This window comes from Nocardioides sp. Z50_6 (assembly GCF_058215755.1).
Genome location: NZ_JBZAJB010000003.1, coordinates 339101 through 389740 on the forward strand (window position 1 = coordinate 339101; position 50640 = coordinate 389740).

At 71.5% G+C, this 50640-nt stretch carries 49 protein-coding genes (1 of these 49 running past the window's edge); 35 read left to right on the top strand and 14 right to left on the bottom strand.

Going from position 1 to position 50640, the window contains the following annotated elements; translation table 11 throughout:
* From rho to AC4BGE_RS10710, 18 genes are all read left to right on the top strand, one after another.
* Positions 1-1278, top strand: partial view of a transcription termination factor Rho gene (rho, locus tag AC4BGE_RS10625; protein ID WP_490575260.1) — the 3' portion only. It extends 837 nt beyond the left edge of the window; only the last 1278 of its 2115 coding nucleotides appear in the window; its start codon lies beyond the left edge, outside the window; it ends in the stop codon at positions 1276-1278.
* 126 nt (positions 1279-1404) lie between these two features.
* Complete coding sequence (locus AC4BGE_RS10630; RefSeq protein ID WP_490569074.1) at positions 1405-1776, top strand: response regulator transcription factor; 372 nt, start codon at positions 1405-1407, stop codon at positions 1774-1776.
* Positions 1777-1920: 144 nt separating this feature from the next.
* On the top strand, positions 1921-2136 hold the full coding sequence (gene rpmE, locus AC4BGE_RS10635) for a 50S ribosomal protein L31 (RefSeq protein ID WP_490569073.1): 216 nt from the start codon (positions 1921-1923) through the stop codon (positions 2134-2136).
* An 83-nt stretch (positions 2137-2219) separates the two neighbouring features.
* Positions 2220-3293 (top strand): peptide chain release factor 1, encoded by a 1074-nt coding sequence (gene prfA, locus AC4BGE_RS10640; protein WP_490575261.1) that lies wholly within the window; start codon positions 2220-2222, stop codon positions 3291-3293.
* Positions 3290-4156, top strand: coding sequence for a peptide chain release factor N(5)-glutamine methyltransferase (prmC, locus tag AC4BGE_RS10645; RefSeq protein WP_490575262.1), 867 nt, complete (start codon positions 3290-3292; stop codon positions 4154-4156). Before prfA ends, prmC begins: the two co-directional genes overlap by 4 nt.
* Positions 4157-4161: 5 nt before the next feature.
* Positions 4162-4866 (top strand): L-threonylcarbamoyladenylate synthase, encoded by a 705-nt coding sequence (locus AC4BGE_RS10650; RefSeq protein ID WP_490575263.1) that lies wholly within the window; start codon positions 4162-4164, stop codon positions 4864-4866.
* Complete coding sequence (locus tag AC4BGE_RS10655; protein WP_490569069.1) at positions 4866-6011, top strand: MraY family glycosyltransferase; 1146 nt, start codon at positions 4866-4868, stop codon at positions 6009-6011. The genes AC4BGE_RS10650 and AC4BGE_RS10655 overlap by 1 nt, the downstream gene beginning before the upstream one ends.
* A gap of 97 nt (positions 6012-6108) precedes the next feature.
* Positions 6109-6579, top strand: coding sequence for a hypothetical protein (locus AC4BGE_RS10660; protein ID WP_490569068.1), 471 nt, complete (start codon positions 6109-6111; stop codon positions 6577-6579).
* A 30-nt stretch (positions 6580-6609) separates the two neighbouring features.
* Positions 6610-6861, top strand: a complete 252-nt coding sequence (locus tag AC4BGE_RS10665) for an AtpZ/AtpI family protein (RefSeq protein ID WP_490569067.1) — start codon at positions 6610-6612, stop codon at positions 6859-6861.
* Positions 6862-6892: 31 nt separating this feature from the next.
* The gene (gene atpB / locus AC4BGE_RS10670) at positions 6893-7729 is read left to right on the top strand and encodes a F0F1 ATP synthase subunit A (RefSeq protein WP_490575264.1); all 837 of its coding nucleotides are present in this window, start codon (positions 6893-6895) and stop codon (positions 7727-7729) included.
* A gap of 91 nt (positions 7730-7820) precedes the next feature.
* Complete coding sequence (locus tag AC4BGE_RS10675; protein WP_309136429.1) at positions 7821-8027, top strand: ATP synthase F0 subunit C; 207 nt, start codon at positions 7821-7823, stop codon at positions 8025-8027.
* A gap of 48 nt (positions 8028-8075) precedes the next feature.
* A complete protein-coding gene (locus AC4BGE_RS10680; RefSeq protein WP_490569065.1) occupies positions 8076-8609 on the top strand; it encodes a F0F1 ATP synthase subunit B in 534 nt (177 codons plus the stop codon).
* Positions 8609-9418: a F0F1 ATP synthase subunit delta gene (locus AC4BGE_RS10685; RefSeq protein WP_490569064.1), complete on the top strand. Its 810-nt coding sequence runs from the start codon at positions 8609-8611 to the stop codon at positions 9416-9418. Before AC4BGE_RS10680 ends, AC4BGE_RS10685 begins: the two co-directional genes overlap by 1 nt.
* A gap of 61 nt (positions 9419-9479) precedes the next feature.
* Entirely contained in the window at positions 9480-11120 is a 1641-nt protein-coding gene (gene atpA, locus AC4BGE_RS10690) for a F0F1 ATP synthase subunit alpha (protein ID WP_490575265.1), read from the top strand.
* A 3-nt stretch (positions 11121-11123) separates the two neighbouring features.
* The gene (locus tag AC4BGE_RS10695) at positions 11124-12059 is read left to right on the top strand and encodes a F0F1 ATP synthase subunit gamma (protein WP_490575266.1); all 936 of its coding nucleotides are present in this window, start codon (positions 11124-11126) and stop codon (positions 12057-12059) included.
* A gap of 17 nt (positions 12060-12076) precedes the next feature.
* The gene (gene atpD / locus AC4BGE_RS10700) at positions 12077-13534 is read left to right on the top strand and encodes a F0F1 ATP synthase subunit beta (RefSeq protein ID WP_490569061.1); all 1458 of its coding nucleotides are present in this window, start codon (positions 12077-12079) and stop codon (positions 13532-13534) included.
* Complete coding sequence (locus tag AC4BGE_RS10705) at positions 13534-13932, top strand: F0F1 ATP synthase subunit epsilon (protein ID WP_490569060.1); 399 nt, start codon at positions 13534-13536, stop codon at positions 13930-13932. The genes atpD and AC4BGE_RS10705 overlap by 1 nt, the downstream gene beginning before the upstream one ends.
* A 93-nt stretch (positions 13933-14025) precedes the next feature.
* On the top strand, positions 14026-14478 hold the full coding sequence (locus AC4BGE_RS10710; RefSeq protein WP_490575267.1) for a DUF2550 domain-containing protein: 453 nt from the start codon (positions 14026-14028) through the stop codon (positions 14476-14478).
* Positions 14479-14533: 55 nt separating this feature from the next.
* Here AC4BGE_RS10710 and AC4BGE_RS10715 read toward each other — a convergent pair whose 3' ends face one another.
* On the bottom strand, positions 14534-15109 hold the full coding sequence (locus AC4BGE_RS10715) for a cob(I)yrinic acid a,c-diamide adenosyltransferase (protein WP_490575268.1): 576 nt from the start codon (positions 15107-15109) through the stop codon (positions 14534-14536).
* Between the two features lie 222 nt (positions 15110-15331).
* On the opposite strand from AC4BGE_RS10715, the gene AC4BGE_RS10720 reads away from it, so the two are divergent.
* From AC4BGE_RS10720 to AC4BGE_RS10730, 3 genes are all read left to right on the top strand, one after another.
* Positions 15332-15718: an STAS domain-containing protein gene (locus AC4BGE_RS10720; protein ID WP_490569057.1), complete on the top strand. Its 387-nt coding sequence runs from the start codon at positions 15332-15334 to the stop codon at positions 15716-15718.
* A 61-nt stretch (positions 15719-15779) separates the two neighbouring features.
* Positions 15780-17789 (top strand): protein meaA, encoded by a 2010-nt coding sequence (locus tag AC4BGE_RS10725; protein WP_490575269.1) that lies wholly within the window; start codon positions 15780-15782, stop codon positions 17787-17789.
* Between the two features lie 82 nt (positions 17790-17871).
* Complete coding sequence (locus AC4BGE_RS10730) at positions 17872-18096, top strand: hypothetical protein (RefSeq protein WP_490569055.1); 225 nt, start codon at positions 17872-17874, stop codon at positions 18094-18096.
* 28 nt (positions 18097-18124) lie between these two features.
* Here AC4BGE_RS10730 and nucS read toward each other — a convergent pair whose 3' ends face one another.
* Positions 18125-18817 (bottom strand): endonuclease NucS, encoded by a 693-nt coding sequence (nucS, locus tag AC4BGE_RS10735; RefSeq protein WP_490569054.1) that lies wholly within the window; start codon positions 18815-18817, stop codon positions 18125-18127.
* Positions 18818-18977: 160 nt separating this feature from the next.
* Between nucS and AC4BGE_RS10740 the strand changes: the two genes are divergently transcribed.
* Positions 18978-20162: a 3-hydroxyacyl-CoA dehydrogenase NAD-binding domain-containing protein gene (locus tag AC4BGE_RS10740; RefSeq protein ID WP_490575270.1), complete on the top strand. Its 1185-nt coding sequence runs from the start codon at positions 18978-18980 to the stop codon at positions 20160-20162.
* A 30-nt stretch (positions 20163-20192) separates the two neighbouring features.
* Here the strand turns inward: AC4BGE_RS10740 and AC4BGE_RS10745 are convergent, their stop codons facing one another.
* Positions 20193-22634, bottom strand: coding sequence for a helix-turn-helix transcriptional regulator (locus tag AC4BGE_RS10745; RefSeq protein ID WP_490575271.1), 2442 nt, complete (start codon positions 22632-22634; stop codon positions 20193-20195).
* Positions 22635-22828: 194 nt separating this feature from the next.
* On the opposite strand from AC4BGE_RS10745, the gene AC4BGE_RS10750 reads away from it, so the two are divergent.
* Together AC4BGE_RS10750 and AC4BGE_RS10755 are read left to right on the top strand one after the other, a co-directional pair.
* Positions 22829-23590, top strand: coding sequence for a hypothetical protein (locus AC4BGE_RS10750; protein ID WP_490575272.1), 762 nt, complete (start codon positions 22829-22831; stop codon positions 23588-23590).
* 2 nt (positions 23591-23592) lie between these two features.
* Positions 23593-24417, top strand: a complete 825-nt coding sequence (locus AC4BGE_RS10755) for an alpha/beta fold hydrolase (protein WP_490575273.1) — start codon at positions 23593-23595, stop codon at positions 24415-24417.
* A 67-nt stretch (positions 24418-24484) separates the two neighbouring features.
* Here the strand turns inward: AC4BGE_RS10755 and AC4BGE_RS10760 are convergent, their stop codons facing one another.
* The 3 genes from AC4BGE_RS10760 to mce form a co-directional block, all read right to left on the bottom strand.
* Complete coding sequence (locus tag AC4BGE_RS10760; RefSeq protein ID WP_490569049.1) at positions 24485-25708, bottom strand: hypothetical protein; 1224 nt, start codon at positions 25706-25708, stop codon at positions 24485-24487.
* A 154-nt stretch (positions 25709-25862) separates the two neighbouring features.
* The gene (gene ccrA / locus AC4BGE_RS10765) at positions 25863-27200 is read right to left on the bottom strand and encodes a crotonyl-CoA carboxylase/reductase (RefSeq protein WP_490569048.1); all 1338 of its coding nucleotides are present in this window, start codon (positions 27198-27200) and stop codon (positions 25863-25865) included.
* Positions 27201-27385: 185 nt separating this feature from the next.
* Positions 27386-27835 (bottom strand): methylmalonyl-CoA epimerase, encoded by a 450-nt coding sequence (gene mce, locus AC4BGE_RS10770; protein ID WP_490575274.1) that lies wholly within the window; start codon positions 27833-27835, stop codon positions 27386-27388.
* 129 nt (positions 27836-27964) lie between these two features.
* On the opposite strand from mce, the gene AC4BGE_RS10775 reads away from it, so the two are divergent.
* From AC4BGE_RS10775 to AC4BGE_RS10790, 4 genes are all read left to right on the top strand, one after another.
* Positions 27965-29158, top strand: coding sequence for an acetyl-CoA C-acetyltransferase (locus tag AC4BGE_RS10775; protein WP_490575275.1), 1194 nt, complete (start codon positions 27965-27967; stop codon positions 29156-29158).
* Positions 29155-30129 carry a methylmalonyl Co-A mutase-associated GTPase MeaB gene (gene meaB, locus AC4BGE_RS10780; protein WP_490575276.1) on the top strand — a complete coding sequence of 325 codons (975 nt, stop codon included), beginning with the start codon at positions 29155-29157 and terminating at the stop codon, positions 30127-30129. Before AC4BGE_RS10775 ends, meaB begins: the two co-directional genes overlap by 4 nt.
* Before the next feature lie 130 nt (positions 30130-30259).
* Positions 30260-30427: a hypothetical protein gene (locus tag AC4BGE_RS10785; protein ID WP_490569044.1), complete on the top strand. Its 168-nt coding sequence runs from the start codon at positions 30260-30262 to the stop codon at positions 30425-30427.
* Positions 30428-30467: 40 nt separating this feature from the next.
* Positions 30468-30983: a PH domain-containing protein gene (locus tag AC4BGE_RS10790; RefSeq protein WP_490569043.1), complete on the top strand. Its 516-nt coding sequence runs from the start codon at positions 30468-30470 to the stop codon at positions 30981-30983.
* 27 nt (positions 30984-31010) lie between these two features.
* Here the strand turns inward: AC4BGE_RS10790 and AC4BGE_RS10795 are convergent, their stop codons facing one another.
* The gene (locus tag AC4BGE_RS10795; protein WP_490575277.1) at positions 31011-31748 is read right to left on the bottom strand and encodes an SDR family NAD(P)-dependent oxidoreductase; all 738 of its coding nucleotides are present in this window, start codon (positions 31746-31748) and stop codon (positions 31011-31013) included.
* A 152-nt stretch (positions 31749-31900) separates the two neighbouring features.
* Here AC4BGE_RS10795 and AC4BGE_RS10800 point away from each other — a divergent pair, with 152 nt between their 5' ends.
* Together AC4BGE_RS10800 and AC4BGE_RS10805 are read left to right on the top strand one after the other, a co-directional pair.
* A complete protein-coding gene (locus AC4BGE_RS10800; RefSeq protein ID WP_490569041.1) occupies positions 31901-33109 on the top strand; it encodes an acetyl-CoA hydrolase/transferase family protein in 1209 nt (402 codons plus the stop codon).
* A gap of 87 nt (positions 33110-33196) precedes the next feature.
* Complete coding sequence (locus AC4BGE_RS10805; RefSeq protein ID WP_490575278.1) at positions 33197-34132, top strand: co-chaperone YbbN; 936 nt, start codon at positions 33197-33199, stop codon at positions 34130-34132.
* Between the two features lie 7 nt (positions 34133-34139).
* On the opposite strand, the gene AC4BGE_RS10810 is transcribed toward AC4BGE_RS10805, so the two are convergent.
* The 5 genes from AC4BGE_RS10810 to AC4BGE_RS10830 all read right to left on the bottom strand — a co-directional run bounded on the left by AC4BGE_RS10810 (position 34140) and on the right by AC4BGE_RS10830 (position 42023).
* The gene (locus tag AC4BGE_RS10810) at positions 34140-34916 is read right to left on the bottom strand and encodes an NUDIX hydrolase (protein ID WP_490569039.1); all 777 of its coding nucleotides are present in this window, start codon (positions 34914-34916) and stop codon (positions 34140-34142) included.
* 93 nt (positions 34917-35009) lie between these two features.
* A complete protein-coding gene (glgB, locus tag AC4BGE_RS10815; protein ID WP_490575279.1) occupies positions 35010-36881 on the bottom strand; it encodes a 1,4-alpha-glucan branching protein GlgB in 1872 nt (623 codons plus the stop codon).
* Positions 36878-38320, bottom strand: coding sequence for a maltokinase N-terminal cap-like domain-containing protein (locus AC4BGE_RS10820; RefSeq protein ID WP_490569037.1), 1443 nt, complete (start codon positions 38318-38320; stop codon positions 36878-36880). Before AC4BGE_RS10820 ends, glgB begins: the two co-directional genes overlap by 4 nt.
* Entirely contained in the window at positions 38320-40041 is a 1722-nt protein-coding gene (gene treS / locus AC4BGE_RS10825) for a maltose alpha-D-glucosyltransferase (RefSeq protein ID WP_490575285.1), read from the bottom strand. The genes AC4BGE_RS10820 and treS overlap by 1 nt, the downstream gene beginning before the upstream one ends.
* A 20-nt stretch (positions 40042-40061) precedes the next feature.
* The gene (locus AC4BGE_RS10830) at positions 40062-42023 is read right to left on the bottom strand and encodes an alpha-1,4-glucan--maltose-1-phosphate maltosyltransferase (protein WP_490569036.1); all 1962 of its coding nucleotides are present in this window, start codon (positions 42021-42023) and stop codon (positions 40062-40064) included.
* A gap of 178 nt (positions 42024-42201) precedes the next feature.
* Here AC4BGE_RS10830 and glgP point away from each other — a divergent pair, with 178 nt between their 5' ends.
* Positions 42202-44811, top strand: coding sequence for an alpha-glucan family phosphorylase (glgP, locus tag AC4BGE_RS10835; protein WP_490575280.1), 2610 nt, complete (start codon positions 42202-42204; stop codon positions 44809-44811).
* Positions 44812-44904: 93 nt separating this feature from the next.
* Here the strand turns inward: glgP and AC4BGE_RS10840 are convergent, their stop codons facing one another.
* Both AC4BGE_RS10840 and glgX read right to left on the bottom strand, forming a co-directional pair.
* A complete protein-coding gene (locus AC4BGE_RS10840; protein ID WP_490569034.1) occupies positions 44905-45429 on the bottom strand; it encodes a DoxX family protein in 525 nt (174 codons plus the stop codon).
* Between the two features lie 182 nt (positions 45430-45611).
* Positions 45612-47765, bottom strand: coding sequence for a glycogen debranching protein GlgX (gene glgX, locus AC4BGE_RS10845; RefSeq protein ID WP_490575281.1), 2154 nt, complete (start codon positions 47763-47765; stop codon positions 45612-45614).
* Positions 47766-47861: 96 nt separating this feature from the next.
* Here glgX and AC4BGE_RS10850 point away from each other — a divergent pair, with 96 nt between their 5' ends.
* From AC4BGE_RS10850 to AC4BGE_RS10865, 4 genes are all read left to right on the top strand, one after another.
* On the top strand, positions 47862-48641 hold the full coding sequence (locus AC4BGE_RS10850) for an enoyl-CoA hydratase/isomerase family protein (protein ID WP_490575282.1): 780 nt from the start codon (positions 47862-47864) through the stop codon (positions 48639-48641).
* 16 nt (positions 48642-48657) lie between these two features.
* Positions 48658-48993: a hypothetical protein gene (locus tag AC4BGE_RS10855; protein WP_490569031.1), complete on the top strand. Its 336-nt coding sequence runs from the start codon at positions 48658-48660 to the stop codon at positions 48991-48993.
* A 174-nt stretch (positions 48994-49167) separates the two neighbouring features.
* The gene (locus AC4BGE_RS10860; protein ID WP_490575283.1) at positions 49168-50124 is read left to right on the top strand and encodes a hypothetical protein; all 957 of its coding nucleotides are present in this window, start codon (positions 49168-49170) and stop codon (positions 50122-50124) included.
* Between the two features lie 148 nt (positions 50125-50272).
* A partial coding sequence (locus tag AC4BGE_RS10865; RefSeq protein ID WP_490569029.1) for a DUF6801 domain-containing protein occupies positions 50273-50640 on the top strand: 368 nt, incomplete at its 3' end.

Consider the following 50640-nt stretch of genomic DNA (forward strand, 5'->3'; position numbering starts at 1 on the left):
GAGTCGCGCGAGGAGCGCGACCTCGGCGACGACGAGCCCGGTGGCCGGCGCAACCGCCGACGCCGCGGCCGGGAGCGCCAGCCGGTGGCGCGGGGGAGCCGCAACGAGCCGGACACCACGATCCTGGAGGACGACGTCCTGGTCCCGGCCGCGGGCATCCTCGACGTCCTGGAGAACTACGCCTTCGTGCGGACCAGCGGCTACCTGCCCGGCACCGACGACGTCTACCTGTCGCTCTCGATGGTGCGCAAGTACGGCCTGCGACGGGGCGACGCCATCGTCGGCCAGGTCCGGCAGCCGCGCGAGGGCGAGCGCCGGGAGAAGTTCAACCCGATGGTCCGCGTCGACTCCGTCAACGGGACCGACCCGGAGGCGTCGCGGGAGCGCCCCGAGTTCGACGCGCTGACGCCCGTGCACCCCGCCGACCGGCTCCGGCTCGAGACCGGCCCCGACAACCTGGTGGGCCGCACGATCGATCTCGCGGCGCCGATCGGGAAGGGGCAGCGCGGCCTGATCGTCGCCCCGCCCGAGGCGGGCCGGACCCGGGTGCTGCGGGCGATCGCGGGCTCGATCAGCGCCAACAACCCCGAGTGCCACCTGATGGTCGTGCTGGTCGACGAGCGCCCGGAGGAGGTCACCGACTTCCGGCGCGAGGTCAAGGGCGAGGTGATCGCCTCCACCTTCGACCACCCCGCGACCGACCACACCATCCTGGCCGAGCTGGCGATCGAGCGCGCGAAGCGGCTCGTCGAGCTCGGGCACGACGTGATCGTCCTGCTCGACTCGCTGACCCGGCTCGGTCGTGCCTACAACGCGACGGCGCCGGCCGGTGGCCGGACCCTGCCCGGCGGGGTGGACGCGGCCGCGCTCCACCCGGCCAAGCGGTTCTTCGGTGCCGCCCGCAACATCGAGGACGGGGGCTCGCTGACGATCCTGGCCACCGCGGTCGTGGAGAACGGCTCGCGGACCGACGAGGAGATCTTCGAGGAGTTCCAGGGCACCAGCAACATGACGCTGCGGCTGAGCCGCGAGCTGGCCGAGCGGCGGGCCTTCCCGGCGATCGACCCGGTCCGGTCCGGGACCCGGCAGGAGGAGCAGCTGATGGGCGCCGAGGAGCTCGCCATCGTCTGGAAGCTGCGCCGTGCCCTGGCCGAGATGGGCGCCCAGCAGGGCGCCGAGCTGCTCGCGGAGCGCCTGGCGAAGTCGCAGAGCAACATCGAGCTGCTGACCTGGGTGCAGAAGGCCGGGGCCGAGCTCGGTGCGGGTGGCGGCTCCTGAGGGGCCCAGTCACTACCTCTTTTTGAGGAAGGTTGAGCGTCGTAGGTCACACGTGGCCGTTTCCGCCCGGCTGAGCGGCCGAGCACCTACGCTGTGGGCACACCCAGCAGGAGGATCACCAACACCATGGCACGCATTCTTGTCGCGGACGATGACGTCGACATCCGAGAGCTGGTGGAGTTCAAGCTCTCCACCCTGGGCCACGACGTGGTCGCCGTGGCCGACGGTGCCTCGGCGGTCGACGAGGTGCAGCGGCTGCGCCCGGACCTGGCCGTCCTCGACGTCATGATGCCTGGCATGTCCGGGCTCGACGCCGTCCGGGTGATCCGCAACGACCCCGCCCTGGCCGACCTGCCGGTGATCCTGCTGACCGCCCGGGCGCAGGAGTCCGACGTGGAGACCGGGTTCGACTCCGGTGCCGACGACTACATCACCAAGCCGTTCAGCCCGCGCGAGCTCGCCTCCCGCGTGCAGGCGCTGCTGACCCGCGCCCGCTGACCGCGCCCGGACCGGACCGGTCCGCAGCGGCGGGAATGCCCTGATTCACGCCTGCGTTGTCGCGGGTGGCACACTTGTGCGTCGGTTCCGGTTCACGTGCTCGCACCAGGCGGCACGACCCGGCGACCTCGAGAGGAAGATGACATGCAGAAGGACATCCACCCGGAGTACGTCGAGACCGAGGTCACCTGCACCTGCGGCGCGGCGTTCACCACCCGCAGCACTGCCACGTCGGGCAAGATCCGTGCCGACGTCTGCTCGCAGTGCCACCCGTTCTACACCGGCAAGCAGAAGATCCTCGACACCGGCGGCCGCGTCGCCCGCTTCGAGGCCCGCTACGCCAAGGCTGCCAAGAAGTAGCTGCTCCACGGACGCCGGTCCCCACCAGAGTGTGGTGACCGGCGTTCGCGATTTCGTCGTCCGTCGCGAGTGGAGGAGGAGCCTTGTTCGAGGCCGTGGAAGGTCTGGTCCGGGAGCATGAAGAGCTGGAGACCCGGTTGGGTGCTCCGGAGACCCACGCCGACCAGCGGCTGGCCAAGACGCTCAACCAGCGCTACGCCGAGCTCTCCGCGGTGATCGCGGTCTGGCGGGAGTGGAAGCAGCTCGGGGAGGACGCCGAGGCGGCCGGCGAGCTCCTCGCCCAGGACCCGGAGTTCGCCGCGGAGGCCGAGGCGATCGCGGAGCGGCGGACCGCCGCGGAGGAGCGGCTACGCCGCCTGCTGGTCCCGCGCGACCCCTCGGACGCCAAGGACGCGATCCTCGAGGTCAAGTCGGGCGAGGGCGGGGAGGAGTCCGCGCTCTTCGCCGCCGACCTGCTGCGCATGTACACCCGGTTCGCCGAGCAGCGCGGCTGGCGCACCGAGGTGCTCGACGCCAACGAGTCGGACCTGGGCGGCTACAAGTCGGTGACGGTCGCGGTGAAGGCCAAGGGCACGCCGGAGCCGGGGGAGGCCCCTTTCGGGATGCTGAAGTTCGAGGCCGGGGTGCACCGGGTCCAGCGGGTGCCGGTGACGGAGTCCCAGGGGCGCGTCCACACCTCGGCGGCCGGCGTGCTGGTGATGCCCGAGGCCGAGCAGGTCGACGTGGTGGTCGACGACAACGACCTGCGCATCGACGTCTTCCGCAGCTCGGGTCCCGGCGGTCAGAGCGTCAACACCACCGACTCCGCGGTGCGCATCACCCACGTGCCCACCGGGATCGTGGTCAGCTGCCAGAACGAGAAGTCCCAGCTGCAGAACAAGGAGCAGGCGATGCGGATCCTGCGTGCCCGGCTGCTCGCCGCGGCCCAGGAGGAGGCCGCCGCTGAGGCCAGCGAGACCCGTCGCAGCCAGGTGCGCACGGTCGACCGCTCCGAGCGGATCCGGACCTACAACTACCCGGAGAACCGGATCAGCGACCACCGCACCGGCTACAAGGCCCACAACCTCGACCAGGTCCTCGACGGCGACCTGGGCCCGGTGCTGGCCAGCTGCCTGGACGCCGACCTGGCCGCGCGGCTGGACGCCCTCGAGTCGTGAGCGCCCCGGTCCCGGCCAGGTCCGCCCGTCGGGAGGCCGCCGAGCGGCTCCGGCACGCGGGGGTGAGCAGCCCCGAGCGCGACGCCGAGGAGCTGCTCGCGCACGTCCTCGGCGTCCCCCTCGGACAGCTCCCGCTGGTCGGCGACGTGCCGCCGGACGCCCTGGCCCGGCTCGAGGAGCTCGTGGCCCGGCGGGCGGCCCGCGAGCCGCTGCAGCACCTGACCGGCTCGGCCGGCTTCCGCTACGTGGAGCTCGCCGTGGGGCCGGGCGTCTTCGTCCCCCGGCCCGAGACCGAGCTGCTGGCCGGATGGGCGGTGGAGGCCGCCCGGGAGGTGCAGCACGAGACCGGGCGCGGCGCCGTGGTGGTCGACCTGTGCACCGGCTCGGGAGCGATCGCCCGCGCCATCGCCGACGAGGTGCCCGGAGCGGCGGTGCACGCGGTCGAGCTCGAGCCGGCCGCGCACGCGTGGGCCGCCCGCAACCTCGAGGGCACCGGCGTCGACCTGCGCCAGGGCGACATGGCCGAGGCGTTCGAGGACCTCCTCGGCGCCGTCGACGTGGTGGTGTGCAACCCGCCGTACATCCCCCTGGAGGCCTGGGAGTCCGTCGCGGTCGAGGCCCGCGACCACGACCCCCACGCCGCTCTCTTCTCCGGCGACGACGGCCTGGACGCCATGCGGGTGCTGGAGCGCCGGGCCGCGGTGCTGCTCCGGCCCGGCGGCGTGCTGGGCGCCGAGCACGCCGACGCGCAGGGGGAGAGCGCCCCGGAGGTCTTCGTGGCCGCCGACCGGTGGACCGAGGTGCGCGACCACCCGGACCTGGCCGGTCGCCCGCGCTACGTGACGGCGCGACTGGCACGATGATCTCCATGCGACTCCCGACCTCCACCGAAGCCGAGCGCGACGAGGCCATCGAGGCCGCCAGCCTCGCGGTGCGCCGCGGGGAGCTGGTGGTCATCCCGACCGACACCGTCTACGGCATCGGCGCGGACGCCTTCGACGCCGGCGCCGTCCGGGCGCTGCTCGAGGCGAAGGGCCGCGGCCGTGAGAAGCCGCCACCGGTGCTGGTGAGCAGTCCGGCCACGCTTGAGGCGCTGGCCACCCGGGTGCCCGACTACGCCCACGTCCTGGTCGAGGCGTTCTGGCCGGGTGCGTTGACGCTGGTCTGCCACCAGCAGCCCTCGCTGCAGTGGGACCTGGGGGAGACCCGCGGCACCGTCGCCGTCCGGATGCCCGACGACGCCGTGGCCCTGGCGGTCCTCGAGCGCACCGGGCCGCTGGCGGTGAGCTCGGCCAACCTGACCGGTCGCCCTCCCGCGCGCGACGCCGAGGAGGCCGAGAGGATGCTGGGGGCCAGGGTCGAGGTCTTCGTCGACGGCGGACCCTCGGCCGGCGGGGAGCCGTCGACCATCCTCGACGTCACCGGCACCCGCCCGGTCGTCCTGCGTTGGGGGGCGCTGGACGCCGAGGCGCTCGACGCGGTGCTGGCCCCCCTCGGCATGGCGCTGGCGGGGGAGCCCGGCACCGACGCCTCCACGGACACCGGCGCCGAGACCCGGCCGAGCGGGGACTGATGCGCGAGTACCTCCTCGTCTTCCTGGTCGCCGCCGCCAGCACCTACCTGCTCACGGTCATCGCCCGCGAGATCGCGCTGCGCACCGGCGCGGTCGCGGCGGTCCGCGACCGCGACGTGCACGACGAGCCGATCCCCTACCTGGGCGGCCTGGCGATGCTCGGCGGGCTGGTCGCGGCCTTCGTCGTCGCGCGCGAGCTGCCGTTCCTCTCGCGCAGCGACCCGTTCGTCTTCCGCGACGTGGCTGTGGTGCTGGGCGCCGGCGCCCTGATCTGCGCGGTGGGGGTGCTCGACGACATCTTCGACATCGACGCGCTCACCAAGCTCGGAGGCCAGGTGCTGGCCGCGGGGCTGCTGGTGTTCTTCGAGGTCAAGTTCTACTTCTTCCCCGACAGCGGGGGAGGGCAGCTCGCGCTCGACCCCACCCAGGGAGCCCTGCTGACCGTCGTGGTGGTGGTCTCGACGGTCAACGCCGTCAACTTCGTCGACGGGCTGGACGGCCTGGCCTCGGGCGTGGTCGGGATCGGCGCCTGCGCCTTCTTCCTCTTCTGCTACCAGCTCTCCGACCTCAACGGGGTCACCCTGGCCACCACCGGCGCCCTGCTCAGCGCGGCGCTGGCCGGGGCCTGCCTCGGCTTCCTGCCGCACAACTTCCATCCGGCCAGGCTCTTCATGGGCGACTCCGGCTCGATGCTTCTCGGGCTGGTGCTCTCGGCCAGTGCGCTCACCCTCACCGGCCAGTTCGTGGGCTCGGAGATCTCCTTCGGCCGGGAGGGGAGCACGGCGGGATGGGTGGTGATGCTCCCGTTGCTGCTCCCGGTCTCCCTGCTGCTGGTGCCGATGGCCGACCTGGTGCTCGCCGTGGTGCGCCGCACCCGCGCCGGCCGGTCGCCGTTCGCCCCGGACAAGCAGCACCTGCACCACCGGCTCCTCGAGATCGGGCACTCGCAGCGGCGCGCGGTCTTCATCATGTGGACCTGGGCGGCTCTCATCGGCTTCGGGGGAGTGGTCACCAGCCTCTACACCGGGCCCACGGTGGTGGTCGGGCTGGTGGTCGCCACGCTCCTCACCCTCGGGGTGACCTTCCTGCTCCCCAACGTGCACGCCCCCAGCCAGCCGGCGGCGACGCCGTCCGAGGAGTCCTGAGCCCGATTCGGAGCCGCCCGAGGCTTGTGATAGTTTTCACGAGCGCCCGCGGCACCTGGCGGGCATGCCCTCGCCCTCCACAGGAACGGCCGCCGACATGTCGACCGAGACGAAGCAGGACCACCGGGACCCCGGTCTCGCAGTCCTGCTCGCGGCGGCTCTCGTCGCCGTCGGCCTCGGTCTCGCGGTCGTCGCCCTGGCGGCGCTGCTCGGGGGCCGCAGCGGCGCCCTGGGAGCAGCGGCCGGGGCGGGCGCCGTGCTGACCGTGCTGGTGACGGGCTCCTTCGTGGTCCACGTGGTGGCTCACCTGATGCCCAGCGCCTCCCTGCTGGTGGCCCTGCTGACCTACGGGCTCCAGATCACCGTGCTGGGGGCCGTCCTGCTCTCCTTCCACCGCTCCGGCGCGCTGGGGGACACCCTGCACCCCGAGTGGCTGGTCGCCGGGGTGGTCGTGGTGACGCTCACCTGGGTGTGCGCCCAGATCTGGATCAGTGCGCGCTCCCGCGTGCTGATCTACGACCTGCCCGAGACGCGCACGTCCGAGCGCACGGAGGCGGGTGCGAGATGACCCTCGACGGCTGCTATTGTCCGGATCGCGATGGCTCGACAGAACACTCCCCAGGGTCACGCCGAAGACTCGGATGGACAGCCCAGCCAGGATCCCTGGCGAGCGTTCAGCTACGTGCTCACCGGCGTGCTGGTCTACGGACTCGTCGGGTGGGGCCTCGACCAGTGGTGGGGCACCAGCTTCATGGTGGGCCTCGGCATCGTGCTGGGCGCGGCCCTGGGTCTCTACATGACCTGGAAGACATTCGCAGCACCACCGGCTCGCGACGACAACTCGAACTGAAATCAGCAGTGCGGCAGACACAGGAGACAGCGTGAGTGCAATCGCGATGAGCGCGATGCGGACCGAGGGGTTCGTCCCCCCGGGTCCGGGCGACTTCAACCTCCCCCCGGTGGGCTACAACCAGGAGAACGCACCGACGTTCGAGTTCCTGGGCGAGACCATGTACCTGGGTGTCACGAAGCCGATGCTCCAGCTGGCGCTGTCGGTCATCGTGGTCTTCGCGTTCTTCTACTACGCCTCGCGCAAGCGCGCCGTGGTGCCCGGCAAGCTCCAGTACGTCGGGGAGCTCGGCTACGGCCTGGTCCGCAACAGCCTGGCCCGCGACAACATCGGCAGCCACGACTTCATGCGGTTCGTGCCGCTGCTGGTCTCGATGTTCTTCTTCATCCTGGTCAACAACTACTTCGGGCTCTTCCCGCTGATCCAGTTCCCGACCATGTCGCGCGCCGGCATCGCCTACACCCTGGCGATCATCGCCTGGGCCGTCTACAACTACGTGGGCATCAAGAAGCACGGCTTCGGCAGCTACCTGAAGCTGCAGACGGTCCCGAGCGGCATGAAGGGCCCGGTCCTGCTGCTCCTGATCCCGCTGGAGTTCTTCTCCAACATCCTCGTGCGCCCGGTGACGCTGGCCCTGCGTCTGTTCGCCAACATGTTCGCCGGCCACATCCTGCTCCTCCTCTTCGCCCTCGGCGGCGAGTACCTCATCGCCGAGATGGGTGGCGTCTACATCGCCGCGGGCGCCCTCTCCTTCGTGATGTTCATGGTCATCTGCGTCCTCGAGATGCTGGTCATGTTCCTCCAGGCCTACGTCTTCGTCCTGCTGACGTCGATGTACATCGCCGGCGCCCTCGCCGACGAGCACTGATCCCCAGACTCGGTCGGGCGCTGTCCGACCTGGCAGAACCAACCGAACACCAACACACTCCCAACACTGGGAACTACGAAAGGAAGAAGCCGTGGGTGGCTCTCTCAACATGCTCGGTTACGGCGTCGCGACGATCGGCCCCGGCCTCGCCGTCGGCCTGATCTTCGCCGCGTACATCAACGGCGTGGCCCGCCAGCCCGAGGCGCAGGGTCGTCTCCAGCCGATCGCCATCCTGGGCTTCGCCCTGGCCGAGGCGCTCGCCATCATCGGTATCGCCCTCGCCTTCGTCCTCAGCTGACGTAGGCCTGGCCGACATCCGACCTGATCCGAACTAAAGGACCTGCCCATGCAGACTGAGGTCATCCGGGCGGCGGGTGGGGAGCTCAACCCCCTCATCCCGCACCCGATCGAGATCGTCCTCGCGGCCGTCTTCTTCATCGCCCTCGTGGTGCTCGTGAAGAAGTTCGTCATGCCGGCCTTCGAGGAGGCGTACGCCGAGCGCACCGCCGCCATCGAGGGCGGCCTCGCCGCGGCGGAGAACAAGCAGGCCGAGGCCGACGCCAAGCTCGCCGAGCTGGAGAAGCAGCTGGCCGACGCCCGGCACGAGGCCGCGCGCATCCGTGAGGAGGCGCGTGAGCAGGGTGCTGCCATCGTCGCGGAGATGCGGGACCAGGCCCAGGCCGAGGCCACCCGCATCGTCGAGCACGGCAAGACCCAGATCGAGGCCGAGCGCCAGCAGGCGGTCACCTCGCTGCGGGCTGAGGTCGGGGTCCTGGCAACGGGGCTCGCCGGTCGGATCGTCGGTGAGAGCCTGGACGACGAGGCGCGCCAGCAGCGTGTCGTCGACCGTTTCCTCGCCGAGCTGGAAGGCGCCAACTGATGTCCTTCCGTGGTGCTTCCGCCGAGGCGTACGCCGCACTGTCCCGGGTGGCCGACGCCGCCCTGGCCGGTGGGGCCGACGCTGCCGAGGTCGGTCACGACCTGTTCTCGGTGGCCGAGGTGCTGCGGAGCGAGCCCGGCCTGCGCCGCGTCACGACCGACGTCTCGGTCGACTCCGCGGCGAAGGCCGGCCTCGTGCGGCAGCTCTTCGGGAACAAGATCTCCGCCGGCGCCCTCAGCGTCGTGGAGCAGGCTGTGTCGCAGCGTTGGACCCAGCCCCGCGACCTGGCCCTGGTGCTGGAGGAGCTCGGAGTCACCTCCACGGTGAAGTCGGCCGGGTCGGACTCCGCCCGGCTGGCCGACGAGCTCTTCGCCTTCGGCGAGGTGCTCAACGTCAACCCCGACCTGCGCAGCGCCCTGGCCGACCCCGCCCGGTCGATCTCGGACAAGCGCGAGCTGCTGCGCGGCCTGCTGAGTGGCAAGGCGCTCCGGGCGACGCTCAGCCTGGTGGACCAGGCCCTGGCCGGCACCCACCGCACCGTGGCGATGGCCCTGGAGGCCTACCGCCACCTCGCGGCCTCGATCCACAACCAGCGGGTCGCGACGGTGCGGGTGGCCAAGCCGCTCTCCCAGGCCGACGAGGACAGGCTGGCGGCCGCGCTTCGCCGCCAGTACGACCGTGAGATCCAACTGAACGTCGTCGTCGACCCCGAGGTCATCGGCGGGATCCGTGTCGAGATCGGTGACGACGTCATCGACGGCACGGTGGCCAGCAAGCTCGACGACGCTCGTCGCGCGCTTGCCGGCTGAGCCGGACCACCAGGGTCCACCCACTCAAGAACTTCGAGCACACGAAAGTAAGGATGAGGAAATGACGGAGCTTTCGATCCGTCCGGACGAGATCCGGGACGCTCTGCAGCGCTTCGTGTCGGACTACACGCCCGAGACAGCCAGCCGCGAAGAGGTCGGCAGCGTGGCCGAGGCCGCGGACGGTATCGCCCGCGTGAGCGGCCTGCCCTCCGTCATGGCCAACGAGCTGCTCGAGTTCGAGGACGGGACGCTGGGCATCGCGCTCAACCTCGACACCCGCGAGATCGGTGTCGTGGTCCTGGGTGACTACGACAAGATCGAGGAGGGCCAGCAGGTCCGCCGCACCGGTGAGATCCTCTCGGTCCCCGTCGGCGAGGGCTACCTCGGCCGCGTCGTCGACCCGCTCGGCAAGCCGATCGACGGCCTCGGCGAGATCGAGTCGCACGAGCGTCGTGCGCTCGAGCTCCAGGCGCCCGACGTGATGCAGCGCAAGTCGGTCCACGAGCCGCTCGCGACCGGCATCAAGGCCATCGACGCGATGACCCCGATCGGCCGCGGCCAGCGTCAGCTGATCATCGGCGACCGGGCGACCGGCAAGACGACGATCGCGATCGACACGATCATCAACCAGAAGCAGAACTGGGAGTCCGGCGACCCGGACAAGCAGGTGCGCTGCATCTACGTCGCGATCGGTCAGAAGGGCTCGACCATCGCCTCCGTGCGCGGCGCCCTCGAGGAGGCCGGTGCGCTCGAGTACACCACCATCGTGGCCTCCCCGGCCTCCGACAGCGCGGGCTTCAAGTACCTCGCCCCGTACACCGGCTCGGCCATCGGCCAGCACTGGATGTACGACGGCAAGCACGTCCTGATCGTCTTCGACGACCTGACCAAGCAGGCCGAGGCCTACCGCGCCGTGTCGCTGCTGCTGCGCCGTCCGCCGGGCCGTGAGGCCTACCCGGGCGACGTGTTCTACCTGCACAGCCGGCTGCTCGAGCGCTGCGCCAAGCTCTCCGACGAGATGGGCAAGGGCTCGATGACCGGCCTGCCGATCATCGAGACGAAGGCCAACGACGTCTCGGCGTTCATCCCGACCAACGTCATCTCGATCACCGACGGCCAGATCTTCTTGCAGTCGGACCTCTTCGCCGCCAACCAGCGCCCCGCCATCGACGTGGGTGTCTCGGTGTCGCGCGTCGGCGGCTCAGCGATGACCAAGGCGATGAAGGCCGTCACCGGCTCGCTCAAGGTCGACCTCGCGCAGTTCCGCGCGATGGAGGCCTTCGCGATGTTCGCCTCCGACCTCGACGCCGCCTCGCGTCAGCAGCTGGACCGCGGGCAGCGCCTGATGGCCCTGCTCAAGCAGCCCCAGTACTCGCCGTACCCGCTGGAGGAGATGACCGTCTCCCTGTGGATCGGTACCTCGGGCCGCCTGGACAAGGTGCCCACCGAGGACGTGCTCCGCTTCGAGACCGAGTTCCTCGACTACCTGCGCCGCTCGCACGAGGGCATCCTCGCCGGCATCCGGGAGACCCAGAAGTTCGAGGACTCGACCGAGTCGCAGCTGTCGGACGCCTACGACTCCTTCCTCGACCAGTTCGAGACCTCGGACGGCCAGTCGATCAAGGCGGGCAAGGAGGAGCACGTCGCTCTCGAGGACGAGGACGTCGAGCAGGAGCAGATCGTCAAGCAGAAGCGGGGCTGAGGCATGGCTCTCTCGGTACGTGAGTACCGCGCGCGGATCAAGTCGACGGAGTCGATGAAGAAGATCACGCGTGCCATGGAGCTCATTGCCGCGTCGCGGATCATCAAGGCGCAGCAGCGGGCCCAGGCGGCAGCGCCGTACGCCCGCGAGCTGACCCGGGCGGTGTCGGCGGTGGCGACGTTCTCCAACGTCGACCACCCGCTGACCACCGAGCCGGCGAACGCGGCCCGTGCCGCGGTCCTGGTCGTGACCAGCGACCGCGGCCTGGCCGGGGCCTACGCCTCCAACGTGCTGCGCGAGGCCGAGCGCCTCGTCGAGAAGCTGCGCGAGGAGGGCAAGGAGGTCGACCTCTACGTCACCGGACGCAAGGCCGAGGGCTACTACAGGTTCCGCCAGCGCAAGGTCGTGCAGGCGTGGACCGGGTTCTCCGACCAGCCGACCTACGACGTGGCCGCCGACATCGGCGCGACCCTGATCTCCGCCTTCCTCAACGAGGACGAGGACAAGGAGGGTGGCCAGAACACCCCCGCCGGGGTCGACGAGGTCCACGTGGTCTTCACGCGGTTCCGCTCGATGCTCACCCAGGAGCCGCAGGCCGTGCGCCTGCTGCCGCTGGAGGTCGTCGAGGGCACCGAGGCCCCGGAGACGGGTGAGCTCCTGCCGCTCTACGAGTTCGAGCCGTCCGCGCAGGAGGTCCTCGACGCCCTCCTGCCGCGCTACGTCCAGAGCCGGATCTTCTTCGCCCTGCTGCAGGCCGCCGCCTCCGAGCTGGCTGCCCGACAGAAGGCGATGAAGTCGGCCACCGACAACGCCGACGAGCTCATCAAGAAGTACAAGCGAATCGCCAACCAGGCCCGCCAGGCTGGCATTACCCAGGAAATCAGCGAGATCGTCGGTGGCGTCAACGCCCTTGCCGACGCTAACGCCGGCCAAGAGTGAATGCGGAGAAGAGAGACATGACTGCCACTGTTGAAGAGACCCGGTCTTCCGGCGCCGCCGGCGGTGTCGGACGGATCACGCGCGTCATCGGCCCGGTCGTCGACATCGAGTTCCCCACCGACGCGATGCCGGCGGTCTACAACGCCCTCAAGGTCGATCTGACCCTCGCCGGCGAGACCCAGACCATCACCCTCGAGGTCGCGATGCACATCGGCCACGGCATGGTGCGCGCCATCTCGATGAAGCCCACCGACGGCCTGGTCCGCGGTTCCCAGGTGCGCGACACCGGCGGCCCGATCACGGTGCCCGTGGGCGACGTGACCCTCGGCAAGGTGTTCAACACCACCGGTGACTGCCTCAACCTCGCCGAGGGGGAGACCCTGGAGGTCAAGGAGCGCTGGGGGATCCACCGCAAGGCCCCGGCCTTCGACCAGCTGGAGTCCAAGACCCAGATGTTCGAGACGGGCATCAAGGTCATCGACCTGCTCACCCCCTACGTGCTGGGCGGCAAGATCGGCCTGTTCGGTGGTGCCGGCGTCGGCAAGACGGTGCTCATCCAGGAGATGATCGCCCGTGTCGCCAAGGACCACGGTGGTGTGTCGGTGTTCGCCGGTGTCGGCGAGCGCACCCGTGAGGGCAACGACCTCATCGTCGAGATGGAGGAGGCCGGCGTCATCGGCCAGACCGCCCTCGTCTTCGGCCAGATGGACGAGCCGCCGGGCACCCGCCTGCGGGTCGCGCTGGCCGCGCTGACGATGGCGGAGTACTTCCGCGACGTGCAGCAGCAGGACGTGCTGCTCTTCATCGACAACATCTTCCGGTTCACCCAGGCCGGCTCGGAGGTCTCCACCCTGCTGGGCCGGATGCCGTCGGCCGTGGGCTACCAGCCCAACCTGGCCGACGAGATGGGTCAGCTCCAGGAGCGGATCACCTCGACGCGTGGTCACTCGATCACCTCGATGCAGGCGATCTACGTGCCGGCCGACGACTACACCGACCCGGCCCCGGCGACCACCTTCGCCCACCTGGACGCCACCACCGAGCTGTCCCGCGAGATCGCGTCGCTGGGCATCTACCCGGCGGTGGACCCGCTGACGTCGACCTCGCGGATCCTCGACCCGCAGTACATCGGCAAGGAGCACTACGACTGCGCCGTCCGGATCAAGCAGATCCTGCAGCGCAACAAGGAGCTCCAGGACATCATCGCGATCCTCGGTGTCGACGAGCTCTCCGAGGAGGACAAGGTCATCGTCTCCCGGGCCCGTCGCATCCAGCGGTTCCTGTCGCAGAACACCTACGTGGCCAAGCAGTTCACCGGCATCGAGGGGTCGACCGTCCCGGTCAAGGACACCATCGAGGCGTTCAACAAGATCGCCGACGGTGAGTACGACCACGTGGCCGAGCAGGCGTTCTTCATGTGCGGCGGTCTCGACGACGTCGAGGCCAAGTGGGCCGAGATCCAGAAGTCCCTGTGATGGCGTCCGACTCTTTGCTCCAGGTGGAGCTCGTCGCCGCCGACCGCCTCGTGTGGTCGGGGCAGGCGAAGATGGTCATCGCGCGCACCACGGAGGGTGACGTGGGCATCCTGCCCCGGCACGCTCCCATGCTCTCGGTGATCATCGAGGGGGTCGTGGACGTGCAGACCGCGGAGGGTGAGACCTGGGTGGCCGCGGTGGACGCCGGGTTCCTCTCGGTCGCCGACAACCGGGTCTCGATCCTCTCGGAGCGTGCGGAGATGTCGCACGAGATCGACCTCGAGAAGGCCCGGGCGGAGTACGACCGGGCCAGGCAGGCCGGCGAGGACGACGCGGAGGCCGCCGAGGCCCTGCGCCGCGCCGAGGCGCGGATCCGCGCGGTCGAGCGGGCTTCCTGACGACGCGCAGAACCACACCAGTAGGGTGAGCACACGGGTGGCCGTGGGCTCACCCTGCTGCATTTCCGGGGGCCGATTCCGTGAGGAGGTGGGATGCCGACCTGGCTCGTGGCGCTCGACGTAATCGGCGTGCTCCTGATCCTGGTGCTCTGCTACGGCGTTGCGCTGATCGTTCGGCGCCGGGCGTTGTCGCGTCACGGCGGGACGTTCGAGCTGAGCCATCGCGCCCACACCGACCGCCCCGGAAGGGGCTGGGTGCTGGGCCTGGGCAGGTACACCGGGGACTCCCTGGAGTGGTTCCGGATCTTCTCCCTCTCACCCCGTCCCGCCCACGTCTGGGAGCGCGAGAAGATGGCCTACGCCGGCCAGCGCGCCCCAGAGGGGCCGGAGCAGCTCTCCCTCTACGCCGACCACGTGGTGGTCTCCTGCGACACCCCGGAGGGGACGGTGGAGCTGGCCATGAGCCGCTCCTCGCTCACCGGTCTCCAGGCCTGGCTCGAGGCCGGACCGCCCGGAACCAACTGGGACCTGCGCCCGATCCGCTGACCCGGACGCCGACGACCGCGCCGACCGGGCGCGGCCGTCGAGCCTCCCGGGGCGCTCAGTCCCGTTCGCCGCCCGGGACCCACAGCACGTCGCCCTGCGCGGCGTTGGCGTGCCGCGCCAGGATGAAGAGCAGGTCGGAGAGCCGGTTGAGGTACTTGATGGCCAGCACGTTCATCGACTCCTCGTGCTCGGCCCAGGCCGCCCAGGCGGAGCGCTCCGCCCGGCGCACCACGGTGCGGGCGACGTGGAGGTGGGCGGCGCCGGGGGTGCCGCCGTTGAGGATGAAGGAGCGCAGGTTGGGCAGGGTCTCGTTGAACTCGTCGCACCAGCCCTCGAGCCGGTCGACGTAGTCCTGCTCGATGCGCAGCGGCGGGTACTGGGGCTCGGGGACCACCGGGGTGCAGAAGTCGGCGCCCACGTCGAAGAGGTCGTTCTGGATCCGGGTCAGGACCCGGCTCACCTCCTCGCCCAGCCCACCGGTGGCAAGGGCCACGCCGATGGCCGCGTTGGCCTCATCGACGTCGGCGTAGGCGGCGAGCCGGAGATCGGTCTTCGACGTCTCGCTCATGTCGCCGAGGCGGGTGGTGCCGGCGTCGCCGGTGCGGGTGTAGATGCGGGTGAGGTTGACCATGCCCGGGAGCCTAGCCCGGCGAGCGGGACGGCATACCGGCGCGCCGTTCGTGACCTCAGCCGCCACATTTACCCCTTCTGTCACATTAACCGAAGGGTCGACGGGACGCTGTCCGCTTAGCGGACAGTCGGTCGCCACGCCCAGGTAATGATGTGGCTGTCGCCCAACCATGTGAGGTAGATAACACGTCTAGAGGTCGAGCGCACCCCACATCGGGGTGGGGTGCCGGACCAGGTGGAGGCGTCGGGGGACGTCTCCAACGACCGGCGGGCGGGTGCCGGAAAGGGCGGGGCAGGCATGGAGATCGTCGCCGACGGACCGATCCTTCTCCTCCGGGGGGACTTCGACGTGCGCAGCACCCTGGAGGTGCGCAACGCGGTCTACGCCCACCTCGAGCGTCACCGTGAGGCCGACGTGGTGGTCGACCTGACCGACGTGAGTGCCGTCGACGTCACGGCGCTGCGACTGCTCGCGGTGGCGACCCGGCAGGCCCTGCGGGAGGGGCACCACCTCACCCTGCGTGGTTGTGGTCCCGCGGTGCGCCGGATGCTGCATCTCTCGGGCCTGGTCCGGGTGCTCGAGGTGGAGCGCCGCCCCGCCACGGCCTGAGTGCTGTTTCCCACAGCGAGACCTCGCACCGCCCCGCGGCGCGGGCCTTAGCATCAGGGCTATGACTGAGCCCCTGCATGCCAAGGATCGTCCCTGGGTGATGCGCACCTACGCCGGCCACTCGACCGCCGCCGCGTCCAACGCGCTCTACCGCAACAACCTCGCCAAGGGACAGACCGGTCTGTCGGTCGCCTTCGACCTGCCGACCCAGACCGGCTACGACCCCGACTCCCCGCTCAGCAGGGGAGAGGTCGGCAAGGTCGGGGTGCCGGTGCCCCACCTGGGCGAGATGCGGCGCCTGTTCGAGGACATCCCGCTCACCGAGATGAACACCTCGATGACGATCAACGCCACCGCGATGTGGCTGCTGGCGATGTACCAGGTCGTCGCGGAGGAGCAGAACCCCGGCCTGGAGCCGACCGAGGTGGCTGCCCAGCTGGCCGGCACCACGCAGAACGACATCATCAAGGAGTACCTCTCCCGGGGGACCTACGTCTTCGGCCCCGAGCACTCCATGAGGCTCACCGCCGACATGATCGCCTACACGGTCAACACCATCCCCAAGTGGAACCCGATCAACATCTGCAGCTACCACCTGCAGGAGGCCGGGGCCACCCCGGCGCAGGAGCTGGCCTACGCCCTGTGCACCGCGATCGCCGTCCTCGACTCGGTCCAGGCCGCCGGCCAGGTCTCCGAGGAGGACTTCGAGAAGGTCGTGGGCCGGATCTCCTTCTTCGTCAACGCGGGCGTCCGCTTCGTCGAGGAGACCTGCAAGATGCGCGCCTTCGTGCAGCTGTGGGACGAGATCACCAAGGAGCGCTACGGCGTCCAGGACCCGAAGATGCGGCGCTTCCGCTACGGCGTCCAGGTCAACTCCCTCGGCCTGACCGAGGCGCAGCCGGAGAACAACGTGCAGCGCATCGTGCTGGAGATGCTCGGCGTCACGCTGTCCAAGAACGCCCGGGCCCGGGCCGTGCAGCTGCCCGCCTGGAACGAGGCACTCGGACTGCCGAGGCCGTGGGACCAGCAGTGGTCGCTGCGCCTGCAGCAGGTCCTCGCCTTCGAGTCCGACCTGCTGGAGTACGAGGACATCTTCGAGGGCAGCCACGTCATCGAGGCCAAGGTCGCCGACCTGGTCGCCGGCGCGCGCGCCGAGATGGACCGTGTCCAGGCCATGGGCGGCGCCATCGCCGCGGTGGAGTCCGGCTACATGAAGTCGGAGCTGGTCTCGGCCCACGCGGCCCGCCGGGCGCGCATCGAGGCCGGCGAGGAGGTCATCGTCGGCGTCAACAGGTTCGAGACGACCGAGCCGTCGCCGCTGACCGCGGACCTCGACGGGGCGATCCAGACCGCCGACCCCGCGGCCGAGGAGGCGGCCCGGGAGAGCGTGCGTGCCTGGAAGGCCCAGCGCGACGAGGCCGAGGTGGCCGCGGCCCTGGAGCGGCTGGCCGCCGACGCCAAGACCGACAAGAACCTGATGGAGGCCACGCTGGCCGCCGCCCGCGCGGGTGTCACCACGGGCGAGTGGGCCGGGACGCTGCGCGAGGTCTTCGGCGAGTTCCGCGCACCCACCGGGGTCCAGGGGGCCGTGGGGGTCGCCGAGGCGGGCAGCGAGCTGAGGGCCGTCCGCGACCGGGTCCGGGCCACCGGCGAGGAGCTCGGTGGGCGCCTGCGCCTGCTGGTCGGCAAGCCGGGGCTCGACGGGCACAGCAATGGCGCCGAGCAGGTCGCAGTCCGGGCCCGCGACGCCGGGTTCGAGGTGATCTACCAGGGGATCCGACTCACCCCGGAGCAGATCGTCGCTGCGGCCGTGGCCGAGGACGTGCACTGCGTCGGCCTCTCGATCCTCTCCGGCTCCCACATGGAGCTGGTGCCGGCGGTCCTCGCGGGTCTGCGCGAGGCCGGGCTGGAGGACCTCCCGGTGATCGTCGGGGGGATCATCCCCGACTCCGACGCCAAGGCCCTGCGGGCCCAGGGGGTGGCGGCCGTCTACACGCCCAAGGACTTCGGCCTCACCGAGATCATGGACGGCCTGGTCGACGTCATCCGCCGGGCCAACGACCTGGACTGACGCGCCGGCCTCACCTGCGCGACCCGAGACGGGTCGCGCAGGTGAGGTTAGGCAACCCTCATTTTCTGCTACGGTGCTGGGCATGGGGAAGAGCAAGGGGAAGCGGGCCGACGAGTCCGTGGCTCGCCTGCCCAAGAAGAAGTGCTGCGAGTCCAAGGACCGCTGCGGTCGATGCCCCCTGCGCATGCTCAAGGAAGGGACGCTTCCCGACGGCTACACCGTCCACAAGCGGAGGCTGGTGAAGGTCGGGGACGTGCCGGCCAAGGTCAAGTCCGGCAAGGGCGGCAAGAAGTCCAAGGCCGCCTAGGCCGCCCGGGCCGGGCTTCCCGGTCCCGTCAGAAGAGGCGGTGCTCGGAGTCGTCCATCCCGCGCAGGGCGTCGTAGTCGACGACCGCGCAGGCGATCCCGCGGTCGCCGGCCAGCACCCGGGCCTGGGGCTTGATCTCCTGCGCCGCGAAGATGCCGCGGACCCGCCCCTTGGCGCTGAGCAGGGGGTCGCGGTTGAGCAGCTCCAGGTAACGGGTGAGCTGCTCCACCCCGTCGATGTCGCCGCGCCGCTTGATCTCCACCGCGACGCTGAGGCCGTCGGCGTCGCGGCACATCAGGTCGACCGGGCCGATGGCGGTCGGGAACTCCCGGCGGACCAGGGTGAGGCCCTCGGCGAGGGTGGCGGGGTGCTCGGCCAGCAGCTCCTGGAGGTGCTTCTCCACCCCGTCCTTGCGCAGGCCGGGGTCGATCCCGAGCTCGTGCCGGGAGTCGTGGTGGACCTCCTCGATGAGGATGCGCAGGGTGTCGCCGTTCTTGCCGGTGACCGTCCACTCCGCGAGGTCGGCCCCGTCCACCTCCGTGGTGCCCTCGCGCACCGTGCAGGGCGGCGACATCCAGTTCAGCGGCTTGTAGGAGCCCCCGTCGCTGTGCACGAGCACCGACCCGTCCGACTTGAGCATCAGGACGCGGGTGGCCATCGGCAGGTGGGCGGTCAGCCGTCCGGCGTAGTCGACCTGGCAGGTGGCAACGACGAGTCTCACGGACGAGCAATCTACCCGCCCGTGCGCGGCGACCGGCGCGCGCGGGTCGCGAGCACAGGATCTGCGGGCCCGTCCGTTTATCGGACGAATGGTGCGACTCGTGCTCGTTCACGAGCTGAGCCTGCGCTACCGGCCAGTAGCTGCGTGTCATCATGCCGCCATGACTGAGACAGCCGCCTCCCACGAGCAGATCAGCAGCACGCTGGTCCTGCCCTACCTCAACCACGCGCTCCGGATGTACGCCGAGGGCTACGCCTCGCGCGCCGACATCGACGCCGCCATGCGCTTCGGCTGCGGCTACCCCCAGGGCCCCCTCAGCACCGTCGAGGAGCTCGGCCCGGAGAGCGTGCGCGACCAGCTCGCCGCGATGTACGCCGAGACCCAGGACGAGCTGCACCGGCCCGCTGAGCTGCTGGAGAGCCTGGTCGCCGCGGGCGCCGGCACGGTCGACTCCCAGGACGGCACCGGCGCCGCCGCGCAGCCGCAGCTGCGGCACGAGATCCGCACGGTCGGGGTGGTCGGCACCGGCACGATGGCCTCGGGCATCGTCGAGGTCTTCGCCAAGAGCGGCTACCCGGTGGTCTACGTCGGCCGCAGCCAGGAGAAGCTCGACGGCGTCGTGGCCCTGATCACCAAGTCGCTGGACAAGGCGATCGCGCGCGGCAAGCTCGACGAGGCGACCAAGGCCGAGGTGCTCGGCCGGCTCACCGGCGCGACCGAGCGCGAGGCGCTCGCCGACGTCGACCTGGTGGTCGAGGCGATCGCGGAGGACCTGGCGGTCAAGACCGAGCTCTTCGCCGACCTGGACCGCATCTGCAAGCCGGGCGCGATCCTGGCCACCACCACCTCCTCGCTGCCCATCTCGCAGTGCGCGGCCGCCACGGCGCGTCCGGAGTGGGTCATCGGGATGCACTTCTTCAACCCCGCCCCGGTGATGAAGCTGGTCGAGGTGGTCACCACCGAGCTCACCGACCCGGCCGTCGACGAGACGGTCCGCGCGCTCTGCGTCGAGGTCGGCAAGGTCGCGGTCTCCTGCGGTGACCGGGCCGGCTTCATCGTCAACGCCCTGCTCTTCCCGTACCTCAACGACGCGGTGAAGATGCTCGAGAGCAACCAGGCCGAGATGGCGACCATCGACACCGCGGTCAAGGAGCAGGCGGGCTTCCCGATGGGTCCCTTCGAGCTGCTCGACGTGGTCGGCAACGACGTCTCGCTGGCGATCCAGAAGGAGCTCCACGCCGAGTTCAAGCACGCCGGCTTCGCCCCCGCCGCGCTGCTCGAGCAGGTCGTCGCGGAGGGGCGCCTGGGCCGCAAGACCAAGCGCGGCTTCCACGACTACTCCTAGTCGCACCCCGCGGTGGTGGCCGCGGCCCGTTCAGCGGGTGTCGGCCACCATCGCGGCGAGCCGGGCCCGGGTGTTGATCCCGAGCTTGCGGTAGATGTTCGTCAGGTGGGTGTCCACCGTCCTGGGGGAGACGAAGAGCTCCTCCGCGATCCGGCGGCTGGTCAGGCCGTGGGCGACCCGGTCGGCCACCTCCCGCTCCGCCGGCGTCAGCTGCCCGAGGGGGGAGGGCCCCTCGGGGGCCGCGCCCGGCTGCACCAGCGCGGTCATCAGGGCGCTGACCTCGCCCAGCCCCGTCGTGCTCAGGTGCCCGTCCTCGACCCACCCCGTCGGCGCGGACCGTCCGGGGACGGTGCGGCACTTCGCCGTGAAGCCCCAGGGGACCGCATGGCGGGGCCGCCGCAGCTCGGTCGCCGCGGCCGCCAGATGCCGGGCGTCGCGGTGGTCCGCGGGCGCGGCGATCGCGCCCAGGGCGTCCAGCACGTCGGCGGCTCGCAGCGGCATCGGCATCGTCACGGTGCGCTCGAGCCCGGCCAGCAGGGTGTGGGTGCTCTGGCACGTGTCCCCCTCGGCGAGCAGCGCGTGGGCCAGGATGAGCCTGGCCTCCACCGCGTCACGACCCAGCAGGCTGCTGTCGGCCAGGACCACGACGTCGGCGGCGAGTCCCGCGGCGTGGGCCGCGTCCCCGGCCTCCAGCAGGTCCCGGGCGTCCTGGACGAGCACCGGGAGCCGCACCGCCCAGGGCAGGCTCTCCCGGTCGGTGGTGGTGACCGGGGCGTCGGGATCGACCTGGCGCAGCAGGGTCTCGGCCAGCAGCCGGACCCGGTCCTCGGCCAGCTCCCGGGACGCCGCGACCACCGTGCGGGCGGCCGCCTCGGCCTCGGCGAGCCGTCCCTGCTCCAGGGCCACCCGACCCAGCAGGGTGCGGGCCGAGAGGCTGATCCACGGCTCGTCGTTGCCGTCGTGGGTCGGGATGATCTCGCCGGCCAGGAGCGTGGCCGCGGCCAGCTCGCCCCGCGAGACCAGGACGTCGACGAGGGTCCGGGTCGCCTGCCTGCCGATCAGCCGCCCCGTGGTGTCCAGCTCCATGGCGCGGCGGGCCTCGGCCTCGGCGCGCGTGAAGTCTCCGGCGTCCAGGTGCATCTCGGCCCGGATCGAGGCGGTGCGCGCGAGCTCCAGCGAGGGCTCGGCGGCGGCCCGGGCGTGCTCGTCGGCGCGGTCGAGCAGCCAGAGTCCCTCGTAGGTGCCCCGGACCTCGGAGGCCGCGATGCCCGCCCGACGGGCGACCTGGGCGCCGATGGCTCCAGGCCCGTCGCCGCTGACCAGCACCCCCTCCAGGATCTCGACGGCCTCCCGGGCCCGCATCGCGGTGTAGAGGGAGGAGAAGACGCGGTTGGCCAGCTGGTAGCCGAGGTCGCGGGTCTCGGCGTCCGCGGCAGCCGCCGAGATGGCGGCGCGCATCGCCGGGAGGTCGGGCAACCAGGGCGCGTCCCCGGCGCCGAAGTTGGTGTGGTCGGGGGCCACCCGGTCCGCCCAGGCCATCAGGGCCCGCAGGGCCTCGGGCCCGTCCCCGTGCTCGTCGGCCAGCCGGGCGCCGTGGTGCCGGATGGGGGAGAGCATGTCGAACCGGCCGTCGGGCAGGACCTCCACCAGGCTGGCCCGGGCCAGCCCGGCGGCCAGCGAGGCCGCCTCCGCGCGGTCCGTCCCGGTGATCGCGCCCAGCACCTCGATCGAGACCGGGAACTGCATCAGCGAGAGCCGCCGGAAGCACCGCTGCCGAGCCGGGTCGAGCAGGTCGTAGGAGCCCTGCACCGCGGTGGCCAGGGAGGCGGCCGGGGTGGCGTTGGTGACGCCGAGCAGGGCGATCTGGACGGCCGTCTGCTCGATGATCAGCGGAAGACCGCCCGTCGCCCGGAGCAGGCGGCGTACCGCGGGCTCGTGCCCGACCAGGTCCTGGGTGCGGCCGCCGGCCGAGGCGATCCGGGTGCACAACAGCTCGAAGGCCGGTCCGGCCAGCGGGTCCCGCGGGCCCGGCACCGGGAGGGGCCCCAGGCGCAGCACGTGCTCCAGCGGCTGTCCGGACATGCCGCGCGCGGTCACCGCGAGGCGTACGCAGCTGGTCGTCTCGACCAGCTGCTGGAGGCAGGCGCCCAGCTCCTCGTGACCACCCTCGAGCCCGTCGACGACCAGGACCGTGTCGGTGCCGTCCACCGCGCGACGCAGCGCTCCCTCGAGGCTGTCCCCGGGGGCGGACTCCGCGTCCAGCACGCGCAGGCAGGCGACGAGCACGTCCTCGGTGCGGCGCAGACCTGCGGCGTTGACCCAGGCGACGTCTCGCCGGCCGTGCATCAGGTGACGCACCAGGAGCGTCTTGCCGCATCCCGGAGGGCCCACGAGGCTGACCCAGCGTGAGGACGCCAGGGCGCCCTCCAGGGCTGCCCGGGTCTCCTCCCTGCCCACGCACGGTGTCAGCATCTCCGGGATCTTATCGCTATCCGCGTGGCGATTACGTAGGACTACGGATGCGCACCGGCCCCGGCGCGGGAGAGGGTGGAGGCACGCTCAGGGGAGCCGGCCCGATCGGGGGACGGGCCGGACCCCGTGAGCAGGGCCCGGCCGGCACCGGTCGAGGACCCCACGTCCTTCCGTCGCCCGCGTAGGCTGGAGTCATGGATCTCCTCCTCGTCCTGCTGATCGTCGCGGCCGCCGTCGGAGCTGTCGTGGTCGGCTCCCGTGCCTCGCGCCGTCGCCAGGAGCAGAAGGCCGCGGCCGAGCTCGCCCCGGTCCGGCAGCTGGTCGACGAGGACGTCACCGCCCTGGGCGTGGAGCTTCAGGAGCTCGACCTGGACATGAGCGGCCGGGAGCTCGACGCCGGAGCCCGCGCCGACTACCAGCGGGCCCTGGACGACTACGAGTCGGCCAAGGCCGCCACCGAGAGGCTGACCGCGCCCGACCAGGTCAAGAACGTCACCCAGATCCTCGAGGACGGTCGCTACGCGATGGCGTGCGTCCGGGCCCGGGTCGCCGGTGAGCCGCTGCCCACGCGCCGTCCGCCCTGCTTCTTCGACCCGCGCCACGGGCTCTCCGTCGGTGACGTCTCCTGGACGCCCCCCGGTGGCGCCCCCCGTGAGGTCCCGGCCTGCGCCCTGGACGCCGAGCGCGTCCGCGCCGGGGCCGAGCCGGACGTGCGCAAGGTGATGGTCGGCACCCAGCGGGTCCCGTACTGGCAGGGGGGCCGGGCCTACCAGCCCTACGCGATGGGCTACTACGGCGGCTTCGGGCCCATGCAGTGGATGTTCATGGGCATGATGTTCAGCGGCGGCCTCGACGGGCTGGGCGATGGCCTCGGCGCCCTCGGCGAGGGGGTCGGCGACATGCTGGGCGGCATCGGCGAGGGCCTCGGCGACCTGTTCGACGGCTTCGACTTCTGAGCGTGGCGCCGCAGACCCCCGCGGGGGGCCACGACGACCTGCACACTCTCGACCTCGGCGACAGCGGTGCACCCGTGGTCTTCTGCCACGGCCTCTTCGGCCAGGGACGCAACTGGACCGGGATCGGCAAGCGGACCGCCGCGGCCGGACGCCGGGTCACCCTGGTCGACCTGCCCAACCACGGCCGGTCTCCCTGGACCCCCGACGTCGACCTGGTCGCCGACGCCGACCGGGTCGCCGGGCTCCTCGACCCCGCCGCCCCGGGCGCCCTGGTCGGGCACTCCATGGGCGGGAAGGTCGCGATGCTGGCGGCGTTGCGTCATCCCGAGCGGGTCGAGCGCCTCTGCGTGGTCGACATCGCCCCCGTCGTCTACCAGCGGGTGGGGGAGTTCGCCGGCTTCGTCGAGGCGATGCTGGCGATCGACCTCGACGGCCTCGGCCGGCGTGACGAGGCGGACGACCTGCTGGCCCCCGCCGTCCCCGACCCCGCGGTGCGCAGCTTCCTGCTGCAGAACCTGCGCCGGGACGGCGACGGGTGGCGCTGGCAGCTCAACCTCGACCTGCTGGGGCGCCGGCTCGACGTGATCGGGGGGTGGCCGGAGGCAGCCGCCGCCGACCTGCCGCCCTACGACGGGCCCGTGCTCTGGGTGGCCGGCGCGGATTCCCACTACGTCCGCGACGAGCACGCGGACGCGATGGAGCGCCTCTTCCCCCGGGCGCGGCGGGTGACGGTGAAGAACGCCGGGCACTGGGTCCACTCCGAGCGGCCCGAGGTCTTCTTCGAGGTGCTCTCGCGCTTCCTCGGCCTCGACCCGGCGCCCCGCTAGGAGCCGGTGCCCCGCCAGGACCCGGCGCCCCGCCAGGACCCGGCGCCCCGCCAGGACCCGGTCAGGACTACTCGTCGGAGGCGAAGCCCGCCACCACGTCGCGCAGGGCGCCCAGCTGGGCGGTGATCGCGTCGCGGCGCTTGGACATCCGGTCGACCTCGGCCTTGATGGCGGCCAGCTCGCGCTCCGCCTCGGCGTGTCCGCTCGCCGCGATCGACTCGGCCTGGGTCTTGGCGGAGGTGACGATCTGCTGGGCCTCCCGCCGGGCCCTCGCGAGCATCGCGTCGGCCTCGGTCTGGGCCTGCTGACGCTGGCTGGTCGCCTGGGCGATGGCCTCGCGGGCCCGCTTCTCGGCGGCGGTGGCGCGCTCCTCGGCCTCCTTGACCAGGCGGGCCGTCTCCGCGGTGGCGTTGGAGTGGTGCTCGGTGGCCTCCCGGGCCAGGCGCTCCTTCTCCACCGCCAGGGTGCGCCGGGCCTCCTGCACCTCCCGGTCGGCGGCGGCGCGGGCCTGCTCGGCCTCGCGCTTGGCGGTGGTGCGCAGGTCGTTGGTCTCCTGCTGGGCCGCCAGCCGGAGCTGCTCGGCCTCGCGCTGCGCGGAGGCGCGGAGGTCCTCGGCCTCGCTGCGGGCCAGGGACCGCTCCTGCTCGGCGTCGGCCAGGATCCGGGTGCGGCTCTCCTCCAGCTCCTTGAGCTGGACGATGCGCATGTCCTCGGCCTCGCGGGCCGCCTCGGCCTTGATGGCGCGTCCGTCGCGGTGCGCCTGGTCGCGGATGTCCTGGGCGTCGCGCTCGGCAGCCGCGCGGACGTCGGCCGCCTCGTCCTCGGCCAGCTTGAGCATGGACGCGGCACGGCCCCCCAGGCCGGCGTAGGTCGGGTTCTCCGCCTCGGCCAGGGAGCGGCGCAGCTGCTCCATCTCCTCCTCGAGCGTCCGGACCCGCTGCTCGGCGGCGGTGCGGGCCGTGGCTGCCGCCGACCGCTCGGCGAGCAGGCGCTTCAGCGCCTGGTCGACCGCCTCCTTGTCGTAGCCGCCACGACGCACCATCGGGAGCGTCGGGAGCGTCGGCAGCGCCGTGCCCCCCGGGATGCTCGTGGCGCTCGTGGTGGGACTCGGCCGGGCCGGAGCCGGGGCCGCAGCGGTGGGCACCGCCGGTTGCACCTGGGTGCGTTCGGCCGCGGGAGTCGCCGACGCGGGTGTCCCGGGCACGACGTCGATGCGCTGGGTGGGCGCGTCGTCGGAGGGATCTGTGGAGTCGTCCTGGTCGAAGATGGACAGGCCCTCGTCGCGGCTCATGTGCGGGGCACCCTTTCTGGGGTCGGTGCGTGCTCGGTGCTGACCCCCAGTGTGACGGATCGGCCCAACAGGAAACACCCCGGCTCGCGGGACATCTCGGTGTGAGAAGTCGCTCGCGAACCGGGGTGCGCGTCCCGCCGTGGGGGAGGTGGGCTCAGACGCCGCGGAACCGGTTGATGGCGGTGATGTGCTCGGCGCGCATCTCCTCGTCGCGCACGCCCATGCCCTCCTGGGGCGCGAGGCACAGGACGCCGACCTTGCCCTGGTGGGCGTTGCGGTGGACGTCGAGCGACGCCTGACCGACCTCGTCGAGGGTGTAGGTCTTGGAGACGGTCGGGTGGATCTTGCCCCTGGCGATCAGCCGGTTGGCCTCCCACGACTCGCGGTAGTTGGCGAAGTGCGAGGAGACGATCCGCTTGAGGTTCATCCACAGGTAGCGGTTGTCGTACTCGTGCATGTAGCCCGTGGTGGAGGCGCAGGTGGTGATGGTGCCGCCCTTGCGGGTCACGTAGACCGAGGCGCCGAAGGTCTCGCGGCCGGGGTGCTCGAAGACGATGTCGATGTCCTCGCCGCCGGTGAGCTCACGGATCTTGGCGCCGAACCGCTTCCACTCCTTCGGGTCCTGGGTGTGCTCGTCCTTCCAGAACTGGTAGTTCTCCTCGGAGCGGTTGATGATCAGCTCGGCTCCCATGGAGCGGGCGATCTTGGCCTTCTCCTCGTTGGATACCACGCAGATCGGGGTGGCGCCGCCGTTGAGGGCGTACTGGGTGGCGAAGCCGCCGAGACCGCCCGAGGCGCCCCAGACCAGGACGTTGTCGCCCTGCTTCATGGCGCCGCCGTTCTTGGAGACCAGCTGGCGGTAGGCGGTGGAGTTGACGAGCCCGGGGGAGGCGGCCTCCTCCCAGGTGAGGTGCGCCGGCTTCGGCATGAGCTGGTTGGCCTTGACCAGGGCGACGTGGGCGAGGCCCCCGAAGTTGGTCTCGAAGCCCCAGATGCGCTGCTCGGGGTCCATCATCGTGTCGTCGTGGCCCTCGGGGCCCTCGAGCTCGACCGAGAGGCAGTGCGCGACGACCTCGGTGCCCGGCTTCCACTTGGTCACGCCCGGCCCGGTCTTCAGGACGACGCCGGAGAGGTCCGAGCCCACCACGTGGTAGGGCAGGTCGTGGCGCTTGGTCAGCGGGCTGAGACGGCCGTAGCGCTCCAGGAAGCCGAAGGTGGAGACGGGCTCGAAGATCGAGGTCCACACGGTGTTGTAGTTGATGGCGCTGGCCATCACCGCCACCAGCGCCTCGCCCGGGCCGAGCTCGGGCATGGCGACGTCCTCCACGTGGAGCGACTTGCGCGGGTCCTTGTCCCGGGTGGCCACGCCCTCGAACATGTCGACCTCGTCCTTGTGCACCGTCGCGGCACGGTAGGACTCGGGCAGCTCGAGGTTGGCGAAGTCCTCCGGCGCCGTGTCACCGGCGAGGATGGCATCGAGGATGTTCTGCACTTGTCTGGTCTCCTAGAACTGGGGTCACGCGGGGAGTGGTGGGCGGAAGATTACCCGCCGGTAACCGTGCTGTAACCCTTTGTGGGCCACGTCATACCTACGCTAGGCCGTCCGGGCGCCGGCCGACCACGGCGGAGCGCACAGAAGCAGTGTGCCGATCGTCCCGTCCGGCTCCGGTGAGGCGCTCAGTGGCCCTCGCCTGCGGGCTCCACCAGCTCGACGAGGACCCCGCCGGCGTCCTTGGGGTGCACGAAGTTGATCCGGGAGCCGGCCGTGCCGCGCCGGGGTGCGTCGTAGAGGAGGCGGACGCCGCGGCTGCGCAGGATCTCGCTGACCGCCTCCACGTCGGTGACGCGGTAGGCGAGCTGCTGGAGGCCCGGCCCGGAGCGCGCGAGGAACTTCGCGATCGTCGAGGTCTCGTCCAGGGGGGCCAGGAGCTGGATGGCCGAGCCGGAGTCGCCGACCGCGACCATGGCCTCGCGGACGCCCTGCTCCTGGTTGGTCTCCTCGTGGGTCACCCGCATGCCGAAGGTGTCGCGGTAGAAGGCGATCGCCTCGTCCAGGTCGGGGACGGCGATGCCCACGTGGTCGATGGCGGTGAACAGGTGGTCGGGGATCTCCAGGGGTGCGCTCATGAGGCCTATGTTCACCTGTCGCCGTGGGCGCAGGGCCGGGAGGTCCACATCAGGGACACCCGTGGGGGTGGCCGGTGGTGGGGTTAGGCTCGCCACGACTTCACCCGCCAGCACAGGAGGCTTCCCAGCATGTCGAGCCACACTTCCGTCATCGTCGCCGGGGCACGCACCCCCATCGGACGCCTCCTCGGTGGTCTCAAGGACCAGTCCGCGGCCGAGCTGGGCGGTGTCGCGATCAAGGGCGCCCTCGAGCGGGCCGGTGTCACCGGCGACCAGGTCGAGTACGTGATCATGGGCCACGTCATCCAGGCCGGGACCGGCCAGATCAGCGCGCGCCAGGCCGCGGTCAAGGGCGGGGTGCCGATGAGCGTCCCCGCGCTCACCATCAACAAGGTCTGCCTCTCGGGCATCAACGCGATCGCGCTGGCCGACCAGCTGATCCGCGCGGGCGAGCACGAGATCGTGGTGGCCGGCGGCATGGAGTCGATGACCCAGGCCCCGCACCTGCTCCTGAAGTCCCGCGAGGGCTTCAAGTACGGCGACACCCCGCTCGTCGACTCGATGGCCTACGACGCCCTCTTCGACCAGTTCACCAGCCAGGCCATGGGCCTGCTCACCGAGGAGTGCAACGCCGCCTCGGCCAACCTCACCCGCGAGGAGCAGGACACCTTCGCCGCCCGCAGCCACACGCTGGCAGCGGTCGCCCAGAAGGACGGCGTCTTCGACGACGAGATCGTGCCCGTCGTCGTCAAGTCGCGCCGCGGCGAGGTGACCGTCGACACCGACGAGGGTGTGCGTGCCGAGACCACCGCCGAGTCGCTCGGTGCCCTGCGTCCGGCGTTCTCCAAGGACGGCACCATCACCGCTGGTTCCGCCTCGCAGATCTCCGACGGGGCCTGCGCCGTCGTGGTGATGAGCAAGGCCAAGGCCGAGGAGCTGGGCCTGACCTGGCTCGCCGAGATCGGCGCCTCCGGCCAGGTCGCCGGCCCCGACTCGACGCTGCAGCTGCAGCCCGCCGCCGCGATCGTCAAGGCCGCGGAGAAGGAGGGCGTCTCGGTCCAGGACATCGACCTGTTCGAGATCAACGAGGCCTTCGCCGCGGTCGGCATCTCGTCGGCCCGCGAGCTCGGCGTCGACGAGGACAAGGTCAACGTCAACGGCGGCGCCATCGCCCTGGGTCACCCGGTCGGCATGTCCGGTGCCCGGATCGTGCTCCACCTCGCCCTCGAGCTCAAGCGTCGCGGCGGTGGCCTCGGTGCGGCCGCGCTCTGCGGCGGTGGCGGTCAGGGTGACGCGCTGATCATCCGGGTGCCGCAGGCGTGACACCGACGAACGGGGACCGACGCCGCACGGCGTCGGTCCCCGCTCTCGTCTCCGGCGCGCGCGGGGGGGACCCGAGGGCGGTGGCCCGGCTCATCTCGCTGGTCGAGGACGAGTCGCCACTGCTCCGCGAGGCCATGGCCGCGCTCGCGCCGCACTCCGGCCGGGCCCACGTCGTCGGCCTCACCGGGTCGCCAGGGGTGGGGAAGTCGACCTCGACCAGCGCCCTGGTCGGGCAGCTGCGCCGGGCCGGGCGCCGGGTGGGGGTCCTGGCGGTCGACCCCTCCTCCCCGTTCTCCGGGGGAGCTCTGCTCGGCGACCGGGTGCGGATGCAGGACCACGCGACCGACCCCGGCGTCTTCATCCGGTCGATGGCGTCACGAGGTCACCTCGGCGGACTCTCCTGGGCGACCCCCCAGGCCGTGCGGGTGCTGGACGCCGCCGGCTTCGACGTGGTGCTCGTGGAGACGGTGGGCGTCGGTCAGAGCGAGGTCGAGGTGGCTGGGCTCGCCGACACCACGGTGGTGCTGCTGGCCCCCGGGATGGGCGACGGCATCCAGGCCGCCAAGGCCGGCATCCTGGAGATCGGCGACCTCTACGTCGTCAACAAGGCGGACCGCGACGGCGCCGGCCAGGTCGCCCGTGACCTGCGCGCCATGCTCGCGATGACCCAGCGCGCCGAGGGCGACTGGCGCCCGCCGATCGTCCGCACCGTCGCCCGCGCGGGGGAGGGGATCCCCGAGGTCGTGGAGCAGCTCGAGGCCCACCTGGCCTGGTCGCGGTCCTCCGGGGCGCGCGAGGACAGGCGCCGTCGCCGCGCCCGCCGCGAGGTGGAGGCGATCGCGGTCGCCGCCCTGCGCGGCCGCTGGGCCGGCCTGCACGGGCACGCCTCGCTCGACGCCCTCGCCGACGACGTGGCGGCCGGGCGGCTCGATCCGTACGCCGCCGGCGACCGGCTGCTGGCCGCTCTGTAGTCGCGGCCGGCGACTGGTGGGGGAGTCGGCGGCGAGAGCGCGAGATCGGGCCGCGCGCCTCCCCGCTCCCCGGTCCTGCGACTGGTACCAATGGGTCGATCTGTGACCTGAACCGGACGGAGTCCCGGAGATGAACCCCAAGAAGACGTTCCTCGTCCTGCTCGTGGTCTTCCTCGGGTTCTGGATGTTCACCGACCCGAGCGGCCTGGCCCGGGCCGCGGAGGCCACCGCGACCACGGTCTGGCAGCTGCTCGTCTCGCTCTTCGAGGCGATCATCGACTTCTTCGGCGCCCTGTGATGGACCGGCGCCTCGGGGGTCGGCTCCCGGGACGGCCGTGATGGGCTTCCTCACCGACCCCGACATCGGCCAGTACCTCCTGCGCGACGAGGGCGAGGTGGTCGTCGACGAGGTCCGCCACCACTGGACGGCCTACGTGCGCGCCGCGCTGGAGGGTCTGGCGGCGGGGGCCCTGCTGGCGACCACGCCGTTCGTCCGCGTCGACCTGGCGTGGCTGCCGATGCTGGTGGCCGCGGCCGTCGCCCTGCACGCGGTGTGGCTGGCCCTGGGTGAGCACATGGACCGGTTCGTGATCACCAACATGCGGGTCTTCCGGGTGCACGGTGTGCTCTCCCGCCAGCACGCCACGATGCCGCTCTCCCGGATCCTCGACATCACGGTGAGCAAGCCGTTCGTGGGACGCCTCCTCGGCTACGGGCACTTCTGCTTCGAGTCCGCGGCCCAGGAGCAGGGACTGCGCGACATCCGCTTCGTCGGCCGGCCCAACGAGCGCGACCACGCCATCCAGCGGGTGGTCCAGCGATCCGGTCTGCGCGGGCCGAAGGTCATCAACTGAGAGCCCGGCCGGGCGAGGTGGGCCGTCTCAGTGGTGGGCGTCGACCTGGAGGGTCTGCCCGGTGATCGACCGGCCGCCGCTGCTGGCCAGGAAGAGCGCGACCGTCGCCACCTGTTCCGCGGTGGCCGTCGAGGCCGCCACCTTGCGGCGGGTGAGCAGGGATCCCTCGTGGGCCGGGGCCGCCGCCACGGGGTGACGCGACTGGCTGGGCACGCTCACGCGCGACGAGCAGAGCACGGTGTTGACGCGCGCCCCCAGGCGGGACCAGGCCCGGCCCGTGCGCTCGGTGTGGGCCTCCAGCTCGGCCTGCGCGTCGGCCGGGGTCTGGGTCAGCTCCAGCCAGCGCTGGGTGGCACTGGTGTGGACCACCGATCCCCCCAGGGGGGAGGAGTACAGACGCTGGCGGAGCTGGTGGGTGAGCCGCAGGGGGCCGACGAAGCCGAGCCGGGCGGAGTGGGCCATGAACTCGCGCTCGTGGGCCTCCAGGGTGTTGTCGAGCCGGGCGCCGGCGGCGTTGACCAGGACGTCGATGGCGCCGATGCGGTCGACGAAGGAGTCGATGGCGTCGCTGCTGGTCAGCCGGAGCTGGTGGTACTCGAAGCGGCTCAGGTCGGCGTCGTAGAGCGACGGCAGGATCTTGCAGCCGGTCACCGACACCCGGGCGCCGGCGGCCAGGAAGGCACGGGCGACCGTCAGGCCGAGACCACGGGAGCCGCCGGTGACCAGGACGTGTCGAGAGGTGAAGTCAAAGCCGATGTCGATCACGACATCCCCTCCAGGAAGTCCGACGCACGGCAGCAGAAGCCGGTCGTGCGGGTGCGGCATGACCCGTCTTGCGGCAGCAGGCGGGTGCGGTGTTTCTACCATCGTGCGTGGGTCGCTGGGAAGTGCAGGTCCAGACCTGATGGAATGCTCGGGTGACCCTCAAGGACCTCCTCGCCTCCCTGCCCGAGAACCCCCGTGTCGTGGTGACCGGCAACCACGCGACCCCCTGGCATCTGCTGGGCCTCGTCGACGCCGGGCTCGACCGCTACCGCCTCTGGGCGCTCAACGGCCAGCCGGGCCTACCGGACCGTGAGGGGGTGATGCTCGAGACGTCGTTCGTGGGTCCCGGTCAGCGACGCAGCCCCCGCCTGCGCTACGTGCCGTCGCGGCTCTCCCTGGTCCCCACCCTCTTCCACAGCCTGATGGTGCCGGACCTCGTCGTGCTTCACACCACCGAGCCGCGCGACGGCTTCGTCTCCCTCGGGGTGGAGGTCAACGTGCTGCCGGCCGCGATCGAGGCGGCTCGTGCCCACGGTGGCAAGGTGATCGCCCAGGTCAACTCCGAGATGCCCTGGACCCACGCCGACGCCCTGGTCCCGGTGGACCAGATCGACCTGATGGTGACCGCCGACGGCGCCCTGCCCACGGCGGCGGGCCTGCCGGTCGACGAGACGGCGGCCCTGATCGGCTCCCTGGTGGCCGAGCGGGTGGGCGACGGCTCGACCATGCAGGCGGGCATCGGCGCCGTTCCGGACGCCACCATGCACGGCCTCGCCGGGCGCACCGGCCTGAAGATCTGGACCGAGATGTTCTCCGACAGCGTGCTGGCCCTGGAGCGGGCCGGGGCGCTGGACACCTCCGTGCCGATCCGCTCCTCGTTCCTCTTCGGCTCCGAGGAGCTGCTGGAGTGGGTCGACGGCAACCCCCGGATCGAGATGCTGCGCACCGAGACGACCAACGACCCCGCGCGGATCGCCCGCAACCACGCGATGACCAGCGTCAACACCGCCCTCCAGGTCGACCTGTTCGGCCAGGCCAACGCCTCGCGGATCAACGCCCGGATCCACTCCGGCTTCGGGGGCCAGACCGACTTCATCGTCGGGGCGCTGCACAGCGTCGGCGGACAGGCCCTGATCGCGCTGCGGTCCTGGCACCCCAAGGCCGAGCTGTCGACCATCGTCGCCATGGTCGAGGAGCCGCTGACCTCGTTCCAGATGAGCGCGGTGGTCACCGAGCAGGGAGTCGCGGAGGTCTTCGGCCACGACCAGCGCGAGCAGGCCCGCAACCTGATCACCCAGGCGGCCCACCCGTCGGTGCGTGACGAGCTCTGGGAGGAGGCCGCCGAGCTCGGTCTCGCCTGAGGCGCCGCGGGCCGGGATCCGGACGCGGGAGTCCGAAAAGGACCCACCCCGCTGCGCGGCCCGCGGCCCGTCCGCGACAATGGGGGCATGACGCAGCAGCCGTTCTCTCGTCCCGGGGCCATCGACCTGTCGGCGCTCAAGCGCCCCGCACCTCCCGCCGGGCCCGCCGGCGCCGCGCCCGGGGGTGCGGCCCAGGCAGGCGGCACCTCCGCCTACGCCGTGGAGGTGGACCAGGCGAACTTCCAGGGGGTGCTGGAGGCGTCCATGACGGCGCCGGTGCTGCTGGTCTTCTACTCGCGGACCAGGATGCCCGAGAGCGGCCAGCTCGCCGACGACCTGCGCACCCTCTCCGACGAGCTCGAGGGCCGCTTCCTCGTGGGCCTCGTCGACGTCGACGCGGTCCCCGAGATCGCCCAGGCGATGCAGATCCCGTCGATCCCGCTGGTGGTGGCGGTGGTCGACGGCCGGCCGATGCCGCTCCTGCAGGACGTGGTCCCGCTCGACGAGCTGCGCACGGCGCTGACCCAGGTCGCCCAGCAGCTCACCGTGCAGGGCATCACCGGCCGGCACCAGCCCCGGCACAGCGCGGCGGCCGAGGAGGGCGTCGAGGTCGACCCCCGCTACGCCGCCGCCCAGGACGCCCTGGGTGAGGGCGACATCGACCGCGCCGTCGCGGAGTACCAGAAGCTGGTGGATGCCAACCCCGCCGACGCCGAGGCGGCGGCGGGCCTGGCCATGGCCCAGGTCCTGCGCCGGACCCGCGACGTCGACCTCGCCACCGCCCGGGCGGCGGCGGCCGAGGCCCCGGACGACGTGGACGCACAGACCCTCGTGGCCGACCTGGACATGCTGGGCGGCCACGTCGAGGACGCCTTCGCCCGCCTCGTCGACCTGGTGCGCCGCACCTCCGGCGCGGAGCGTGACCGGGCCCGCGACCACCTGCTCGGGCTCTTCGCCGCCGTCGGCAACGACGACCCGCGGGTCCTCAAGGGCCGCCAGAACCTGGCGTCCGCGCTCTTCTGAGGGTGCCTCAGCGACCGGACTCGGTGTAGCCCGGCCCGCCGTCGAGCGCAGCCAGCGCCGACTCGACGCGCCGGGCGGTGAAGTCGGCGGCGTGACGGCGCACCTCGTCCGGGGTGCAGAACTGGACCCCGGCGATCTCGCGCTCCTCACGGACCACCGTGTCGAGGACGGACGCCGCCACCGTCCCGCCGTCGAAGACCAGGCAGAGCGCGTCGTCCCAGCCGCCCCAGGACGGGAGCCAGTCGGTGAGCAGCAGGCGGCCCGGGGGCACCGTCAGCCCGAGCTCCTCCTCGACCTCGCGGGCGACGGCCAGCTGGGGCGACTCGCCGACCTCGACCACACCGCCGGGAAGGTCCCAGTCCACCTTGTAGGTCAGGCGGCACATCAGCACCCGACCCGCCTCGTCGCGCAGCAGCATCTGGCTGATCGCCCGCTTGCGCGGCAGGAACGAGTTGAGCAGGGCGCGGAAGCCGGCCGGCTCCTTGAGGGGCGCGTCGGTGGCCAGCCGGGCGTAGACGATGCGGTCCCCGGACTCGCCCGTCTCGCCGGGGACGCCGCGCATCACACCCTCGCGGTGCATGCCCGCCCAGGTGGCCAGGCGCTGGCTCAGGACGTCGTCGGGAGCCACCCACGCCTCCACCCGGCCGTGCCGGGTCAGCGCCCGCTCCACCACGAGGCTGATCTGGGTCACCGCGGCGCGGAAGTCTCCGGCGGCGAGCCCGGCGGGCCAGGAGACCCGGGCCACCCCCTCGCTCACGGTCTCCACAGCGGGTTCGGGGCTCACGTGCGTCACCCTAGCCGCGCCCGGCGTGACCGCTCTCGCCGTGCCTGCCCCTCGGTGCCGTGGCGACCGGTCATCGGGGGTGGCCGGACCGCGTCACTCGGACTCGGGGCGCAGCCACAGGGTGGCCAGCGGGGGGAGGGTGAGGACGGCGCTGGCGGGTTGCTCGTGCCAGGGCTCGTCGACCGCCTTCACGGCCCCCAGGTTGCCCACCCCGGAGCCGCTGTAGATCTCCGCGTCGGTGTTGAGGACCTCCCGCCACACCCCGGCGGAGGGGAGCCCCAGCCGGTAGCCCTCGTGGGGGATCGCCGCGAAGTTGGTGACGCAGACCAGGTCGGGTGCGTCGGGGGCACGGCGCACGAAGGCGAAGACGTTGCCCCCGGCGTCGTGCGACTCCAGCCAGGCGAAGCCGTGCGGGTCGTTGTCCTGGGCGTAGAGGGCGGGGGAGTCGCGGTAGACCTGGTTCATCGCGCGCACCAGGTCGCTGACCCCGCGGTGCTCGGGGTGCTCCAGGAGCCACCAGTCGAGCTCGCGCGCCTCCGCCCACTCCGCCTCCTGGGCGAACTCGGTGCCCATGAAGAGCAGCTGCTTGCCGGGGTGGGCCCACATGTAGGCCAGGTAGGCCCGCAGGTTGGCCAGCTGGCGCCACCGGTCGCCCGGCATCTTGCGCAGCAGCGAGCCCTTGCCGTGCACCACCTCGTCGTGGCTGATCGGCAGCACGTAGTTCTCCGACCAGGCGTAGACCAGGGGGAAGGTCAGCTCGCCGTGGTGGTGGCCGCGGTAGATCGGGTCGCGCTGCACGTAGGCCAGGGAGTCGTGCATCCACCCCATGTTCCACTTGAAGCCGAAGCCGAGCCCGTCGGCGGAGGTGGGCCGGGTGACGCCGGGCCACGAGGTCGACTCCTCGGCGATGGTGAAGGCGCCCGGCACCCGCTTGTAGACGGTCGCGTTCATCTCCTGGAGGAAGTTGACGGCCTCGAGGTTCTCGCGCCCGCCGTGCACGTTGGGGCTCCACTGCCCGGGCTCGCGGGAGTAGTCGAGATAGAGCATCGAGGCCACCGCGTCGACGCGCAGGGCGTCCACGTGGAACTCCTCGAGCCAGTAGAGCGCGTTGGCCACCAGGAAGTTGCGGACCTCGCGCCGGCCGAAGTTGAAGACGTAGGTGCCCCAGTCCGGGTGCTCCCCGCGGGACGGGTTGGGGTCCTCGTAGAGGGGGGTGCCGTCGAAGCGTGCGAGGGCGAACTCGTCCTTGGGGAAGTGGGCCGGAACCCAGTCGACGATCACCCCGATGCCCGCCTGGTGCAGCCGGTCGACGAGGAGCCGGAAGCCGTCCGGGTCGCCGAAGCGGGAGGTGGGCGCGAAGTAGGAGGTGACCTGGTAGCCCCAGGAGCCGCCGAAGGGGTGCTCCATCACCGGCATCAGCTCGACGTGGGTGAAGCCGAGGTCGCGGACGTAGGGGACCAGGCTGTCCGCGATCTCCTCCCAGGTGTAGAGACGCCCGTCGGGGTGCCGGCGCCAGGAGGCCAGGTGGAGCTCGTAGACCGCCATCGGCTCCTCGACCGGCCGGCGGGCGGTCCGGGACTCCATCCACTCCTGGTCCTGCCACTCGTGACGGGAGCGGAAGACCACCGAGGCCGTCTCGGGCGGGACCTGGGTATGGAAGGCCATCGGGTCGGCCTTGTCGCGCCAGACGTCGTCGGCCCCGCGAATGCGGAACTTGTAGCGGTCCCCGCCCTCGGCTCCCGCCACCTTGGCGTGCCAGATCCCGGACTCGCCGATCGGGGCCAGGGGAGTGGCGGCGCCGTCCCAGTGGTTGAAGTCGCCGACGACCTGGACCTCCTGGGCGTTCGGCGCCCAGACCGAGAAGCTGGTGCCGGTCGGGTCGACCTGGGCCCCGAGGACCTGCCACAGCTCCTCGTGGCGTCCCTCGTTGATCAGGTGGATGTCGAGCTCTCCGGGTCCCGTCATGCGTTCGCTCCGCTCGTGTCGGTGTGGTCGCCGGCCGTCGGGCCGCGAAGGGGGTCCTGCGCGAGCTGCGCCACGGCCTGCAGGGGGATCTCCACCCACCCCGGCCGGTTGCGCGCCTCGTAGGCCGACTCGTAGACCGCCTTGTCCGCCAGGTAGGCCGCCAGCAGGGTCTGCTCGGCCTCGCTGAGCCCGTCGGGCGCGTAGGCGTCGAGGAAGGCGGTCTGGTTGCGGGTCGACCACTCCTTGGCCCGGTAGAGGCGCTGGGCGCCGCCCTCCTCGCCGGGATGGTTCATCGCCGTGACCCGGGGGGCGTAGTCGAAGGAGCGGAGCATCCCGGCGACGTCGCGCCAGACCGAGTCCGGGCGCAGGCGCTCGGCCAGCGGGCGGGCGGGCTCACCCTCGAAGTCCACGATCTTCCACCCGCGCACGGTGCGCAGCGTCTGGCCCAGGTGGAGGTCGCCGTGCACCTGCTGCACCCGGACGCCCTCCAGGGCGGGGATGCGGTCGTAGGTGGCCCTGAGCAGCGACTCGTACGGCGCCAGGCCCTCGACGACGCCCAGGGCGTCGTCGAGCCGGTGGTGCATCGCGGCGGAGAGCGTCTCCAGCTCCTCGCGGCCGCGCTCGGCGACCGGGAAGTGCTCGGCCAGCACCTGGTGGGTCTCGCGCAGGGCCACCCCGAGCCGGGCCGACTCGCCGGCGAAGTCGCCGCCGACCTCGTCGGGGTGCAGGTCGCCCTCGGCGAAGAGGTCGCGGACGCTGACCAGGGCCAGCTCCCAGCCGTCGCTCGCGGTGCGCAGGTACTGCTGGAGCATGGCCAGCTGGATCACCGAGTCGGCCTCGTCGTCGACCACGTCGAGCCATCCGTAGAGGGCGGCGACGTGGTCGGAGCCGGCGAGGGTGAGCACGTCGTGGATCGCGATGTCGGGGTTGACCCCGGGGGTGACCTTGCGGAAGACCTTCATCACGGAGTCCTCGCCGAACCGCACCGAGGAGTTGGACTGCTCCCCGGTGAACAGGGTCGAGTGGGCCGTCACGTCGATCTCGTGCCCCGGCAGGGTGTGGAAGAGGAGCGGTCCCTGGGGGGCGTGCCCGTGGCCGGTCGTGTCGAAGGCCCGGAGCCACAGCCCCATCGCCTCGCGGTCGTGGAGCGCGTCGTAGACGTGCCGGTGGGCACCCGGGCGCCCCGGGTCCTCCCACGAGCCGACGAAGGCGTGGCCGATCCGCTCCTGCGGGTGGTCGTAGAAGGCCAGGGGCACCTGGTAGAGGTCGGGCTCCCCGCCGTCGGCGTAGGTGACCTCGACCAGCAGGATCTCCACGTGGACGCCCTCGCCGTCCAGGGTGCCGGCCCGCCGGGTGCCGGTGACGGTGAAGTCGCGCCCCTTGCCCCCGAACCAGCGCGCTTGGGCGAGCAGGTCGGCCAGGTCCTCATGCACGCTCATCAGCTGCTCTCCTCGCTCGGGGTGGTCAGCAGGAACCAGTAGAAGCCGTAGCCGCCCATGGTCAGCAGGTACGGCATCTCGCCCACCGCCGGGAACGGAACGCCGCCGAGCAGCTCGACGGGGACGAAGCCCTCCCACCGGCGCAGGTCGAGCTCGACCGGCTGGGGGAAGCGCGAGAGGTTGTTGACGCAGACGATCACCTCGCGGCGACCCGACGGGTCGACGTGCTCCCGGGCGTAGGAGAGCACCGCGGGGTTGGAGCCACCGAGGTCGGTGAAGTCACCGAGCCCGAACGCCGGGTGCTGGCGGCGGGCGTGGATCATCCGGCGCGTCCAGTGCAGCAGCGAGGAGGAGTTGGACAGCTGGGACTCCACGTTGACCGATTGGTAGCCGTAGACCGGGTCCTGGACCGGGGGCAGGTGGAGCTTGCCGGGGTTGGCCGAGGAGAAGCCGGCGTTGCGGTCCGGCGTCCACTGCATCGGGGTCCGCACCCCGTCGCGGTCGCCGAGCCAGATGTTGTCGCCCATCCCGATCTCGTCGCCGTAGTAGAGGACGGGGGAGCCGGGCAGGGACAGGAGGAGCGCGGTGAAGAGCTCGATCTGGTTGATGTCGTTCTCGAGCAGCGGGGCCAGCCGGCGGCGGATGCCGATGTTGGCCTTCATCCGGGGGTCCTTGGCGTACTCGTCCCACATGTAGTCGCGGTCCTCGTCGGTGACCATCTCCAGGGTCAGCTCGTCGTGGTTGCGCAGGAAGATGCCCCACTGGCAGTTGTCGGGGATCTCGGGCGTCTGCTCGAGGATCTCCGAGATCGGGAACCGCGACTCGCGCCGCACCGCCATGAAGATGCGTGGCATCACCGGGAAGTGGAACGCCATGTGGCACTCGTCGCCGCCGACCGCGGGGTCGCCGAAGTACTCGACCACGTCGGAGGGCCACTGGTTGGCCTCGCACAGCAGCACCCGGCCGGGGTAGTGCTCGTCGACGAAGCGGCGGCACTCGCGCAGGAACTCGTGGGTTTCCGGCAGGTTCTCGCCGTTGGTCCCGGGCCGCTCGAAGAGGTAGGGGACGGCGTCGAGCCGGAACCCGTCCAGGCCCATGTCGAGCCAGAAGCCCATCGCGTCGAGCATCGCCTGGCGCACGGCGGGGTTGTCGAAGTTGAGGTCGGGCTGGTGGTGGAAGAACCGGTGCCAGTAGTACTGCCCGCGGACCGGGTCGTAGGTCCAGTTGGAGGGCTCGGTGTCGACGAAGATGATGCGGGCCTCGGAGTAGAGCTCGTCGGTGTCGGACCAGACGTAGAAGTCGCCGTACGGGCCGTCCGGGTCGCTGCGGCTGGCCTGGAACCACGGGTGCTGGTCGCTGGTGTGGTTCATGACGAAGTCGACGATCACCCGGATCTCGCGCTTGTGGCACTCGTCGAGGAAGGTGTGGAAGTCCTCGACCGTGCCGCACTCGGGGAGGATGTTGTTGTAGTCGGCGACGTCGTAGCCGCCGTCGCGCAGGGGCGAGGTGAAGAAGGGCGGCACCCACAGGCAGTCCACCCCCAGCCACTGCAGGTAGTCGAGCTTCTCGATCAGCCCCCGGAAGTCACCCGTGCCGTCGCCGTCCGAGTCGCGGAACGAGCGGACCAGGACCTCGTAGAAGACGGCGCGCTTGAACCAGTCGGGCTGCTCGGCGGTGTTGCTGGTGTCCTCGAAGTCGTTGGTGGCACCCCGCTCCTCGATCGCGTCGGTCGAGATCTCCGTCAACGGGGGCTCCTCACGTGGATGATGTGTGCAGGCTCGTGCGTGGGGTCGAGGCGGACGTAATTGTGCTGGCTCCAGCTCCACTCGTCGCCGGAGATCTCGTCGTGGGCGATGAACGAGTCGTGCCACCCCAGGCCCAGGGCGGGCATGTCGAGGTGGACCATGGTCTCCCGGGTGCTGTGCGGGTCGAGGTTGAGGACCACCAGCACCGTGTCGTCGCCGTCCTCGAGGCGACGCCGCTTGCTGAAGACCAGCACGTGGTCGTCGTCGGAGGAGTGCACCGTGAGGTTGCGCAGCAGCTGGAGTGCGGGGTGCCGGCGACGAAGCTCGTTGAGGCGGGTCAGGTACGGCGCGAGGGTCCGGCCCTGCGCCGCCGCGCCCTCCCAGTCGCGGATCCTGATCTGGTACTTCTCCGAGTCGAGGTACTCCTCGCTGCCCGGGCGGACGGCCACGTGCTCGTAGAGCTCGTAGCCGGCGTAGACCCCCCAGGACGGCGAGCCGGTCGCGGCCAGCGCCGCCCGGATCTTGAACGCCGGCGGGCCGCCGTACTGCAGGAAGGCGTGCAGGATGTCGGGGGTGTTGACGAAGAAGTTCGGCCGCATCACGTCGTCGCTCTCGTGGCTGACCTCGCGCAGGTAGTCCTCGATCTCCCACTTGGCCGTGCGCCAGGTGAAGTAGGTGTAGGACTGCTGGAAGCCGACCGCGCCCAGGCCGTGCATCATCGCCGGGACGGTGAACGCCTCGGAGAGGAAGACCACGTCGGGGTCCGTGCGCCGGACCTCCTTGAGCAGCCACTCCCAGAAGGCCAGCGGCTTGGTGTGCGGGTTGTCGACCCGGAAGATGCGCACGCCGTGGGCCATCCAGTGGCGCACGACGCGCAGCACCTCGCGGCAGATGCCGGCGGTGTCGTTGTCGAAGTTGACCGGGTAGATGTCCTGGTACTTCTTCGGGGGGTTCTCCGCGTAGGCGATGGAGCCGTCCGCGCGGGTGGTGAACCACTCGGGGTGCTCAGTGACCCAGGGGTGGTCCGGGGCGCACTGGAGGGCCAGGTCCAGCGCCACCTCGAGGCCCAGCTCGCCGGCCCGGGCGACGAAGGCGTCGAAGTCCTCCAGGGTGCCCAGGTCGGGGTGGATCGCGTCGTGCCCGCCGTCCTTGCTGCCGATCGCCCACGGCGAGCCGGGGTCGTCCGGGCCGGGCGTCAACGAGTTGTTGGGGCCCTTGCGGTTGACCTCGCCGATGGGGTGGATCGGCGGCAGGTAGATGACGTCGAAGCCCATCTCGGCGACCGCGTCGAGCCGCTTGGCCGCCGTGGTGAAGTTGCCGCTGGTGATGCGGCCGGTGGCCGGGTCCTGGGTGGCCCCCTCGGAGCGCGGGAAGAACTCGTACCAGCTGCCGTAGAGGGCGCGCTGCCGGTCGACCCACAGCGGGTAGGGGCCGTCCACGGTGAGCAGGTCGCGCAGGGGGTGGGCCGCCAGGACCTCGCCGAGCTCGGGCGACTCCATCACCGCCAGCCTGGCCTCCACCGGACGGCGGGTGTCCCGGGCGGCCTTGGCCGCGCCCGTCACCGCCTTCTTCTCCTCCCGGGTGAGGCCGCCCTCGGCGAGCACCCGCTCGAGCAGCATGGCCCCCTCGGTGAACATCAGCTCGACGTCGACGCCGGCGGGGATCTTGAGACCGGCGTCGTGCTGCCAGGTGGCCAGGGGGTCCGACCAGGAGTGCACCTCGAAGCTCCAGGCGCCCTCGGAGTCGGGGACGACCTCGGCGCAGTAGCTGGTCTTCTCCTCGGGGTGGGGCGTCATCCGCACCGGGGGCCGTCGCGATCCGTCGGGGGCCACCAGCACCACCTCGGCGCCGAGCTGGTCGTGACCCTCCCGGAAGACCGTGGCACGCACCGGCAGGGGCTCGTCCACCGTCGCCTTCGCGGGCTGACGCCCGAGATCTACGACGGGGTGGACCCCCATGACTGGAATTCGACCGACCATGTCCCCACACTCGCTAACGGCGGAGCCCGGCGCAACTCGCGCCGGGCCGGACCGTCCGGCGCTGCGGGTGCCGCCTCGCCGGACGCGCGCCATGTACCCCGGATCGGGGACGGATCATGCGTTGGATCGATCAAAGAAAATGCCCTACCTTCTGGTCATGCGTGCGATCAGGCGATTCACCGTCCGTCCCGTCCTCCCGGGGGCGCTGGCCGACCTCGGCGTGCTCGCGGGCAACCTGCGCTGGTGCTGGCACCCCGAGACCCAGGACGTCTTCGCCGCGGTGGACCCCGACCTGTGGCGCCAGGTGGGACACGACCCGGTGCGCCTGCTGGGTGCTGTCTCGCGGGAGCGCCTCGAGCAGCTGGCCGACGACCGCGACTTCCTGGCCGAGCTCGCCGCCGCCCGGCACTCGCTCGACGACTACCTGGGCGGCGACCGGTGGTTCCAGCGCCGCAGCGGAGCCGACGCAGGCCCGGGCGCGAGGGGGGCGACGCCGCGCGCCATCGCCTACTTCTCGCCCGAGTACGGGATCACCGCCGTCCTGCCGCAGTACTCCGGCGGGCTCGGGATCCTGGCCGGCGACCACCTCAAGGCCGCCTCCGACCTGGGCATCCCGCTCACCGGCGTGGGGCTGCTCTACCGGCAGGGCTACTTCAAGCAGTCGCTCTCCCGCGACGGGTGGCAGCAGGAGACCTACCCGGTCCTGGACCCCGACGAGCTGCCGCTGACGCCGTTGCGCGAGACCGACGGCACCCGGGTGCTGGTCTCGATCGACCTGCCCGACGGCCCGCTGCTGGCCCGGGTCCTGGTGGCCCAGGTCGGGCGGGTGCCGCTGCTGCTCCTCGACTCCGACATCGAGGAGAACCCCCAGCACTACCGGGACGTGACCGACCGCCTCTACGGCGGCAACTCCGAGCACCGGCTGCACCAGGAGCTGCTGCTCGGCGTCGGCGGGGTCCGGGCGCTGCGGGCGTGGTCGCGGATCACCGGCGCCCCGGAGCCCGAGGTCTTCCACACCAACGAGGGTCACGCGGGCTTCCTGGGCATCGAGCGGATCCGCGAGCTGACCGCGGACCCGCACGGCCCGGGGCTCGACTTCGACACCGCGCTGGAGGTCTGCCGCGCCGGGACCGTCTTCACCACCCACACGCCGGTTCCGGCGGGGATCGACCGCTTCCCCCGCTCGCTGGTCGAGCAGTACTTCGGCACCGGGTCGTCCCCGGCCCCCGGCGTGCCGGTGGAGCGGGTCCTCGCCCTGGGCGCGGAGGACTACGAGGGCGGCGACGCCGGGGTCTTCAACATGGCGGTGATGGGCTTCCGCCTGGCCCAGCGAGCCAACGGGGTCTCCCAGCTCCACGGTCGCGTCTCGCGGGGCATGTTCAACGGCCTGTGGCCCGCCTTCGACGAGGCCGAGGTGCCGATCGGCTCGATCACCAACGGCGTCCACGGGCCGACCTGGGTGGCCCGGGAGATCTTCGAGCTCGCGGCCGAGCTGGGGGCGCACGTCGACGACGACGACACCGACAGCCTGTGGCCCCTGGTCGACCGGGTGCCGGACCGCCGGCTCTGGGACCTCAAGCGCGTCCTGCGCCAGCGTCTGGTGGCCGACGCCCGCACCCGGCTCGCCAAGTCCTCGGCGAAGCGTGGCCTGACCCGGGCCGAGACCGGGTGGGTCGAGGAGGCGCTCGACCCCGACGTCCTGACCATCGGCTTCGCGCGGCGGGTGCCGTCCTACAAGCGGCTCACCCTGATGCTGCGCGACCCCGAGCGCCTCAAGCGGCTCCTGCTGCACCCCGAGCGGCCGATCCAGCTGGTGATCGCCGGCAAGTCGCACCCGGCCGACGACGGCGGCAAGCGGCTCATCCAGGAGATGGTCCGGTTCGCCGACGACCCCGAGGTCCGGCACCGCATCGTGTTCCTGCCCAACTACGACATCGCGATGGCGCAGCCTCTCTACCCGGGCTGCGACGTGTGGCTCAACAACCCGCTCCGTCCCTATGAGGCCTGCGGCACCTCGGGCATGAAGGCCGCGCTCAACGGCGGTCTCAACCTGTCGATCCTCGACGGCTGGTGGGACGAGTGGTTCGACGGCGGCAACGGCTGGGCGATCCCGTCGGCCGACGGCGTCGACGACCAGGACCGGCGCGACGACCTGGAGGCGGCCTCCCTCTACGACCTGCTCGAGCACGAGATCGCGCCCCGCTTCTACGACGTGGACGAGGACGGCGTGCCCACCCGCTGGGTGGAGATGGTCCGGCACACCCTGAAGTCGCTGGGGCCCAAGGTGCTGGCCACCCGGCAGGTGCGCGACTACGTCCGCGAGCTCTACGCGCCGGCCGCGCGGCACGTCCGCCTGCTCGCCCCCGAGGAGTGGTCCGGCGCCCGGGAGCTCTCGGAATGGAAGCGGCGCGTCCGCGAGCACTGGCACGGCGTCCACGTGGAGCACGTGGAGTCCGAGGACCACGGCGACACGGCGGAGGTGGGGGAGTCCCTGACGGTCCACGCCTACGTGGCGCTGGACGGTCTCTCGCCCGACGACGTCGAGGTGCAGGCGGTGCACGGGCGGACCGGGCTCGACGACGAGCTCACCGACTCCGCCACCACCCGGATGGAGCTGGTCGACTCCTACGAGGACGGACGGCATCGCTTCGACGCCACCCTCCCGCTCGACCACGCTGGCTCCTTCGGCTACACCGTGCGGGTGGTTCCGCGGCACCGGGCGCTCGCCTCGGAGGCCGAGCTCGGGCTGGTCGCGCTCCCGGCCTGACGGGCGCGGGGCCCGCACCGGCCCCGCGCAGCGACCCGGCCCCGCGCAAGCGACCGGCTCCGCGCAAGCGACCGGCCCCGCGCAGCGGCGGGCTCAGCGCAGTGAGCGCGCCGCGAGCTTGGCCTCCAGGCGTGCCTCCTTGGCCAGGTGACCGGCCTGGCGCCGGGTGTCCCGGGCGATCCGCCGGGCCCGCCAGGCCACGCCCGGCCGGCCCTCGGTGTCGACCGCGGCGAGCAGCAGGCCGCCGAGGAGGCTGAGGTTCTTGGCCACCTGGGTCTTGTCCTGGGCCCGGGCCGCGGGGTCGGAGTCCTGCCAGAACGGGTGACCGGCCACTGTCGTCGGCACCAGGGTGGCGGCCAGCACCGTGGCCGAGAGGCGCGGCAGCCGGTTGGTGGCCAGCATCGCGGCCGCCCCCACCTGGACGGCGCCGTTGAGCCGGACGAGGGTCGCCGGGTCCTCGGGGAGCGGGAGGCCCTGGGCCCGGGCCGCGGGCACCACCCGGTCGGTCAGGGTGCGGGCCTTCTGGGCGAGGGCGTCGGGATTCCGGACCGCGTGGTATCCGCCGTAGAAGAAGATGCTGCTGAGCAGGGGACGGGCGAGCAGTCGTGAGATGGCCATGGGTCACCTCTACCCGATCGCGACGCGGGGAACACCTGCGCCGGGGCCGCTCGCCCGAAGCGCCGTCTCGTCGCCGTGCTCGTGGCTGCCGTGACGTTCGCTCTTGTGCGGCGACCTGGCCGTCCCTGTGGATCACCGGATGGCCCTCCGAAGCCCGAGCCGACTGACCACGACCCCCGGGGTCAGACCTCGCGCAGCACCAGGGTCGACCGGGCCGCGAGCTCGAAGACGTCCCCGGCGAGCACCGTGGTGCCGGCGGGGTGGTGCTCGTCGGTCGAGAGCACGACCTCGCCCTTCTGCACCCACTCGTTCTCCGGCAGGGTGATGCGCACCGGGACCGACTCGTTGTTGAGCCAGATCATGAAGGAGCTGTCGCGGAGCTGCTCCCCGCGCGGGCCGGGGGAGCGCAGGGGGTCGCCCGAGACGAACATCCCCAGCACCTTGATGGAGCGGTCGTGCCAGTCGGCGGTCGTCATCTCGCGACCCTCCGGGTGCAGCCACGCCAGGTCCTTGGGTCCGCCCCTGATCGTGGGCCGCCCCTCGAACCAGTGGCGCTGCCGCAGCGCCGGGTGCTCGCGTCGCAGGCGCAGCGCGGTCTTGGTGTGCTCGTAGACGTCGAGCCAGGCATCGTCGGGACGCCAGTCGACCCATGAGGTCTCGTCGTCGTGCACGTAGGCGTTGTTGTTCCCGCCCTGGGTGCGGCCCCGCTCGTCGCCCATGGTCAGCATCGGGACGCCGGCACTGAAGCAGAGCGTGGTCATCAGGTTCTTCGCCTGGCGGTGGCGCAGGGCGATCACGCCCTGGTCGTCGGTCTCGCCCTCCACGCCGCAGTTCCACGACCTGTTGTTGTCGGTGCCGTCGCGGTTGGACTCGCCGTTGGACTCGTTGTGCTTGCGCTCGTAGGAGACGAGGTCGCGGAGCGTGAAGCCGTCGTGGGCGGTGATGAAGTTGACCGAGGCGTACGGCGACCGCCCGTCGTCGGCGTAGAGGTCGCTCGAGCCGGCGAGGCGGGTCGCCATCGTCCGGATCCCGTCGCCGTGCCCACGCCAGAAGTCACGCACCGTGTCGCGGAACTGGTCGTTCCATTCCACCCAGGGCGGCGGGAAGCGGCCGACCATGTAGCCGTCCATGGAGGCGTCCCAGGGCTCGGCGATCAGCTTGACGTGGCGCAGCAGCGGATCCTGGCCGATGGCGGTCAGGAGGTGGCTGCCCATGTCGACGGCCTGCTGGGTGCGGGTGATGGCCGAGGTGAGGTCGAAGCGGAACCCGTCGACGTGCATCTCGGTGACCCAGTAGCGCAGCGAGTCCAGGACCAGTCGCAGCGACTGCGTGCGCGTGGTGTCGACCGTGTTGCCGCACCCGGTCACGTCCCAGTAGGTGTCGGGGACCACCGGGTCCCCGTGCGCGTCCACGACGCGTTGGTAGTAGCCGAGGTCGTCGAGGCCCCGGAAGCTCAGGGTCGGGCCCAGCGGGCCGCCCTCGGCGGTGTGGTTGTAGACGACGTCGAGGATGACCTCGAGCCCGGCCCGGTGGAAGGACCTGACCATCTCCTTGAACTCGGTGACCTGCTGGCCGCGGTCGCCGCTGGAGGAGTAGCCGTTGTGCGGGGCGAAGTAGTTGAGGGAGTTGTACCCCCAGTAGTTGACCTGCCCGCGCTCCGCGACCCCCGGCTCGGTGGCGAACTGGTGGATCGGGAGCAGCTCGACCGCGGTGACGCCGAGGTCGCGCAGGTAGTCGGTGACCGCGGGGGTCGCCAGCCCGGCGTACGTGCCGCGCAGCTCCGCCGGGACGCGGTCGTGGAGAGCGGTCATCCCCTTGACGTGCAGCTCGTAGATCACCGTGTCGCGCCAGCGACGCCGCAGCGGGGTCTCGCCCTCCCAGTCGAAGTCGTCGGCGACGACCACGGTGCGCGGCACGTAGGGGGCCGAGTCCAGCCGGCTGGGGGTCAGCGGGTCGTCCTCGTCATGGCCGTACACCGCCGGGTGGTGCTGCACCGAGCCGGAGACCGCCACGCCGTAGGGATCGACCAGCAGCTTGTGCGGGTTGAAGCGCAGACCGCGCTCGGGGTCCCACGGACCCTCCACCCGGTAGCCGTAACGGGTGCCGGTGGGCACTCCGGGCACCTCGGAGTGCCAGATGCCCAGCGACTGCTCGAGCAGCTCGACACGGTGCTCGACGTCGTCCTCGTCGAAGAGGCAGACCCAGACGCGCCGGGCCCGGGGGCAGTAGACGGCGAAGTTGGTCGCCTCCGGGGTCCACGTCGCACCGAGGGGCCAGTTGCGCCCCGGCCACACGTGCGTGCGCTCGTCCCGGTGGTCCCACATTCCCGCAGTCATCGAAGCCATTGTGGCCGATGGGGGTGCGACGCGTGGCCGATGGCCGCAGGTGGCACGATCCTGTCCAGGGACCGACACGAGTGAGCGGAGAGACAGATGGGTGAGTTCGTCAACCTCGAGGTGGCCGACGGCGTCGGGACGATCCGGCTCGACCGTCCCAAGATGAACGCCCTCGACATGGTCGTGCAGGAGGAGATCCGCGTCGCGGCGCAGCAGGCCACGGACTCCGACGACGTGAAGGCCGTCGTGCTCTGGGGTGGTGAGCGGGTCTTCGCCGCGGGCGCGGACGTCAAGGAGATGGCCGACATGTCCTACGCCGACATGGTCAAGCGCTCCACCGGCCTGCAGTCCTCGATCACCTCGGTGGCCAAGATCCCCAAGCCCGTGGTGGCCGCGATCACCGGGTACGCCCTCGGCGGGGGCTGCGAGCTGGCGCTCTGCGCCGACGTGCGCTTCGCCGCCGACAACGCGGTGCTGGGACAGCCCGAGGTCCTGCTCGGCATCATCCCGGGGGCCGGCGGCACCCAGCGGCTCGCCCGCCTGATCGGGCCGGCCAAGGCCAAGGACCTGATCTTCACGGGTCGGATGGTCAAGGCCGACGAGGCGCTCGCGCTCGGTCTGGTCGACCGGGTGCTGCCCGCCGACCGGGTGCTGGCGGAGGCCGTGGCCTGGGCCTCGCAATTCACCGGGGCCGCCTCGCTGGCCCTGCGCGCGGCCAAGACCAGCATCGACCGCGGTCTCGAGGTCGACCTCGAGACCGGCCTGGAGATCGAGCGGCAGCAGTTCGCGGCCCTCTTCGCCACCGAGGACCGTGACCTCGGCATGGGCTCCTTCGTTGAGAGGGGACCGGGCAAGGCCGAGTTCGTCGGCCGCTGAGCAGGAGAGGGCACAGATGACGACCCAGCAGCGCGGTCACCCCGCGGGTGCCGTCGGGAGGGCCCGGGCCCGGGCGGCGTACCTGCTGTGGTGGGCCTGCGTCGCGTGTGCCGTCCTCCTGGCCACCGGCACCCTGCTGGTGGCGCTCGACGGCGAGGGCCAGCCGGGTGTGGTCGCGTTCGTCGTGTCGGCCGCGGACGCCGTCGACCTGGGCCTCTTCGATCGGCGCGACGGGGTCTGGGCGGCCCTCGGCGGTGACTCCACGATGCGCACGGCGCTCCTCAGCTGGGGGACCGGCGCCCTGGTCTGGCTGGTCCTCGGGCGGCTGGCCGACCGCCTGGTCGGGCCGTGACGCGGACCCGGCGGAGGAGCCCACGGCTTCCGTGGCGGTGCGGGTGTTCGGTGGTCGAGACAGTGCGGATCGCGAGGCGGGTTCACCACATCCTGGGTTCAGTGACTAGAGTCACCCCAGAAGTTACGGGAGGGTAACGAGTCCTTCCGTCCGTCTTGCCTTGGAGGGCACCTCATGCACAAGTCTCTATTCCGTCGCACCCTGGCCGCCGGCGCCTCGCTGGCCGTCGCCGCCACCGGCGTCGCGGCCCTCGCGGCGTCGCCCGCGAACGCCGCCAGCAAGGTCATCCCCACCGACTGCTCCCTCAGCATCGCTGGCGGCGCGTACAACCCGCAGGAGGGCTTCACCACCGAGGCTGACACGAGCCTCGCCGACCTGAAGCTCGGCGAGAAGGTCCGCCCCACGTTCACTGCGAAGATCACCGTCCCCGCCCACCTCACCCCGGTGGCGCGCGGGCTCGGGACGAAGATGAGCGGCACCGCGAAGGTGAACAGCACCCTCAACGGCGTGGCCGTGACCGGCTCTGCGACGCTTCCCGAGACCGACACCGCGGGCGAGGGTCCGTTCGTCATCTCGGTGGCGGGTCAGTTCGACGCCGACTACACCGCTGACACCGCCGGCGCGAAGACCGTGAGCCTGGTCGGCTACACGGCCACCCTCAACTTCACGGGCGGCCCCGCTCCCATCGCCCTCGGCGTCGACTGCAAGGTGGCGGCGACCGCCGACGCCACCGTCGACACCTTCAACGTCGTGGACCCGAACGCGCCGACCCCGACGCCGACCCCGACCCCGACGCCCACCCCGACCCCGACCCCGACGCCGACCCCGGCGCCCGCGGTCCAGGGCACCGACACCGCCGGCTCGGTCATCTACAAGAAGAAGCAGAAGAAGGCTGTCGTCAAGGTCGTCGTGACCAACGACGACGGGACCGCCGCGGCCGGTGACGTCAAGGTCGTGCTCAAGAAGGGCAAGAACAAGTCCAAGGCCACCATCACCCTGAACGCCAAGGGCAAGGGCAAGGTCGCCTTCAAGAAGATCGCTGCCAAGGGCAAGTACCAGGCCACCCTGAAGTACAAGGGCAGCGCCACGTCCAAGAAGTCGAACGACAAGGTCACATTCACCGTGAAGTGATGCTCTCCTGACCTCGAGGTCCCCGTTCCCGGCTCCGGCCGGGGGCGGGGACTTCGTCGTTCTCCCGGTCTGGACCACCCGCCCAGCAAGGTTACGGCACGGTAACCTACGGCTTCGTAATGTTCATGGGCCTTGGGAGGGACCACACATGCGCAACACCGTCATTCGCAGGACCTTGGCTGTCGGAGCGTCCTTGGCGGTCGCCGCCACCGGGGTGGCGACTCTCGCGCCCAACGCGACCGCCATCAGTGCCGAGCTCAGGTTCGACTGTCAGACCGCTGCCGGTGCGTCGGTGTTCACCAACGTGACCGACACCGACCTGCCGGCCGAGGTGCCGTTCGGCAAGACCGTGCCGGTCAACGTCACCTCCAAGGTGACCGTGCCGGAGAACACCGTCCAGCTGCTCCGTCTTCTCGGTGCGACCACGGTGCAGGGGACCTCGGTGAGCGAGTCCACCCTGAACGGTGCCCCGCTGACGACCACCGTCAACGTGCCGACCACCCAGGTGGGCACCGC

Coding starts and splice junctions, on each gene's coding strand:
- AC4BGE_RS10630 (WP_490569074.1), top strand. CDS start 1,405: ATGGCACGCATTCTTGTCGCGGACGATGACGTCGACATCCGAGAGCTG.
- rpmE (WP_490569073.1), top strand. CDS start 1,921: ATGCAGAAGGACATCCACCCGGAGTACGTCGAGACCGAGGTCACCTGC.
- AC4BGE_RS10650 (WP_490575263.1), top strand. CDS start 4,162: ATGCGACTCCCGACCTCCACCGAAGCCGAGCGCGACGAGGCCATCGAG.
- AC4BGE_RS10655 (WP_490569069.1), top strand. CDS start 4,866: ATGCGCGAGTACCTCCTCGTCTTCCTGGTCGCCGCCGCCAGCACCTAC.
- AC4BGE_RS10660 (WP_490569068.1), top strand. CDS start 6,109: ATGTCGACCGAGACGAAGCAGGACCACCGGGACCCCGGTCTCGCAGTC.
- AC4BGE_RS10665 (WP_490569067.1), top strand. CDS start 6,610: ATGGCTCGACAGAACACTCCCCAGGGTCACGCCGAAGACTCGGATGGA.
- AC4BGE_RS10680 (WP_490569065.1), top strand. CDS start 8,076: ATGCAGACTGAGGTCATCCGGGCGGCGGGTGGGGAGCTCAACCCCCTC.
- AC4BGE_RS10685 (WP_490569064.1), top strand. CDS start 8,609: ATGTCCTTCCGTGGTGCTTCCGCCGAGGCGTACGCCGCACTGTCCCGG.
- atpA (WP_490575265.1), top strand. CDS start 9,480: ATGACGGAGCTTTCGATCCGTCCGGACGAGATCCGGGACGCTCTGCAG.
- AC4BGE_RS10695 (WP_490575266.1), top strand. CDS start 11,124: ATGGCTCTCTCGGTACGTGAGTACCGCGCGCGGATCAAGTCGACGGAG.
- atpD (WP_490569061.1), top strand. CDS start 12,077: ATGACTGCCACTGTTGAAGAGACCCGGTCTTCCGGCGCCGCCGGCGGT.
- AC4BGE_RS10705 (WP_490569060.1), top strand. CDS start 13,534: ATGGCGTCCGACTCTTTGCTCCAGGTGGAGCTCGTCGCCGCCGACCGC.
- AC4BGE_RS10710 (WP_490575267.1), top strand. CDS start 14,026: ATGCCGACCTGGCTCGTGGCGCTCGACGTAATCGGCGTGCTCCTGATC.
- AC4BGE_RS10715 (WP_490575268.1), bottom strand. CDS start 15,109: ATGGTCAACCTCACCCGCATCTACACCCGCACCGGCGACGCCGGCACC.
- AC4BGE_RS10725 (WP_490575269.1), top strand. CDS start 15,780: ATGACTGAGCCCCTGCATGCCAAGGATCGTCCCTGGGTGATGCGCACC.
- AC4BGE_RS10730 (WP_490569055.1), top strand. CDS start 17,872: ATGGGGAAGAGCAAGGGGAAGCGGGCCGACGAGTCCGTGGCTCGCCTG.
- AC4BGE_RS10740 (WP_490575270.1), top strand. CDS start 18,978: ATGACTGAGACAGCCGCCTCCCACGAGCAGATCAGCAGCACGCTGGTC.
- AC4BGE_RS10745 (WP_490575271.1), bottom strand. CDS start 22,634: ATGCTGACACCGTGCGTGGGCAGGGAGGAGACCCGGGCAGCCCTGGAG.
- AC4BGE_RS10750 (WP_490575272.1), top strand. CDS start 22,829: ATGGATCTCCTCCTCGTCCTGCTGATCGTCGCGGCCGCCGTCGGAGCT.
- AC4BGE_RS10760 (WP_490569049.1), bottom strand. CDS start 25,708: ATGAGCCGCGACGAGGGCCTGTCCATCTTCGACCAGGACGACTCCACA.
- mce (WP_490575274.1), bottom strand. CDS start 27,835: ATGAGCGCACCCCTGGAGATCCCCGACCACCTGTTCACCGCCATCGAC.
- AC4BGE_RS10775 (WP_490575275.1), top strand. CDS start 27,965: ATGTCGAGCCACACTTCCGTCATCGTCGCCGGGGCACGCACCCCCATC.
- AC4BGE_RS10785 (WP_490569044.1), top strand. CDS start 30,260: ATGAACCCCAAGAAGACGTTCCTCGTCCTGCTCGTGGTCTTCCTCGGG.
- AC4BGE_RS10790 (WP_490569043.1), top strand. CDS start 30,468: ATGGGCTTCCTCACCGACCCCGACATCGGCCAGTACCTCCTGCGCGAC.
- AC4BGE_RS10805 (WP_490575278.1), top strand. CDS start 33,197: ATGACGCAGCAGCCGTTCTCTCGTCCCGGGGCCATCGACCTGTCGGCG.
- glgB (WP_490575279.1), bottom strand. CDS start 36,881: ATGACGGGACCCGGAGAGCTCGACATCCACCTGATCAACGAGGGACGC.
- AC4BGE_RS10820 (WP_490569037.1), bottom strand. CDS start 38,320: ATGAGCGTGCATGAGGACCTGGCCGACCTGCTCGCCCAAGCGCGCTGG.
- AC4BGE_RS10830 (WP_490569036.1), bottom strand. CDS start 42,023: ATGGGGGTCCACCCCGTCGTAGATCTCGGGCGTCAGCCCGCGAAGGCG.
- glgP (WP_490575280.1), top strand. CDS start 42,202: ATGCGTGCGATCAGGCGATTCACCGTCCGTCCCGTCCTCCCGGGGGCG.
- AC4BGE_RS10840 (WP_490569034.1), bottom strand. CDS start 45,429: ATGGCCATCTCACGACTGCTCGCCCGTCCCCTGCTCAGCAGCATCTTC.
- glgX (WP_490575281.1), bottom strand. CDS start 47,765: ATGACTGCGGGAATGTGGGACCACCGGGACGAGCGCACGCACGTGTGG.
- AC4BGE_RS10850 (WP_490575282.1), top strand. CDS start 47,862: ATGGGTGAGTTCGTCAACCTCGAGGTGGCCGACGGCGTCGGGACGATC.
- AC4BGE_RS10855 (WP_490569031.1), top strand. CDS start 48,658: ATGACGACCCAGCAGCGCGGTCACCCCGCGGGTGCCGTCGGGAGGGCC.
- AC4BGE_RS10860 (WP_490575283.1), top strand. CDS start 49,168: ATGCACAAGTCTCTATTCCGTCGCACCCTGGCCGCCGGCGCCTCGCTG.